The sequence below is a fragment of the Thiohalorhabdus sp. genome, assembly GCF_036628635.1.
Classification (GTDB): Bacteria; Pseudomonadota; Gammaproteobacteria; order Thiohalorhabdales; family Thiohalorhabdaceae; genus Thiohalorhabdus.
Window position 1 is genome coordinate 1 of record NZ_JAZKRM010000011.1, and the last position, 55,277, is coordinate 55,277.

General features: G+C 67.6%; 54 protein-coding genes and 1 pseudogene (1 of these 55 running past the window's edge). 33 read left to right on the forward strand and 22 right to left on the reverse strand.

Annotated features, from left to right (window positions below; all coding sequences use genetic code 11):
- Nucleotides 1-171: 171 nt before the first annotated feature.
- Nucleotides 172-1,077, reverse strand: a complete 906-nt coding sequence (locus tag V5A19_RS05320) for a D-hexose-6-phosphate mutarotase (RefSeq protein WP_332327727.1) — start codon at nt 1,075-1,077, stop codon at nt 172-174.
- A 221-nt stretch (nt 1,078-1,298) separates the two neighbouring features.
- On the opposite strand from V5A19_RS05320, the gene V5A19_RS05325 reads away from it, so the two are divergent.
- On the forward strand, nt 1,299-1,985 hold the full coding sequence (locus V5A19_RS05325) for a phosphatase PAP2 family protein (RefSeq protein WP_332318297.1): 687 nt from the start codon (nt 1,299-1,301) through the stop codon (nt 1,983-1,985).
- A gap of 264 nt (nt 1,986-2,249) precedes the next feature.
- On the opposite strand, the gene V5A19_RS05330 is transcribed toward V5A19_RS05325, so the two are convergent.
- Nucleotides 2,250-3,320 carry a potassium channel family protein gene (locus tag V5A19_RS05330; RefSeq protein ID WP_332318298.1) on the reverse strand — a complete coding sequence of 357 codons (1,071 nt, stop codon included), beginning with the start codon at nt 3,318-3,320 and terminating at the stop codon, nt 2,250-2,252.
- Nucleotides 3,321-3,532: 212 nt separating this feature from the next.
- Complete coding sequence (locus tag V5A19_RS05335) at nt 3,533-3,964, reverse strand: diguanylate cyclase domain-containing protein (protein WP_332318296.1); 432 nt, start codon at nt 3,962-3,964, stop codon at nt 3,533-3,535.
- A 75-nt stretch (nt 3,965-4,039) separates the two neighbouring features.
- On the opposite strand from V5A19_RS05335, the gene V5A19_RS05340 reads away from it, so the two are divergent.
- Entirely contained in the window at nt 4,040-4,231 is a 192-nt protein-coding gene (locus V5A19_RS05340; protein WP_332318295.1) for a hypothetical protein, read from the forward strand.
- A 36-nt stretch (nt 4,232-4,267) separates the two neighbouring features.
- On the opposite strand, the gene V5A19_RS05345 is transcribed toward V5A19_RS05340, so the two are convergent.
- Nucleotides 4,268-5,434 (reverse strand): hypothetical protein, encoded by a 1,167-nt coding sequence (locus V5A19_RS05345; RefSeq protein ID WP_332318294.1) that lies wholly within the window; start codon nt 5,432-5,434, stop codon nt 4,268-4,270.
- 220 nt (nt 5,435-5,654) lie between these two features.
- Nucleotides 5,655-6,551 carry a complex I NDUFA9 subunit family protein gene (locus V5A19_RS05350; protein WP_332318293.1) on the reverse strand — a complete coding sequence of 299 codons (897 nt, stop codon included), beginning with the start codon at nt 6,549-6,551 and terminating at the stop codon, nt 5,655-5,657.
- Nucleotides 6,552-6,819: 268 nt separating this feature from the next.
- Here V5A19_RS05350 and V5A19_RS05355 point away from each other — a divergent pair, with 268 nt between their 5' ends.
- Both V5A19_RS05355 and V5A19_RS05360 read left to right on the forward strand, forming a co-directional pair.
- Nucleotides 6,820-7,278: a hypothetical protein gene (locus V5A19_RS05355; protein ID WP_332318292.1), complete on the forward strand. Its 459-nt coding sequence runs from the start codon at nt 6,820-6,822 to the stop codon at nt 7,276-7,278.
- Nucleotides 7,279-7,422: 144 nt separating this feature from the next.
- Nucleotides 7,423-8,076, forward strand: a complete 654-nt coding sequence (locus tag V5A19_RS05360; RefSeq protein ID WP_332318291.1) for a putative metalloprotease CJM1_0395 family protein — start codon at nt 7,423-7,425, stop codon at nt 8,074-8,076.
- A gap of 241 nt (nt 8,077-8,317) precedes the next feature.
- On the opposite strand, the gene V5A19_RS05365 is transcribed toward V5A19_RS05360, so the two are convergent.
- The gene (locus tag V5A19_RS05365) at nt 8,318-8,599 is read right to left on the reverse strand and encodes a hypothetical protein (protein WP_332318290.1); all 282 of its coding nucleotides are present in this window, start codon (nt 8,597-8,599) and stop codon (nt 8,318-8,320) included.
- A gap of 179 nt (nt 8,600-8,778) precedes the next feature.
- On the reverse strand, nt 8,779-9,372 hold the full coding sequence (locus V5A19_RS05370) for a sigma-70 family RNA polymerase sigma factor (protein WP_332318289.1): 594 nt from the start codon (nt 9,370-9,372) through the stop codon (nt 8,779-8,781).
- 258 nt (nt 9,373-9,630) lie between these two features.
- Here V5A19_RS05370 and V5A19_RS05375 point away from each other — a divergent pair, with 258 nt between their 5' ends.
- Entirely contained in the window at nt 9,631-10,224 is a 594-nt protein-coding gene (locus V5A19_RS05375; protein WP_332318288.1) for a MarR family winged helix-turn-helix transcriptional regulator, read from the forward strand.
- Nucleotides 10,225-10,425: 201 nt separating this feature from the next.
- On the opposite strand, the gene V5A19_RS05380 is transcribed toward V5A19_RS05375, so the two are convergent.
- Complete coding sequence (locus tag V5A19_RS05380; protein ID WP_332318287.1) at nt 10,426-10,704, reverse strand: hypothetical protein; 279 nt, start codon at nt 10,702-10,704, stop codon at nt 10,426-10,428.
- A gap of 591 nt (nt 10,705-11,295) precedes the next feature.
- On the opposite strand from V5A19_RS05380, the gene V5A19_RS05385 reads away from it, so the two are divergent.
- From V5A19_RS05385 to V5A19_RS05400, 4 genes are all read left to right on the forward strand, one after another.
- Nucleotides 11,296-12,918: an aspartate:alanine exchanger family transporter gene (locus tag V5A19_RS05385; RefSeq protein ID WP_332318286.1), complete on the forward strand. Its 1,623-nt coding sequence runs from the start codon at nt 11,296-11,298 to the stop codon at nt 12,916-12,918.
- A gap of 163 nt (nt 12,919-13,081) precedes the next feature.
- A complete protein-coding gene (locus tag V5A19_RS05390) occupies nt 13,082-14,563 on the forward strand; it encodes a protein adenylyltransferase SelO (RefSeq protein ID WP_443081420.1) in 1,482 nt (493 codons plus the stop codon).
- 152 nt (nt 14,564-14,715) lie between these two features.
- On the forward strand, nt 14,716-15,252 hold the full coding sequence (locus V5A19_RS05395) for a YqhA family protein (RefSeq protein WP_332318284.1): 537 nt from the start codon (nt 14,716-14,718) through the stop codon (nt 15,250-15,252).
- 40 nt (nt 15,253-15,292) lie between these two features.
- Complete coding sequence (locus V5A19_RS05400) at nt 15,293-17,332, forward strand: TonB-dependent receptor family protein (RefSeq protein ID WP_332318283.1); 2,040 nt, start codon at nt 15,293-15,295, stop codon at nt 17,330-17,332.
- Here V5A19_RS05400 and V5A19_RS05405 read toward each other — a convergent pair.
- Nucleotides 17,329-18,435 (reverse strand): PQQ-dependent sugar dehydrogenase, encoded by a 1,107-nt coding sequence (locus tag V5A19_RS05405; RefSeq protein ID WP_332318282.1) that lies wholly within the window; start codon nt 18,433-18,435, stop codon nt 17,329-17,331. The genes V5A19_RS05400 and V5A19_RS05405 overlap by 4 nt on opposite strands.
- A 205-nt stretch (nt 18,436-18,640) precedes the next feature.
- Between V5A19_RS05405 and V5A19_RS05410 the strand changes: the two genes are divergently transcribed.
- The 3 genes from V5A19_RS05410 to V5A19_RS05420 all read left to right on the forward strand — a co-directional run bounded on the left by V5A19_RS05410 (nt 18,641) and on the right by V5A19_RS05420 (nt 21,962).
- Nucleotides 18,641-20,290: an acetolactate synthase large subunit gene (locus V5A19_RS05410; protein ID WP_332318281.1), complete on the forward strand. Its 1,650-nt coding sequence runs from the start codon at nt 18,641-18,643 to the stop codon at nt 20,288-20,290.
- Nucleotides 20,291-20,459: 169 nt separating this feature from the next.
- Nucleotides 20,460-21,749, forward strand: a complete 1,290-nt coding sequence (locus V5A19_RS05415) for a sensor domain-containing diguanylate cyclase (protein ID WP_332318280.1) — start codon at nt 20,460-20,462, stop codon at nt 21,747-21,749.
- A gap of 9 nt (nt 21,750-21,758) precedes the next feature.
- Nucleotides 21,759-21,962: a hypothetical protein gene (locus V5A19_RS05420; protein ID WP_332318279.1), complete on the forward strand. Its 204-nt coding sequence runs from the start codon at nt 21,759-21,761 to the stop codon at nt 21,960-21,962.
- Nucleotides 21,963-22,008: 46 nt separating this feature from the next.
- Here the strand turns inward: V5A19_RS05420 and V5A19_RS05425 are convergent, their stop codons facing one another.
- From V5A19_RS05425 to V5A19_RS05435, 3 genes are all read right to left on the reverse strand, one after another.
- Nucleotides 22,009-23,325 carry an FCSD flavin-binding domain-containing protein gene (locus V5A19_RS05425; RefSeq protein WP_332318278.1) on the reverse strand — a complete coding sequence of 439 codons (1,317 nt, stop codon included), beginning with the start codon at nt 23,323-23,325 and terminating at the stop codon, nt 22,009-22,011.
- Between the two features lie 12 nt (nt 23,326-23,337).
- Nucleotides 23,338-23,646 carry a c-type cytochrome gene (locus V5A19_RS05430; protein ID WP_332318277.1) on the reverse strand — a complete coding sequence of 103 codons (309 nt, stop codon included), beginning with the start codon at nt 23,644-23,646 and terminating at the stop codon, nt 23,338-23,340.
- Nucleotides 23,647-23,905: 259 nt separating this feature from the next.
- Nucleotides 23,906-24,130: a hypothetical protein gene (locus V5A19_RS05435; protein WP_332318276.1), complete on the reverse strand. Its 225-nt coding sequence runs from the start codon at nt 24,128-24,130 to the stop codon at nt 23,906-23,908.
- Between the two features lie 305 nt (nt 24,131-24,435).
- Between V5A19_RS05435 and V5A19_RS05440 the strand changes: the two genes are divergently transcribed.
- The 4 genes from V5A19_RS05440 (at nt 24,436) to V5A19_RS05455 (ending at nt 26,921) form a co-directional block, all read left to right on the forward strand.
- Nucleotides 24,436-25,182, forward strand: coding sequence for an alpha/beta hydrolase (locus tag V5A19_RS05440; RefSeq protein WP_332318275.1), 747 nt, complete (start codon nt 24,436-24,438; stop codon nt 25,180-25,182).
- 16 nt (nt 25,183-25,198) lie between these two features.
- Nucleotides 25,199-25,831 carry a hypothetical protein gene (locus tag V5A19_RS05445; RefSeq protein WP_332318274.1) on the forward strand — a complete coding sequence of 211 codons (633 nt, stop codon included), beginning with the start codon at nt 25,199-25,201 and terminating at the stop codon, nt 25,829-25,831.
- A gap of 88 nt (nt 25,832-25,919) precedes the next feature.
- Complete coding sequence (locus tag V5A19_RS05450) at nt 25,920-26,171, forward strand: hypothetical protein (RefSeq protein ID WP_332318273.1); 252 nt, start codon at nt 25,920-25,922, stop codon at nt 26,169-26,171.
- A 42-nt stretch (nt 26,172-26,213) separates the two neighbouring features.
- The gene (locus tag V5A19_RS05455) at nt 26,214-26,921 is read left to right on the forward strand and encodes an HAD family hydrolase (RefSeq protein WP_332318272.1); all 708 of its coding nucleotides are present in this window, start codon (nt 26,214-26,216) and stop codon (nt 26,919-26,921) included.
- A gap of 57 nt (nt 26,922-26,978) precedes the next feature.
- Here the strand turns inward: V5A19_RS05455 and V5A19_RS14310 are convergent.
- Nucleotides 26,979-27,575 (reverse strand): annotated as a pseudogene (locus tag V5A19_RS14310) (arylesterase); the annotation flags it as partial.
- Between V5A19_RS14310 and V5A19_RS05465 the strand changes: the two are divergent.
- The 3 genes from V5A19_RS05465 to V5A19_RS05475 are packed head-to-tail and all read left to right on the forward strand — an operon-like array spanning nt 27,574 to nt 31,854.
- A complete protein-coding gene (locus tag V5A19_RS05465; RefSeq protein ID WP_332318270.1) occupies nt 27,574-28,260 on the forward strand; it encodes an ABC transporter ATP-binding protein in 687 nt (228 codons plus the stop codon). The pseudogene V5A19_RS14310 and the gene V5A19_RS05465 sit on opposite strands and share 2 nt — an antisense overlap.
- Complete coding sequence (locus V5A19_RS05470) at nt 28,257-30,749, forward strand: ABC transporter permease (protein ID WP_332318269.1); 2,493 nt, start codon at nt 28,257-28,259, stop codon at nt 30,747-30,749. The genes V5A19_RS05465 and V5A19_RS05470 overlap by 4 nt, the downstream gene beginning before the upstream one ends.
- 46 nt (nt 30,750-30,795) lie before the next feature.
- Entirely contained in the window at nt 30,796-31,854 is a 1,059-nt protein-coding gene (locus V5A19_RS05475; protein ID WP_332318268.1) for an alpha/beta fold hydrolase, read from the forward strand.
- Here V5A19_RS05475 and V5A19_RS05480 read toward each other — a convergent pair.
- On the reverse strand, nt 31,848-32,177 hold the full coding sequence (locus V5A19_RS05480) for a rhodanese-like domain-containing protein (RefSeq protein ID WP_332318267.1): 330 nt from the start codon (nt 32,175-32,177) through the stop codon (nt 31,848-31,850). The two genes, V5A19_RS05475 and V5A19_RS05480, sit on opposite strands and share 7 nt — an antisense overlap.
- A 140-nt stretch (nt 32,178-32,317) precedes the next feature.
- On the opposite strand from V5A19_RS05480, the gene V5A19_RS05485 reads away from it, so the two are divergent.
- On the forward strand, nt 32,318-32,890 hold the full coding sequence (locus V5A19_RS05485; RefSeq protein ID WP_332318266.1) for an NnrU family protein: 573 nt from the start codon (nt 32,318-32,320) through the stop codon (nt 32,888-32,890).
- A gap of 61 nt (nt 32,891-32,951) precedes the next feature.
- Here V5A19_RS05485 and V5A19_RS05490 read toward each other — a convergent pair whose 3' ends face one another.
- The 3 genes from V5A19_RS05490 to V5A19_RS05500 form a co-directional block, all read right to left on the reverse strand.
- Nucleotides 32,952-36,113: an efflux RND transporter permease subunit gene (locus V5A19_RS05490; RefSeq protein WP_332318265.1), complete on the reverse strand. Its 3,162-nt coding sequence runs from the start codon at nt 36,111-36,113 to the stop codon at nt 32,952-32,954.
- A 4-nt stretch (nt 36,114-36,117) separates the two neighbouring features.
- Nucleotides 36,118-37,224: an efflux RND transporter periplasmic adaptor subunit gene (locus V5A19_RS05495; protein WP_332318264.1), complete on the reverse strand. Its 1,107-nt coding sequence runs from the start codon at nt 37,222-37,224 to the stop codon at nt 36,118-36,120.
- Nucleotides 37,225-37,369: 145 nt separating this feature from the next.
- Nucleotides 37,370-37,678 carry a GIY-YIG nuclease family protein gene (locus V5A19_RS05500; RefSeq protein ID WP_332318263.1) on the reverse strand — a complete coding sequence of 103 codons (309 nt, stop codon included), beginning with the start codon at nt 37,676-37,678 and terminating at the stop codon, nt 37,370-37,372.
- A gap of 162 nt (nt 37,679-37,840) precedes the next feature.
- Between V5A19_RS05500 and V5A19_RS05505 the strand changes: the two genes are divergently transcribed.
- Entirely contained in the window at nt 37,841-39,745 is a 1,905-nt protein-coding gene (locus V5A19_RS05505; protein WP_332318262.1) for an ATP-binding cassette domain-containing protein, read from the forward strand.
- Between the two features lie 70 nt (nt 39,746-39,815).
- Nucleotides 39,816-40,310: a hypothetical protein gene (locus V5A19_RS05510; protein WP_332318261.1), complete on the forward strand. Its 495-nt coding sequence runs from the start codon at nt 39,816-39,818 to the stop codon at nt 40,308-40,310.
- Nucleotides 40,311-40,329: 19 nt separating this feature from the next.
- Here the strand turns inward: V5A19_RS05510 and V5A19_RS05515 are convergent, their stop codons facing one another.
- Entirely contained in the window at nt 40,330-40,920 is a 591-nt protein-coding gene (locus V5A19_RS05515) for a lipocalin family protein (RefSeq protein WP_332318260.1), read from the reverse strand.
- Between the two features lie 5 nt (nt 40,921-40,925).
- Nucleotides 40,926-41,735, reverse strand: a complete 810-nt coding sequence (locus V5A19_RS05520) for a hypothetical protein (RefSeq protein WP_332318259.1) — start codon at nt 41,733-41,735, stop codon at nt 40,926-40,928.
- A gap of 678 nt (nt 41,736-42,413) precedes the next feature.
- Between V5A19_RS05520 and V5A19_RS05525 the strand changes: the two genes are divergently transcribed.
- The 10 genes from V5A19_RS05525 to V5A19_RS05570 all read left to right on the forward strand — a co-directional run bounded on the left by V5A19_RS05525 (nt 42,414) and on the right by V5A19_RS05570 (nt 51,171).
- Nucleotides 42,414-43,298, forward strand: coding sequence for a helix-turn-helix domain-containing protein (locus tag V5A19_RS05525; protein WP_332318258.1), 885 nt, complete (start codon nt 42,414-42,416; stop codon nt 43,296-43,298).
- Nucleotides 43,299-43,401: 103 nt separating this feature from the next.
- Nucleotides 43,402-43,815 (forward strand): hypothetical protein, encoded by a 414-nt coding sequence (locus tag V5A19_RS05530; protein WP_332318257.1) that lies wholly within the window; start codon nt 43,402-43,404, stop codon nt 43,813-43,815.
- A 20-nt stretch (nt 43,816-43,835) separates the two neighbouring features.
- On the forward strand, nt 43,836-44,783 hold the full coding sequence (locus tag V5A19_RS05535) for an acyl-CoA desaturase (protein ID WP_332318256.1): 948 nt from the start codon (nt 43,836-43,838) through the stop codon (nt 44,781-44,783).
- Nucleotides 44,780-46,057 carry an NAD(P)/FAD-dependent oxidoreductase gene (locus V5A19_RS05540; protein ID WP_332318255.1) on the forward strand — a complete coding sequence of 426 codons (1,278 nt, stop codon included), beginning with the start codon at nt 44,780-44,782 and terminating at the stop codon, nt 46,055-46,057. Before V5A19_RS05535 ends, V5A19_RS05540 begins: the two co-directional genes overlap by 4 nt.
- Complete coding sequence (locus V5A19_RS05545; RefSeq protein ID WP_332318254.1) at nt 46,054-46,845, forward strand: DUF1365 domain-containing protein; 792 nt, start codon at nt 46,054-46,056, stop codon at nt 46,843-46,845. Before V5A19_RS05540 ends, V5A19_RS05545 begins: the two co-directional genes overlap by 4 nt.
- Before the next feature lie 77 nt (nt 46,846-46,922).
- Entirely contained in the window at nt 46,923-48,134 is a 1,212-nt protein-coding gene (locus tag V5A19_RS05550; protein WP_332318252.1) for a cyclopropane-fatty-acyl-phospholipid synthase family protein, read from the forward strand.
- Nucleotides 48,131-48,709, forward strand: coding sequence for a DUF2878 domain-containing protein (locus tag V5A19_RS05555; protein ID WP_332318251.1), 579 nt, complete (start codon nt 48,131-48,133; stop codon nt 48,707-48,709). Before V5A19_RS05550 ends, V5A19_RS05555 begins: the two co-directional genes overlap by 4 nt.
- Nucleotides 48,706-49,509 (forward strand): DUF1295 domain-containing protein, encoded by an 804-nt coding sequence (locus tag V5A19_RS05560; RefSeq protein WP_332318250.1) that lies wholly within the window; start codon nt 48,706-48,708, stop codon nt 49,507-49,509. The genes V5A19_RS05555 and V5A19_RS05560 overlap by 4 nt, the downstream gene beginning before the upstream one ends.
- Complete coding sequence (locus tag V5A19_RS05565; RefSeq protein ID WP_332318249.1) at nt 49,506-50,561, forward strand: SAM-dependent methyltransferase; 1,056 nt, start codon at nt 49,506-49,508, stop codon at nt 50,559-50,561. Before V5A19_RS05560 ends, V5A19_RS05565 begins: the two co-directional genes overlap by 4 nt.
- A gap of 151 nt (nt 50,562-50,712) precedes the next feature.
- On the forward strand, nt 50,713-51,171 hold the full coding sequence (locus V5A19_RS05570) for a peroxiredoxin (RefSeq protein WP_332318248.1): 459 nt from the start codon (nt 50,713-50,715) through the stop codon (nt 51,169-51,171).
- Nucleotides 51,172-51,180: 9 nt separating this feature from the next.
- On the opposite strand, the gene V5A19_RS05575 is transcribed toward V5A19_RS05570, so the two are convergent.
- The 3 genes from V5A19_RS05575 to V5A19_RS05585 form a co-directional block, all read right to left on the reverse strand.
- Entirely contained in the window at nt 51,181-51,921 is a 741-nt protein-coding gene (locus V5A19_RS05575) for a ParA family protein (protein WP_332318247.1), read from the reverse strand.
- Entirely contained in the window at nt 51,918-53,519 is a 1,602-nt protein-coding gene (locus tag V5A19_RS05580) for a CYTH and CHAD domain-containing protein (RefSeq protein ID WP_332318246.1), read from the reverse strand. The genes V5A19_RS05575 and V5A19_RS05580 overlap by 4 nt, the downstream gene beginning before the upstream one ends.
- A gap of 113 nt (nt 53,520-53,632) precedes the next feature.
- On the reverse strand, nt 53,633-54,808 hold the full coding sequence (locus V5A19_RS05585) for an NAD(P)/FAD-dependent oxidoreductase (protein ID WP_332318245.1): 1,176 nt from the start codon (nt 54,806-54,808) through the stop codon (nt 53,633-53,635).
- A gap of 218 nt (nt 54,809-55,026) precedes the next feature.
- On the opposite strand from V5A19_RS05585, the gene V5A19_RS05590 reads away from it, so the two are divergent.
- A protein-coding gene (locus tag V5A19_RS05590) for an ExeM/NucH family extracellular endonuclease (RefSeq protein WP_332318243.1) crosses the window boundary here: on the forward strand, nt 55,027-55,277 show its 5' portion. The gene runs 1,420 nt beyond the window's last position; 251 of the gene's 1,671 nt are visible here — the first part of the coding sequence; its start codon is at nt 55,027-55,029; its stop codon lies beyond the right edge, outside the window.

A 55,277-nucleotide genomic window follows, 5' to 3' on the forward strand; every position in this document is an offset into this window, starting at 1 on the left:
CTGCCTGGCTCCGATTTCGCCATCCGCCATCGATTACAACCAAAAGGACACCCACTCTGTAAAAGGGGTGTGGCCTTGTCTCTGTTTGTCTTCTGCCTGGCTGAGGCCGCCCTGTAAGCCAGCCGTTTCGGTTGTCCGGCGCCCCAGGTAAGGGGTCGTCCCCTTCCCCGGTCAGCGCACCCCGATCCACGCCTTCAGGGTGTGGTTGGCGCCGGCGGGGAGGGTGTAGGCGTCGTCCAGGGCGTTGCCGGCCTCGACGCAGACCATGTGGACGTAGTCCTCGTCGGGCATGTCGCCGAAGCCCTGGGCGCCTTCCAGGCCCGGGTTCCAGACGATGGTGCTGGCGCTGCCGGCCTTCGCTACCGCGATCTGGCGGCCGTTGCCGGCGTCGTGGAGGGTGGCGGCGCCCTCGTGGTGGAGGTAGACGCAGTCCATGGGCGTGGCCACCTGCAGCGGGCCCTCCTGGGTGCGGCGGGCGTCGGCGACCCGGTCGGCGTAGGCGTGGCCTTCCAGCCCGTCCACCTGCATGCCCGGGGCCTCGGCCACGCGGAAGTAGGTGTGCAGGGCCTCGGAGACCATCCAGTCGCGGTCGCTGCGGTTCTCGCCGATCAGCGCCATCTCCAGGCGCTCGCCCAGGGTCACCACCAGGCGCAGCAGGAAGTCGTGGGGCCACGCCTGGCGGATAGCCTCGTTGGGCTCGAGGCGGAAGGTGACCTCGGTGCCGGCGTCCACCGAGCGCACCGATTCCACCTCCCAGGTCTCGTAGCGGGCAATGCCGTGGGCCTTCTTGTTGGCGTCGGTGGGGTCGGTGCCTATCTGCTCGGGATCGTGGGGGCCGAACCAGGGCCAGCACACCGGGACGCCGCCGCGCACCGGCTTGGCGCCGTCGTAGCGGGCGGTCTCGCTCACCCAGATGACCTCCTCGCCGCCGCGGGGGACGTAGCTGAGCAGGGTGGCGCCGAAGGGGGTGAGGGTGGCGGTGCCGTGGTCGTTGCTCAGCTCCACCATCACCAGCTGGTCGTGCTGGTAGAAGCGCACGTCGGGGTGGCTGAATCGCTGGTTGAGGTCGTCGATCACGGGTGGGCTCCTGGCTTGGGATTGGGCCGGCAGAACGGCGCTGGGCAGGGGAAAAGGGCGGACCCGGGCCCCGGCGTGGAGCGGCCAAGGATACCGGCTGAGGCGGGGCCGGGCCAGGAATGGCCGCCCAGCCGCCCGGGTTAGGGCGGATAGGCACGGAATAACAGGGGCAGGCGCATATGCCAGCGCGGGGAAACGGGAGCCAAGGATGCAAGCGGGGCATGAGCGGTCTGCTCGCCCCCCTGGAGAGGTCGAGGCCCCTTTTGGCCCTGATACTGGCACTGGTAGGTCTGTGGGTCTTCGCCGAGGTAGCGGATGAGGTGCGGGAGGGGGAAGCCCGGCCCTATGATCGCCTTGTGCTGTTGTCCCTGCGCAGCGCAGCGGCTCCCTCCGATCCCCTCGGCCCCGCCTGGCTGGAAGCGGTGGCCCAGGACATCACCAGCCTGGGCGGCGTGGTGGTTCTGGCCTTGATCACCGGCGCGGTGGTCGGGTTCCTGGTCCTGGTCCGCCGGCGGGTGGAGGCGTGCCTGGTGGCGGTGGCTGTGGGCGGGGGCGCGGTCCTGAGCACCCTGCTCAAGCTGGCCTTCGGCCGGGATCGGCCGGATCCCGCCCTGCACGCCACGGAGGTGGTCACGGCCAGCTTCCCGAGCGGGCATGCCATGCTGTCCGCGGTGGTCTACCTCACCCTGGCGGCGATCCTGGCCCAGAGCCAGGAAGGGTTGCGGGTGAAGGTCTATCTGCTTGCCGTGGCCGTGCTGGTGACGGGCCTTGTAGGAATCAGCCGGGTCTATCTCGGGGTGCACTGGCCCACGGACGTGCTGGGCGGCTGGAGCCTGGGCCTGGCCTGGGCCCTCCTTTGCTGGCTGGTGGCCGGCCGGTTGCGGAAGCGGGGGGCTGAGCCCGTATAAGGGATCCCCGCTCGGAGCCCTGAAGCCTTCCCGGCCCGCTGGGAAGCCGCTGTCAATGCCCCCGCCATGGCCCCGGACGGCAAGGTCATGCCGGTGTGCGCCAACGACTACCGCAGGCTCGCCGACACTCGCCGGGCGCCGGCGTCATCCCGGGTCGTCCGCCCGCCGCACCACGCCGTCGAGGGCGGTGCCGGGAGCCAGGGTGTTGTAGATGGTGCTGAAGCGCTGCAGGTTGGGGTTGATCAGCCCCAGCCCGGGCCCTGTCTAGTCGCTTGCCCCGGGCAGTAAAGCCTCCTGCGACAGTCGGTGACGGCTGTAATAGATGATGCGGTCGCCAGGCTGTACGGTTTCTGCGCCCAGATTCATGGTGACCTCGCTGCCCTGCATGACCGCCTGCATTACGACGTTTTGATCGAGCAGGTACCGGGCCAGATCGAGATAGGTCCTGCCTGCCCACGGGCCATCGGGGACGACGGTGCTGTACAGCGACTCGGCCTGGGAGTTGGCCAGGACCTGATCGAGGTACTTGCCGACACCGGGGTCCTGGGAGACCTGTACGATGGCGTTATTGGCCATCCGCAGCGGAAAAATCACCGCATCCGTGTTGGCGCTGGCGAACAGGAAGCGGTGGCGCTCATCGAGGCACTCGGCGACGGTGCGGGCCTCCGGCTTGAGGGCCTCCACCAGCGTGACGGCGGCCGCGACCTGGGAATCGCTCTCCGCGGAGCCGTAGTCCGGAGCGAGCACGATGACGGTGGCGGCTTGGTCGATGTTGGCGCGCTGGAGGACGTCCTCATCGATGGGGGAGCCCTGGACGAACCCGATCGCCTCCTCGGAGAGGGGGTTGCTCGCCACCCGGTCCGTTACCAGGAAGATCGACCGCTGGCTGTGGGCGGCATCCGCCCGAAACTCGGAAGCGATGTCCTGGACCCGTTTGGCCGACGGGAAGTTCAGGATCAGCACGTGGTCGCGTTCATCCACCGGCAGCATGCCTTGCCGTTCCTTTTCGTGATGGGCGACCACCCGGTCCGCGATGAGGCCCAAGAAGGCCCCGAACACGGGCAGCCCGATGAACACGATCGCGATGGCCGTCGCCAGCCGCGCCGGCCAGGTGGTCGCGCTGAAATCGCCGTAACCGATGGTGGTGATGGAAATCAGGCTGTACCAAACGGCATCCCCAAAGCTTATTCCCGGGTCCTGTTGCCCGTCGAACCACCAGAAAGCCAGGGCGTTGATCAGCAAGGCGGCCACCATCAGGACCGATACGGCTACCGCCGACCGCCCCGGTTTTACCCGGATGGACCGAAGCAGCGCTCGCCAGATGCGGAGAACCACGAAAAACAAGAGCCTTCCTTGAGCTCCCTTGACCGGTGGGCTGGCCCACCAGGGTAAGGCCACAGGCCATGCGTTTTGCCATACCGATGATGGGTATTGCCTGCGCTAGGCGCAGGAGGTAACGAGCCTCGGCGACCACATCGCGGTGCCGCCTTGGCTCCGGTCCCCTGTTTCGTAACCCTGCCGAATTGCTGGATGGGGTCCCGGCACGATTACGAGCTGGAAGTGCTCCGCTCTCCATCCGCCGCACAGACCATTCGGTTCCGGCTCTCGAGCTTGGCCTGGTAGAGGGCCTCGTCGGCGGCGGCTAGGAGGCTGTGCGGGTCCCGGCCGGTGTCGGGGAAGAGGGCTCCGCCGATGGAGACGGTGACGGGCTCGGCCAGATCGGCGTCCACAGCGGGGGCGACCTCCTCCGCCACGCGGGAGCGGATCAGCTCGCGCCCCCCCCGGCGCAGTCCGGCTTCGTCAGCCTCGGGGATGGTCACGGTGAGCTCCTCGCCGCCGTAGCGGAAGGCGCTGTCCTCCCGGCGCAGGCTGGCCCCCAGCAGACCGCCCAGCTGCCGCAGGATGGTGTCGCCGGTCTCGTGGCCGCAGGTATCGTTGAAGTGCTTGAACCGGGCTAATTCACCGGAAACCCTAGACAAAACTATGGCGTGAGGGCTTATTCCTTAATAATTAGTGGTTTACAAGCCATTAAAACAAAGGAGAAGCCTCACGCCATGGGTGAAACGGTAGCCACCTTTCGGCCTTCGTTCAACCGGTCCCTCATCGTCGAAGCCCGCGAGGACAACCAAAGCAGCGATGGCGGTCTCGTCCTGGTCCGCGAGGTCCTAGAGCGCGCCGGCTCCGCCGACGTCCTTTTGGGGTCTCCAATTACTCGGCGGTGGAAGGGGGTAGCTGGCCACTCATGAATACCGCGGGATCCAGGAGGGTCGGTGTCTGGCAACCTACTCCGCCGGCCAGTAGGGCGTGCCGAGGCCCTCGCCCAGATCGGCCTCGATGAGCCGCCGGCGAACTTCCAGCAGGTGCGCGAGGAGCTCGGGCTCGCGCTCTTCGTAGGCGGGTTCATCGGGGACGCGGCTGACCACCACGCCGAGGAGCTCGGTGATGGCGTTGCCGATGGAGTTCTGGGAGATGGTGACGATCAGCTTGCCTTCCTGATTGCGGTAGATGAGCTGCTTGAAGGCGGGCTGCCAGCGGATGGCGTTGGCCGCCTTGGCGTTGTGGAGGCAGTGGTCGCGCACCTTCTTTGCGGTTTTCATGAAATCGTTGTTGAACAGCAGCACGCGCTCCACTGCCTCGGGGAAATAGAGGTCGTCCAGCATGGGGGCGTTGCGGGTGGAGACCTGGGCGAAGAAGCTGCGATAGAAGTCGAGGAAGCCCTTTAGCACCTCGTCGTATTCCTGCCAGAAGCGGGGGTCCCGGAGCTGGGCCGCCCCGCCCGGGATCTCCCAGCTCGGCAGGCCCTGGGGGTAGCCGGTCAGGTCCACCCGCGCCGAGTCGTCGCTGACCGGCCGCAGCACTTCCAGGTCCAGGGCCGTGTGGATGAACGCCCGGTAGACGTCGTGCATGTACTGTTCGAACAGGGAGTGCTGGCCGCCGTCGGTGAGATTGGGGTTGCTCGGGTCGGCGAGATCCGCGTGGCGCAGGTCGTCCAGGGGGAAGACCATGAAGTGGTTGTGCAGCATGCGGATGCTGGGCACACCGGGGGCGGTGAGCGGCCAGGTGGCGTCCAGACTGGCCTCGCCGGACAGAACCAGATGCTTCTCCGGATCCGGATACTGCTCCAGCATGTAGGCGATGATGGTCTGATTCATCCGGTTCCAGACCCGCTTGACGGGCTCCGGCACCTGCGTCCGGCGCACGGGCCGCCCCAAGGGGTCGAGGATCGACTTGGAGGTGTTGTAGATGATGGAGGCATCGAATTCGTTGCTATGGCCCAGCGCCTTGCGATAGAGGAGCAGGTTCTCGGGATTCGACAGCAGCCCGTTATTGTTCACCAGATCGTTGAAGTTCTCGGCGCTGTTGAAGAACTCGTTGAGCGCCATGCCCTCGGGGACATCCAGCGGGATGGGCCGGTAAGGGGTAACGATCTCGCGGGGGCCGCGCTGCATGGAAGCCTCCTTATCGCTTGGGGCCGTCGAGTCCACCCGTGACCACGGGGTACCGAGACCCACTCTACCATCCGCTCTGGCCCGGACCGGCGCCCCCACCCCTTACGGGAGGGTGAGATGGCTCGGAGCCCGTACCAAGCTGCCCCTGGGGGTTCGGTCCTTGACTCGTCACGAGTGGCATCTGAGGCACAACGGGTTGCCGGAGTCTTGAGGGGGGAAGTCATGCGGGAAGGCATTCCCCCAGTCGTTCCGCCAGGGCGGCCGGCTCCATGCCGAGGTCGGTGAAGGTCGCGGCCCCCGGGGTGACGACATTGTCAGTGGCCATGAGGGCGACCTGGTCTGTGGTGAGCGGGGGGTCGGGGAGGAGTCCGGCCAGTGCGGCCAGGGTGCGCCAGGCGGCAAAGGGCACGGGCAGCAGGGGGCGCCGACGGCCCTGGTGGGCCAGGATCAGCTCCAGGATCTCGCGGTAGGTATAGACCGCCCCGCCGCCGAGCTCGTGGGTCCGGCCGGCGGTCCCGGGGTCCCCCAGCAGCCGCGCGAAGGCGGTGGCCACGTCCCCGACGTACACGGGCTGGAGCCGGGTTCGGCCCCGCCCGAAGAGCGGCACCACCGGCAGCCGGGTGATCGCCGCCAGGTTGCGCAGGAAGGCGTCGTCGGGTCCGAACAGGACGCTGGGGCGGAGGAGGTTGGCGCCAGGGAAGGCGTCACGGACCGCCAGCTCGCTCCGGCCGCGGGCGGCCACATAGGGCGAGCCGGCGTCGGGATCCGAGCCGATGCCGGAGACATGGGCCAGGCGGGCCACCCCGGCCTCCCGGGCCCGACGGGCCACCCGCGCGGCGCCGTCCACGTGTATGGCCTGGAAAGTGGTGCTCCCCTGCTCCACGTACAGGCTCACCACATTCACCGCGGCGTCGGCGCCTTCCAGGGCTTCCGCCACCTCGCGCTCCTGGCGGATGTCGGCCCGGACCGGCTCGGTCCGGGTCGGGTCGGCGCCGTCGGGGACGGCCGGGTGCTGGGCGGCCACCCGGACCCGCCAGCCTTCCCCGGCCAGTCGCCGGACCACCCGTCTCCCCAGGAAACCGGTTCCTCCGAATACGGTTACCCGTTCGCCTGCCAAGATGGATTCCTCCAGGAACGCAGTTCCCTGAATGCCTTTCAACCAGCATTCAACGCGAGGTTGCCGACTGCAAGGATAGCGGCACGGGCTTGTCCTGGCAGGGATAAACGGATTGGGCCTTAGCCCCATTCCCAAGTGCCGTCCGATAGACCGCGGAGCCGCGCCCCCAGGCGGCGCTAACCGGTAGTCGCAAGGCCGCGAATACGCCAGACTGGCCCTGGGTTGGGTGTGCTTTCCTGATCGGGGAAATCTGCCGGAGAGAAGGGCCATGACCATACGTAGCCTTTTAGGAGCCTTGCTTGGCGCTTCCGTTACCTTCTTCAGCCTGGTGGGGCCGGCGGCGGCGCAGGCGCCTTTATGGGCCAGCGGCAAGGGGGCGTGGCCGAGTAGCTGGGGTTATGGCTCTAACCCCGCCACTACCCCCCGGCTCAGCCCCAATGTCATGGGCGTCGACTCCCCCTATCGCCGCCGCCTGAGCGGGATTGTCAGGGATTTCGCCACAAATCGCGCCTCTCTTAGGGTGGAGCTTCAGGATAAGCGCCTGCAGTTGCGCTCCGAGCTGGCCCGGGCCCGGCCTAGGCGCAAAGTGGTGAAGGACCTCTTCAGCGATATCTTGGGCCTGCGCCTGGAAATCCAGCAGAACCGGTTGGAGGCCATGCAGCGCTTCCAGGAGGCCCTTAGCGAGGTCCCGGCCGAAGCCTTCCTATCCGGTCGTTTCCAACGCTAGTGGCGGGGTAGGGTGTCAGGGCCTGCCTTGCCGACTCTCCCGGATGAAGGCCGAATGGTTGGAATAGTCCCGGGCTGTGCAACAACCCCAAGGGGGTCTGATATAGTTCCTCAACTACCAGTTTAGGGGCAAAGGGGGTGGGCAATGGACTTGTCCATCTATAATCCGAGCCAATTTCCCCGCCCTGCGGCCCAGAGCGGGGCTTGGCTCCCCCCGCGTTCCGGTGCTCCCAATGGTGTCAGCGGCGGCGACCAGGCGCGTCCCGCCGAAACCGGCCGAGCGACCACCCCGCAAGACGGCCCCGAGGGCTCCTGGCGCTCTCCCCCGAACCGGCAGACCGAATCCAACGCCCACCCCGATACCCAGGAACAGCAGCGGGCCCGTGAGCTCCAGGCTCGGGATCGGGAGGTTCGCTCCCACGAGGCGGCGCATCTGGCCACCGCCGGCCCCTACGCCGAGGGCGGGGCTCAGCTCCAATTTCGGCAGGGACCCGATAACCGGTTCTACGCGGTGGGTGGCGAGGTCCAGCTGGACACATCCCGCCCGGAGGATCCGGACAAAGCCCTACACAAGGCCGAAACCTTGGTCCAGTCGGCCCTGGCCCCCGCTGAGCCCTCCAGCCAGGACCTCCGGGTCGCGGCCCAAGCTCGGGCCATGGCCGCCGGGGCCCGGGCCGAGCTCCAGCAGGAAGGGGGCGGCGGCGCCGGTGAGGCGAATCGCTCCGACTCGGCCTATCGCCGGGCGGCCGAAGGCGATTCCGCCGACCGCAGCGGGCGCCGGCTCGACCGCATGATCTGAATCCTTCTTGTCTCCCCCGCCGATCTGGGCGCCCCGCTTAGCCGGCGCTCGAGCCCGTTCCATGCCTTGCCGGTCCGTTTCCCTGCCATAGGGCCCAGGGGGTCAAGGGTCCTATTTTTGGCCCGGTGTCCGTTTTCGTGGCGACCGGGATCCGGTGGTATCCCCGCATTAAGGTTGGTAGCGGGACTTTCTGGGCTCGATCGACCGGAGGAAGGCCGGCTGTGTGGGGATTGGGGCGGGGCTAGCTCGGGCGATCGGAGGGGTCGGGGATATCCACGGCGCTTTCCGTCCATGGCAGGTCGGTGGGGGTGTACTGGTCCAGGAAATCGATGAGGTCCTGGCGCCCCAAGAGCTTGTGGCTGGCTTCGCCCATCAGAACCACGGGGCATTGGTAGGCGGTCTGGAGCGTCTCCACGAGCTTCTCGGCGCTGTCCGGATCGACGATGGTTCCGTCCTTGACCGATATCACCGCGAAGCAGACATCGTCGTCCTGGATCATGGCGTGAACGACGGGTAGGTGCATGGTCTTCCCCGGGCGGTCGGTGGGGTTGTAACGGAGGGCGCTACCCTACCCAAAAACGGCCGGCTTGTGGGGTCGTCCGGAGAACCTGAATTGCCGAAACCCGCGGCGAGTTACCGGCGGAGGGTGCCTGGTTCCGGGACGGGGGGAGCGGAAGAGCCCGGAAGGCCCAGAATCTCCGCTCAGCTGGCCTCGGCGGAGTCCTGGCGCTCGCTAATGGCCATGCGGGCCCGGAAGATGCGCGAGCGCACCGTGCCGATGGGGCAGTCCATGACATGGGCGATTTCCTCGTACGACATGCCGTCCAGCTCCCTCAGAAGGAGGGCCTGGCGGTACTCGGGCTGCATCTCCGCCACCGTCTCGGCGATCAGGTCGCCGAGCTCGTGGGAGCGCGCCAGTGCCTCAGGGTTGGATTGCTCCATCATCACGCCGGTGCTGTCGAGCTGCTCCATGGGAGTCTCCTCGAACTCAACGCTCGCCGGGCGCCGGCCCTTGTGAGAGCGGTCGTTCTTGGCGGTGTTGATGGCGATCCGGTAAAGCCAGCTGTAGAACGCGCTGTCGCCTCTGAATTTGCCCAGATAGCGATAGGCCTTGAGGAAGCTTTCCTGGACCACGTCCTCGGCGGTGGCGGGGTCGGGAATGATGCGGGTTACCGCCCTATAGACCCGGCCGCGGTAGCGCTGCACGAGCAGATCAAAGACTCCCGCCTCGCCGTTTTGGGCGCGGAGAATGAGCTGGCTATCGCTCGGGCGTTCGGTTTGCGAGCGCGCTGTCATTACGGTTCCCTTCTTGGTCTCCGGCCCCGGGTCCGGTATGCCCCTCGGGTAGAAGGGGGCGGGCTCCCGGAAGCCAGGCGGGAGGCGCAGTTCGCTTCGGCGCCCTGTTGGTTGGGCATGGCCCATGCCTCGCCGCCAAGGTAGTTTTACATTAAAACTATCTCGAAGAGATTAGCACTTGTCAAGATAGTTTCAAAGCGATACTTTTCATTCATGGAACCTCCAAAGGCAAACAGCCCGCCAGCCCTGGCGGCCCTGATGCGTCACCTGGTTGCCCTGAGTGAGCCGGAGGGTTCTCGCAATGGCCTGACCCCGGCCCAGTGGAGCGCGCTGCGCTTTTTTGCTAGCGCCAACCGTTTCTCACGCACCGTCTCGGCATTCGCTGCCTACAATGTGACCTCGCGCGGGACTGCCTCGCAGACCGTCAAGGCGCTGGAGCGCCACGGCTACCTTTGCCGGGAGACGGTGACAGCCGACAAGCGCAGCGCCTACATCGACCTTACCGAGTCCGGTCGGGCCAAGCTCGCCGAGGATCCGGCGGAGGTGCTGGCCACGGCCATCGCGGCACTGCCCGAAGAGGCCCGCCGAGGCCTGGACGCCAGCCTGGACCAGCTGGTGGACCGGGTGGCCGGAGCCGGGGGCAAGGACCGCTTCGGCACCTGTCCCGATTGCGCCTACCTGGAAACATGTCCCCATGAGGACGGCGAAAGTGACTGCTACTACTGCCGCCTAACCGGGGAGCAGGTGCTCCCTGAAGAGCTTACCGCCCTGTGCGCCGCCTTTCGGGATGAGGCGCCGGCGGGCTCCGGTCCGGAAGGAGGCGAAAGGGGCGGCGGAGTCAGCGGTGGGTAACCACGGGAAAGGGGGCGAGCGAAGGGCCATCAAGCTGGCCCGCCGGCGCTTTCCCAGGCCCTTTTATTCCTCGTAGCCGACCTTGACATAATCGGCGCCGTGGCGAAGCACATCCTGCCACTGCTGCGCCAGGGTGGGATGGAATTCGGGGTCATACTGCCGGGCGGCCTCGATCATGGCTTCCACCCAACAGTCATAGAGTTACGGTGGGATGTTGAGCCGGTCGCGGCCGTGGGTGTAGCGGATGCGCTCAAGGGCGTTCTGGCTGGTCACGCTACCGTCGTAGAACCCGATGACGTGGTTCCCGCCCTGCCGGAGTAGCCGTTTCTGCTCGAGCCAGTCGGTATTGACGAACAGTTCGGGGACCCGGGAATCGCAGTCGCAAAAGATGCGGTAGAAGGTGTCGAAGACCTCGCTCTCGGCGTAGTGCAGGGCGCGCCCGAGGCTCTGCTTGACGGCGGAGGCGGTATGGGTGGCCATTTTGCGGTGTCCTCTTTCCCCTGATTGGCGTGCCGGCCCCTCCCTTTACCTGCCTTTGGCTAAAAGGAACAGAAGTAAAGTCCCGCCGAGTGCCCGGGGCCGGAGTCCATGAGCGACTGGGTGAGGCCCGTGGGCAGGTTTCGCCGCACACGCGCCGCCCCGTAACCGATCAGGTTGGCGTAACCGAGCCGGGGTCCCCGAAGCATTTTGCCTCCAGACCCGGTAGGGATCCCAAACAAACCTCTGTTCTCTTTAGTGTTTGCCCGGCTGGGCGGCGATCTCCCGGGATTCCGCTGTCCCGGGCCGTCATTAATCCGGGGGATCCTCGAACCTGGCGTCTCGAGTATGGCCCATTCCGGTTGCGGGGACCAAGCACTCCTATCCCTGACCACAGCGGCGGACGGGTATCCTGCTATGTCAGGGCGCTATCCCGATCGGGCGGTTTAGCGACAATCCAGGTCAGATCCGGAGCGAGGGGCTGACCGGGTTGGCGCGGCCCCGCCGCGGCGTGCACCATCGGCTCACGGCTGGCTAGCCGGTCTCCACCGCTCGCCTGGGAATGGTGTCCTCCACAGCCGGGGAAGTCCCCGCATGCCCGAGACAGACCTGATCCCCATCGAGATCTTCTTCCAGAAGTCCGATCTGGTGGTCACTTTCCTGTTGGTCCTGCTGGGGATCGCCTTCGGAAACCTGACCATTAAGGGCGTGGGCTTCGGCTCCAGCGGCGTGCTGATTGTCGCCATGGTGGCCGGCTACTTCTACCAGTTCGACGCGGTTCCCATCCTTGCCGACCTGGGCATCGTCCTGTTTCTGCTGTGCGTGGGCCTGGAGGCCGGACCCAGCTTCTTCCGGGCCTTCAAGCAGCACGGCCGGCGCTTCATCACCAATGTCCTGGTGCTGCTGGCCATCTCCGGGGTCAACACCGTCGCCATCATCGCCCTTTTCGGCATCCCCGTGGGGATAGGGCTGGGACTGTTCGCCGGCTCCTTCACCTCCAGTCCGGCGCTGATCAGCGCGCTCCAGTTCCAAGCCGAGGAGGAGGTCATCTTCGGCTACGGGGTGGCCTATCCCTTCGGCCTGATCGGGGTGATCCTGTTCATCAGCATCGCCGTGCGCCTGCTTAGGGACAAGATGGCAGCGGAGGTCCAGGCCAGGACCCGCCTGCATGCGGCGGTGTTCAAGCTCCATAGCGAGGACCTCCACGGCAAACTGCTGCGGGACGTAGATCTGTTCCGCGAGCACGAGGTGGTCGTCTCCGGCATCCTGAGGGACCTGTCCGTGCGCCCTGCCAGCGGAAGCTCCGTACTGCAGAAGGGCGACATCCTGCGCCTGGAGGGCATGCCCAAGGACGTCCAAGCGGTTGGCGAGGTCATCGGCGATGAGGTCCACGAGACCTTCGACGAGCATTCCGAGCTAGACACCCGCTCCATCGTGGTGGAGAACACCTCGGTCCTGAACCGCTCGCCGCGCGACCTGGGGCTTCGTCTGCGCTTCAATGCCACCCTGACCCGAGTCATACGCTCCAACCTGGAGTTCGTGCCCAGCGAGGACGAGCCGCTGGCCTACGGGGACGTGGTGATGGCGGTGGGCACGCCCTATCAGCTGGACCAGCTGGAGTTGTTCCTGGGCCATGAGCACCACACCGTCCAGCGCCGCGTGGACATCGGCTCCCTGGCCGCCATCCTGTTCATCGCCTTCGCCATCGGCGGGCTGGTGGTGCCGATCCCGGGGCTTGGGCCCTTCTCGCTGGGCATCGCCGGCGGCGCCCTGGTGGCGGGGCTGATCTTCGGGCACTTCGGCCGCATCGGCAACTTCATCGGCCGCTTCCCGCGCAACGCCACGGCGGTGCTCAAGGAGCTGGGCCTGGCCCTGTTCTTCGTCCAGGTGGGCCTGGAGACGGGTCAGAGCTTCGTGGAGTCCCTGGACTTCCAGGCCGTCTATTACGCCTTCTACGCCGTCCTGCTGGCGGTGGTGCCGATGGCGGGCAGCTTCCTCATCGGCCACTACCTGCTCCGGATCCCGGTCAGCGAGTGCTTCGGCGTCATCTGCGGCGGCATGACCTTCACCCCCGGCCTGGACATCATCCGCCAGGTGGACAGCTCCGAGCGGCCCATCGTGGCCTACTCCTCGGTGTATCCCGTGGCCCTGATCCTGGTGATCGCCCTGGTCCAGGGCATGCACCTGGTGCTGATGAGCCTGGGCGCCACCGGCTGAGAGCCCCTTGCCGGTCACGTTGGGCCGGTCCCCGTTGAATCCCGCGCCGCAAGTCCGCACAATCGCGCGCCAAAACCCTACTGAAACGGTCGGACTTTGCTCCGGTCCAAACGGCATAATCCCCGGTCGAGAAAAGCCAGCCATGAGCGATACCCCAGCCGCCATTACCGAGCCCCTGACCCTGGCCAACAGCTACCTGGACCTGCCCGAGGGCTGCTACGCCCGGGTGGGACCCACCGAGGTGTCCCAGCCCCAGTTGCTGCGCATCAACCGGCCCCTGGCCGAGCAATTGGGTCTGGACCCCGAGGCGCTGGCCGCTCCGGAGGGCCTGGCGGCCCTGGCCGGCAACCGCGTGCCGGAGGGCGCCGAGCCCCTGGCGCTGGCCTATGCGGGGCATCAGTTCGGCAACTTCGTGCCCCAGCTCGGCGACGGCCGGGCGGTGCTGCTGGGCGAGGTCACCGACCGGTCGGGGGTGCGGCGTGACCTCCAGCTCAAGGGCGCCGGGCGCACGCCGTTCTCCCGCGCCGGCGACGGCCGCGCCTCCCTGGGCCCGGTGATCCGCGAGTACCTGGTGAGCGAGGGCATAGCGGGTCTGGGCATCCCCACCACGCGCGCCCTGGCCATGGTGGCCACCGGCGACCCGGTGCTGCGCCAGCGGGTCGAGCCCGGGGGCGTGATCACGCGGATGGCCGCCGGCCACGTGCGGGTGGGGACCTTCGAGTACTTCTTCCGCCGCGGTGACTACGACACCGTCCGAGCCCTGGCGGACTACGTCATCGAGCGCCACTACCCGGCGCTGGCTGAGTCCGACCAGCCCTACAAGGACCTGATCGAGGCGGTGGCGACCCGCACCGCCGACCTGGTGGCCGACTGGCTGCTGGTGGGCTTCATCCACGGCGTCATGAACACCGACAACATTGCCCTGTCCGGCGAGACCCTGGACTACGGCCCGTGCGCCTTCATGGACGACTACCACCCGGCTACCGTTTACAGCTCTATCGATACCGGCGGCCGTTACGCCTACGATCAGCAGCCCACCATCGCCCACTGGGATCTGGCCCGCTTCGCCGAGACCCTGCTGCCGTTGCTGGCCGACGATCCGGACGAGGCCCTGCCCATCGCCAAGGAGGCTTTGGACGCCTACGAGCCCCGCTTCTCGGCCAGCTACCACGCCGGGCTGCAGCGCAAGCTGGGCCTGACCGAGGACCGCGATTCGGATCCGGACCTGGCCATGGACCTGCTGGGGCGCATGGCCGCCCAGGGCGCGGACTTTACCCTGACCTTCCGGCGCCTATCCGAGCTCGGCAGCGAACCGGATGAGGCCGACGAAGCCGTGCGCGCCCTGTTCGCCGACCCCGCCTCTTTCGATGCCTGGGCCATCGCCTGGCGCAGCCGGCTGGCCGCCGAGGGCAGCGACGACGCGGCCCGCCGGGACGCCATGCGCGCCGTCAATCCCGCCTACATCCCCCGCAATCATCGGGTGGAACAGGCCATCACCGCCGCGATGGACCACGGCGACTTGGCCCCCATCGACGAACTGCTCACCGTCCTCACCGACCCCTTTGCCGACCATCCCGGCTACGAGCACCTGGCCGCGCCGCCGGCCTCCCACGAAGTGGTGACCCAGACCTTCTGCGGCACCTAAACCCGAGCAGTGACCAACAGCTTGTAGCAGAATAGCCCTGACGCTGCCCGAAAGACTGTGGCATGCTTCTAATACGTCCCCTGGTGGGGGCGAGACATGCGCTCTGCCGCGGCCTGACGGCGAGGCAGACACGGTTCCTGGAGCAGGGCCTGATGGATACCACCTCGTTCGAGCGGCGGATTGCCATAGGGGCGCGCTGGATTACGATCCTGGCGGTTTTGGGGACCTCCCTCGGCTCCTTCCTGATGATCTTTATCGGGCTTCAGGAGACGTACCTGGCTTTCCGGGTCCAGATCGAGGCGGCTCCCGGGCCCTTGCCGCCCAGCCACGCCAGTGCCGTCCATCTGATCGGGGCCTTGAGCCGCTTCGTGATGGCAATCGTCCTGCTGTACTTCGCCTTCGGCATTTATCTGCTCTTCCTGCGGCCGGACCAGCCGGCGGAGGGGCTGGGCGTGCCCCGCTGGCTCTACGTGGAGGGCATCGGCCAGCTCAAGCAGACCCTGGCCGAGGCCATTCTGGTGGTGCTGTTCGTGCTCTTCCTGCGCATCGCAGTGGAGACCTTCCTGGCCCAGGGACTGGACTTTGACTTGAAGGAGATGGTGACCCTGCTCATCCTCCCCATGGCCATCTTCCTGCTGGCGGCGGCGCTCAAGCTCGCCGAGCTTGATCCCAAATCCAAGCAGCGGTAATGCTGCCTGGTCGCGCCTCGCAAAACGCCGGGAGATGCTGATGATGGTGCCCCGACCATTGGCAGGTACCGTTGTGATTGGATGCCTGGCCCTGGGCCCGGCCGGCGCCGAGGAGGCGACCCTGGATCCCGTAACGGTTACCGCCCCGCGGCTGGAGCGGCCGATGGCCGATACCCCAGCGGCCATTACCCGCGTTGGGGCAGGAGAGCGACGCGGTCGGCGTGGCCTGACCCTGGACGAGGGCCTGGAAGCCGTGCCGGGGGTGTTCTTCCAGAACCGGCATAACTTTGCCCAGGGCCTGCGCATCTCTTCCCGGGGCTTCGGTGCCCGGGCCGCCTTTGGCATCCGGGGGCTGCGCCTGCGCCTCGACGGCTTGCCGCTGACCCTGCCCGACGGCCAGTCCCAGGTGGACACCATCGACCTGGACAGCGTTACCTCGGTGGAAGTGCGCCGGGGGCCGGCGTCGGTGCTCTACGGCAACGCCACCGGCGGCGTCCTCGACATCCGCACGGCCGAGGGCTTCGCCATGGCGCACAGCCCCCTGGTGCGGGTCCAGACCGGGTCTTACGGCTTCCGCAAGGCTAGCTGGCGCTCCGGCGGGGCGGGGCAAAGATGGGCATTCCACCTCTCGGGCACGGCCCAGGTCCTGGACGGCCACCGCGAGCAGAGCGGCTCCAAAAAACGCTTGGCCCGAGCCAGCGCTACCCGGCGGTTCGACGGCGGCCGCGAGCTGCGGCTCATCGCCGGGGCCATGGACACCCCCTTCGCGGAGGACCCCGGCGGCCTGACCAGGGCGCAGTTGGCCGACAACCCCAGCCAGGCCGATCCCGACGCGGTCCTCCTGGACGCCGGACAGACGGTTGAGCAGCAGGATGTCGGCGCCGTCTGGACCGATCCAGCGACCCTGCCCGGCGAGCTCTCCGCCCGCGCCTTCGCCAGTCGGCGGGACTTCGAGCAGCAGCTGCCGTTCGTCTACCCCGGGGCGGAAAACCGGGTGGGCTACCAACGCGCCTTCTACGGCACCCGTCTGGAGTACGCCGACCGGGCCAACTGGGCAGGTTGGCCGGTAAAGGGGCTGGTGGGGATCGATGCGGACCGCCAGGCGGATGATCGGGTGCGCTTTGTGGTGGACTCGGATCGGGTGGTCCGGAACCAGACGGTGGAGGAGCGCCAGACGGCCATCGCCGCCGGGGTCTTTGGCCGGCTGGGGGTAGAGCTGACCGAGGCTACCGGGGTCACCCTGGGGCTGCGTCTGGACCGGTTGCGCCTGGCCGTGGACGATCGCCTGCCCACTCCCACCGATGATTCCGGTGCCCGCACCTTTACCGAGCCCAGCGCCGGCCTGGGTTTGACCCGTTCCCTAGGCCCCCACACCCTCTACGCCAATATCGCCACGGCCTTCGAGAGCCCCACCTTCGTGGAACTGGCCGACCCGTCCGGAGGCGGCGGTTTCAATCCGGCCCTGGAGCCGCAGAAGGCGGTCAACCGCGAAGTGGGCGCGCGCGGCCCGCTGGGCGGGCTGGGTAGCTACGAGCTGGCGGCCTTCTCCGTGCGGGTGCGCGAGGAGCTGGTTCCCTTCCACAAGGGCGGGCGCACCTTCTTTGAGAACGCCGCCGGCACCCGCCGCCAGGGTATCGAGGCGGGCCTGGACTTGAGCCCGGCCGTCGGCTGGACCTTACAGGGAGCTGTGACGCTGGCGGACTATCGGTTCACGGAGTTCGAGGATCGGGCCGGCAACGACTACGCGGGCAACCGTTTGCCTGGCCTACCCCCCTACCACGGCGATCTGAAGGTGCGCAGGGAAGGCGAGCGGGGCTACGGCGAGGTGGCGCTGCGCCACGTGGGGCCGGTCTATGCCGACAACGCCAACAGCGAAGAGGCGGATCCTTACAACGTGGTGGACCTGCGGGCGGGGCGGCGCTGGTCCCTGGGCGGGGATCGCCGGCTGACGCTGTTCGGGGTCGTGGCCAATGTCTTCGATGCGACCTACCCGGCCAATGTGCGGGTGAACACGGGTCCGGCCTATTACGAGCCAGCCCCTGGGCGGACCTTCCATGCCGGCGTTGAGCTAGGGTTCTAGTCGGGTGTCACCCGCAGCAGCCGGCCGTTGTTGTGGTCGGTGAGGACATGGAGCGCCTCGCCTGGCCCCTGGGCCACGGCCCGGATGCGCCATCCCCGATCGCCCAGCAGCTCCGTTTCGGCGGATATCTCCCTACCGTCGAGCTCCAGGCGCGCCAGGTGGGTCAGGGCCAAGGCCCCCACGAAAAGGTCGCCCCGCCACTCGGGATAACGCTGACCGTTGTAGAAGGCCATGCCCGAGGGGGCGATGCTCGGCGTCCAGTGGTGGATGGGGTCGGCCAGTCCGGGGACGGTATCGGGTGCGATCGCGGGGCCGTGGTACTCCCGGCCGTAGGTCTGCTTGGGCCAGCCGAAGTTGGCGCCGGCCTCGGGGATGTTGATCTCGTCGCCGCCACGGGGGCCGTGCTCGTGGATCCAGACCTCGCCGGTTTCGGGATGGACGGCCATGCCCTGGGGATTGCGGTGGCCGTAGCTGAAGATGGCGTCGCGGGCGCCGGGGCGGTCGGTGAAGGGATTGTCGGCGGGGACGGAGCCGTCGGGGTGCAGCCGCAGCACCGAGCCGTTGTGATCGCCCAGGTCCTGGGCACGGTCGCGCTCGCCGCGCTCGCCCACGGTCATCCACAGGTAACCCTCATCGTCGAAGACGATGCGGGAGCCGAAGTGCTTGGTGCTGGAAACGAAGGGGGTGGCCACGAACAGGGTCTCGAAGGCCGCCAGGCGATCGCCGTCCAGGCGCCCGCGGCCCAGGTGGGTGGCGTTGCCGCCGTCGCCGGCGCCGGACCAGGTGAGGTAGACCAGGCGGTTGTCGGCGAAGTCGGAATCCAGCTCGATGTCGAGCAGACCCCCCTGATTGCGGGCGTCCACCTCCGGGACGCCGCCGATGGCGGTGCGCTCGCCGCTTTGCGGATCCAGCCGCAGAAGTGCCCCGGAGCGCTCGGTGATTAGTAGGTCGCCGCCGGGCAGGGAGGCCATGGCCCAGGGGTGGTTGAGGCCTTCGGCCAGCGTGGTCACCTGGACCACACCTTCCGCCTGGGTGCCGGCCGGGCTGCAGCTCAGGGCGAACAGGGCCGTCAGGGCCATCAGCGAGGTGCGCAGGGCCGCCATGGGCGCCTCCTTGCCGAGGGGTGGGGAAGGGCCGTAAAGGCCCTTGCGTGCGCGCCGCCCGGCAATTATAGCAGAGCCGGCAGCGGGCCGCCTCATTAGCCAAGCCTCTCCGGTTTCAGCTGGTCAACCGGCGCCGGGGCGGCGCAAAATGGGAATTAGGGGCGGAGACCCGCCCCAGGGTGCAACGACGGCAACCGGAGGTCTCATGAAGGCGTCGGATCTGCTCGTCAAGGCCCTCGAGCGCGAAGGCATCGACTACGTCTTCGGCGTACCCGGAGAGGAGAATGCCGACTTTGTCCAGTCGCTGGCATCCTCCACGCGGATAAGGCTGGTGCTCACCCGCCAGGAGCAGGGGGCAGCCTTCATGGCCGAGGCCTACGGCAAGCTGACCGGGAACCCGGCGGTGTGCCTGGGCACGCTGGGGCCCGGCGCCACCAACCTGACCACCGGCGTCGCCGATGCCAACATGGACCACGCCCCCATGCTGGTGCTCACCGGTCAGGGCGCGACAACCCGCCAGCACAAGGAAAGCCATCAGGTCATGGATGTGGTGCGCATGTACCGGCCCATCACCAAATGGGCACAGGCGGTACAGCACCCGGACAGCATCCCCGAAATGGTTCGCAAGGCGGTGCGCACCGCGCGGGGCGAAAAGCCGGGGGCGGTGCATCTGGAGCTGGCCGAGGACGTGGCCAAGATGGAGGCCTCCAAGCAGCCCCTGGAGCCGCGCCGTTTCCGCCGTCCGGGCGCCGATGACAAGGTCGCGGATCAGGCCTTTGAGCTCATCCGCAGCGCCGCTTCGCCGATCATCATCGCCGGCAACGGCGCGGTGCGGAAGCGGGCATCGAACCAGCTACGCCGGCTGGCCGAGCGCACGGGCATCCCCGTCACCACCACCTTTATGGGCAAGGGCGCGGTGGACTACACCGCCGACTATGCCCTCTACACCATCGGTCTGGGCCAGTGGGACCACGTCGCCGACGCCGTCCTGGACGCGGACCTGGTCATCACCGTGGGCTACGATCTGGTGGAGTACCCGCCCCGGTTGTGGAATCCGGATGCCGGCGAGACCATCATCCACATCGATTTCGAGCCCGCCGAGATCGATCGCGAGTATCATCCCCACGTGGAGCTCGTGGGCGACATCGCCCACGCTTTGTGGCAGCTCGACCGGCGCTTCGAGCGCGACGGCGTGCCCAACTTCGATTTCACGGCCCAGAAGGCGGCCCGTGCCCGCATGCAGGCCGATCTCGAAGAGCACGCCGGGGATGACACGGAAGGCACCATTCGGCCCCAGAAGGCGATATGGGACGTGCGCCAGGCCCTCGGGCCCGAGGACATCGTGCTCTCCGGGGTGGGCGCCCACAAGATGTGGGTGGGCCGTCACTACCACTGCCATTCGCCCAATACCTGCCTGATTCCCAACGGCTTCTGCTCCATGGGCATGCCCCTGGCGGGTGCCATCGGTGCCTCCCTGGTGGCCGACGGCCGCAAGGTGGTGGGCATCGCCGGGGACGGCGATTTCCTGATGAATCTTCAGGAGATGGAAACCGCCAGCCGGCTGGGCGCCGACATCGTCATGCTGGTTTGGGAGGACGACCGCTACGGCCTCATCGCCTGGAAACAGGACGAGCAGTTCGGCAGCCATACCGACCTGGCCTTCGACAACCCCGAATGGCTGGGACTTGCCCAGTGCTTCGGCTGGCACGGCCAGTACGTGGCCAACGCCCGCGATCTGCGTCCGGCCCTGGATGCAGCCCTGGCCCACGACGGGCCGTCGCTGGTGGTCATACCGGTAGACTACAGCGAGAACATGAAGCTGTCGAAGCGTTTGGGGGTTTTCACGGGGGAGTGAGCTTTCCGAGCAGGGGTTGGGTACGACTGGCCCCCTTAATCTCCTTGCTCCTGCCCGACCCGACTTATGGGTGGAAGGTTGGGGAAGTCAGGATTCATTGTGTCCGCCGGGGCCCGCGGTTACCCTGCGGGCACAGGGGGATAGCCACGGCCGGCAAGGGGTCCAGCTTATGCAAGCCAATGGCGACGTGCCCCACGGCTTTTACCGGACAATACTCGACCACCTCCGGGATGTCGTTTTCCAGACGGATGCCGAAGGACGTTGGGAATTCCTCAACCCCGCCTGGACCGATATAACCGGCTTCGAGGTCGCACCTACCCTAGGCCGGTCATTTCTCGACTTTATCCACCCCGATGACCGCGATTGCCTGTTGGCCGAGTTTCAATCCTTAGCCGGCGGGGAAAAGGCTGTCTGCCACTATGAGACCCGTTATCTAACCAGCGAGGGCGGCCACCGCTGGATGGCCCTCCACGCACGGCGCATTGCGGGCAACCACGGCGAAATGGCCGGGGTTCTGGGCACCCTCACCGACATCACGGCGCGCAAGGAGCTGGAAGCGACCCTTAACAGGGAGAAGGAGCGGGCCCAGACCACCCTCCGATCCATTGGGGACGGGGTGATTGTCACCGAAGCGAACGGCCGCATCCAGCTCCTAAATCCCCAGGCCGAGCGTCTTCTGGGATGGTCGGCGGGCGCCGCCAGGGGGCGCCTCTTGGCCGAGGTGTTCCGAGTGACGGACGAGGCCGGTCAGCCCGTTTTGACCGAGCCGTCCGAGTGCCCGTCGGACCGGGTTACCGGCCAAGGCTCGGGGGTCAACGCCTGGCTGGACCGGGCGGAAGGGGAGCAGATGGCGGTGGAATGGTCCGCGGCCCCGGTGGCCGCCTTGGGGGAGGAGGAGCCCGGTTGCGTCGTGGTCTTCCGGAATGTGACCGCACAGCGCACCCTGCAGCAGCAGCTTGCCTATCAGGCTACCCACGACGTCCTTACCGGCCTGCTTAATCGCGCCGCCTTGCAGGAGGCCATTGCCCACGAAGCGGCAAGGGCCGAGCGAAACGGCCACTCCTTTAGCCTGATCCTGCTGGACCTGGACCGCTTCAAGATGGCCAACGACAAATACGGCCACAACGCCGGCGACCGCGTTTTGGAGGCGATGGCCGAACGCATCCCGCGGCAAATGCGGGAAGCCGACTGGTTCGGGCGCTGGGGCGGCGAGGAGTTCCTGTGCCTTCTCCCCGGGGCAGGGAGCGAGCAAGCCGTGCGCATCGCGGAACGGCTCCGGACGGACATTATGGACCACCCGGTACCGCTGGAGGAGAACGCCATTCCCGTTACTGCCAGCTTCGGGGTGGCCACTTTCCCCGAGGATGCCCAGTCTACCGAGGACCTGATCCGTATCGCTGACACCCGTCTCTACGAGGCCAAGCGTGCCGGCCGCAATCGGGTGGAGGCCGGGTGGTAGGAGGACAGGTTGATTCTGCCCAGGAGTGGCCGGCTCCAGCGGGCGCTTGATGAGGACCGGGTCCTGCCCGCCTACCAGCCCGTCGTGAATTTGGACACCGGTGAAGAGGTGGCAGAGGAGGACCTTTCCTGCCTACTGGAGGCGAACGGCGAGGTCCTGCCGGTCGGCCGGTTCATCGAGGGGGGCCTGGTGACTGAGCGGTCGACGCCCTAACCCGGCAGGGTCACCCTGCCGGGCCAATTCCTCAACTTTCCGGGGTTTAGCCCCAGATGTCGTCGGTTACGCCGGCGAACCAGCCGCGGCTATAGCGCGCCTCCCGCATGCGGAAGAAGTCACCGGCGCCGCTGGGGCTGACGCCGCCGGCGCCTTCCACCCCCCGGATCTTGCCGTCTTCGAAGTGATACACCGCGGCCACGCTGATGCCGTAGTCCGGACCCACCAGGCTGTAGCAGGTGTTCACCAGGGACGGCTCGGGAACCTTCTGGCCACGTAGCTCGGAGACAATGGCAGCGGCCGTCATCTTGCCCTGGTTGTTGGCGGCGAAGGCCGACTTCGGCATGGCCCCGGCGATGGAGGCATCGCCGATGACGTGGACGCCGGGTTGGACGCTGGACTCGAAGGTACGCTGGTCCACCGGGCACCACCCGGTTTCATCGGTAAGGCCCATGTCCCGGGCGATCTTGCCGGCCCGCTGCGGGGGAATGACATTGAGCACGTCGACATCGTGCTCCTCGAAGCCTTCCCGGGTAGCGACCACCCGGTTCCCGGGATCCACCCGGTGGATGACACCACCCTCGGAGCCGGGCACCCATTCGATCATGTCGCCGTAGAGCTCGGCCCAGCCCTCCTCGAACAGGCCCTGCTTGGAGAAGCCGTCCTTGGCGTCGAGGACTAGTACTTTGGAGCGGGGCTTGTTCTCTTTGAGGTAGTGGGCGACCAGGCTGGCGCGTTCGTAGGGACCGGGCGGGCACCGGAACGGATTCGTTGGCGGGCAAATGGCCACGGTGCCGCCGTCGTCCATAGCCTCCAGCTGGCGGCGGAGGATGCGGTACTGTTTACCGCCTGCCCAGGCGTGGGGCACCTGCTCGGTGTCCTCGGGCCCCATGCCGCTGACGTCCTCCCAACGGAAGTCGATGCCCGGCGAGATCACCAGGCGGTCGAAGGACAGCTTGCCGTTCTCGGCGAGCCGGGCCTCGCCTTTGTCGCTGTCCCACCGGGTAACGGTATCCTGGACGATCTTGACGCCATGCTCTTTCTGCAAGGCGTCGAAGCCCTGGCGCGTGCGTTCAAACTCCCGGAAACCGCCGAGATACCAGTTGGCGCCGAAGCAGGTGTGGTACACCGGGTCCTTCTCCACAAGGGTGACCTCGACGGAGGGGTCAAACTTGCGCAGGTATTTGGCGGTGGTGGCTCCTCCGGGGCCGCCTCCGACAACTACCACCCGCTTGCCGGTCGCACCACCGGCCCTGGAGGCACGGATGCCACCACCGAGGCCAACAGCCAGCCCGGTAGCACCGGTGGCCTTCAGAACATTACGGCGGGACCAGCGAATGCTGTTAAAGCGCTGGGTAGCCATGGTTTGCCCCCTTTAGTTCAGATCGGCGATGTGGCTGGCAATGGCCCGGATCTCAGCGTCCGAATAGGCGGCCGCGTGGCGGTTCATGACCGTAGCGTCGGAGTCCGGGTCGTCGCGGTACGAGGTCATCGAGTTGATCAGCCCCTGCTCGGTGTAGTCCTGAATCGAAGGCATCTCACCGGGTCCCTGGCCCTTGCTGCCGTGACAGCTCAGGCAGTTGTTGGCCATGATCTGCCCCTTGGAAATCTGCTCGGCCTGTGCCTGGGGCAAGGCCAGCAGGCCGACGGCGAGAATGGATAGGCCTGCCCATTTTCCTGTCATGGTTGCCTCCTCCGGATGGGGCCACCCGTCGGGCGGGATGGCGTGACGGACCCACGTAATCCCCTGTGTTCAAAGTGACACGGCTTGTACCTCTGTTAAAGAGAGCAATTAAGGGGAGGTGGGGCGCCGTGCAGGACGGGGCAATCCGGCTGGAAGCGAGCGGCGGGTGCCTTCCGAGGTTCGTCCGCCGGCCTCGGTCTCCTCCCGGGGGCACAGGGGTGGACTTGGGGTCCGCTCGCTTCAGGGCGGGAATTCGTCTCTAGCCCGCCATTCCCTGGGGCTCCAGCGCCCGCTCTACTCCGGGGTTGACCTCCATGCCCTCGCGGGAGGCCTCCAGGGCGGGACACTCGCCCAGGTCCACCGGGGTCATGTCCGTCCACCGAGTCAGGACGTAGACGAAGGGATCCACCACCGTGCGCCGTTCGGCCAACGGGTAGCGCCCCGCTTCCATGCCGTCCCCCAGGAGCTCGTATAGGTCGGGCATCCGGGCATCCGGGCATCCGGGCATCCGGGCATCCGGGCATCCGGGCATGCGCGGTAGCGCGGACGGTGTCGTGCTCGGCCTCGTCCGGATGGAAGCGTTGGGGCGCGAAATGGGGGCCGTAGGCGAAAGCGTGCATTTCCGTGGCTAGGAAGGCTAGCCACTGGTTGATGGCGTAGCGCTTGTCGGCGTCCGTGCCGCCCAGTTCCGCCCCGGGGTAGGCCTCGGTGATCCCGTTGAGGTTGGCGGGGACCCCGGTCAGGATCCGGCCGTCGTCCCCGGACCAGGGCGGGGACTTTGCCCAGCGGGTGGATTACCAGATAGTCAGAGGGATAACCACAAAGGCCCTGATCGCAATTGGCGTCGGTATTGCCGCAGCGCTGGTGGGATTTCGTTACTGGATCTATCACCATCCCCCCTTTCGGCTGCGCGGCGGGGAGCCGGGCTCGGCCACTCCCGCAGACTACGGCCTGCCCTTTGAGGCGATCACTATCGCCAGCGATGGCTCCCGCCTGGCTGCCTGGTGGGTGCCCGCCCCGCCCAGTCACCCCTCCGGAAAGGCCGTCCTGATCTGTCACGGCAACCGCGAGACCCTGTCGGGCTGGGCGGGCCCCGTGGCCTACCTGCATGGTGCCGGCCACGCGTTTTTGGTATTCGACTACAGCGGCTTCGGGGCCAGCACCGGCCGGGCGACGCCCCGCCGGCTGGGCCGGGATTGCCGGGCCGCCTTCGCCGAGCTTCGGGGCTGGGCCACAGCGCAGACGGAGCTGTACATGCTGGGGTATTCCCTGGGCACCGGGGTCCTGTTAGAGAGCCTGGCCCGGGAAGGGCCCGAGACCGCGGGCACGATCCTGGTGTCGCCCCACGCCGACATGCGCACCCTGATCCTGCACAGCCGCGACAACGAGGTGGTGCCCGCTAGCGCTGTCCGGGCCCTGGCGGAGGCGGCCGGGAAGGGGGCCGTGCTGAGGGAGATTACGGGCTGGTCGCATGGGGATTTCTTCCGTCGGCCGGATTCGGCTTACTGGGATGTGGTTCCGGAGTTTATCGGCTAACCGTAACGGGGTAGCGATGGTTATTTTAAGACGGGCCCGTGCCTTGGTCGCTCGGGAGGGGCTAGCCTGTCCGGTACGATCTACGCTGGCGGCGGCCGGGGGCTTCCTCCTGCTCATGGGGTGCACCACGGTCTTGGAGGAACCCGCGCCCGAAGGTGAGGCCCGGCCGGTCTTCCTGCTCGACCACGGCCGCCATGCCACGCTGGTGCTGGTCCGGCCCGACGGCGGCCTGGTGCGGTACGCCTACGGCGACTGGGCCTACTACGGGTGTAATCGCACGGGCTTCGGCCGCGCAGCGGCGGCGCTACTGTGGCCCACCCGGGCGGGGCTGGGCCGGCGCGAGCTAGCCGGACCGGCCGCCCCGGAAGGGGTGCGCTCGGCGGTGAATGTACCGATTCAGGCCCTGCATACGGTGGTCGTCGCGCGCAAACGCTCCGCCGCCCTCCAGGGGCGGCTCGACAGGGTTTTCTGGGAAGCCGATTCCACCCGGCACCTCAACCGGTGGTATGATCTGGTCTTCGTCCCCCACCCGGACACTTATCACCTGTTCCGCAACTCCAACAGGCGGGTGGCTGCCTGGCTAAAGGAGCTTGGGGTAGCGGTCCGGGGGCCGGCGATATGGTCGAGCTGGCGTGTTGACGAACAGTGACCAGGTCGGCCCAGCCGCCCCGGGTAGCCCCATCCGGCCCAGTGGCACCCAATCCGGTGCGGCCCCGGCGGCCGGCAAGGAGGCAGCGATGTTCAAGGTGCGAATCGGCGACGCTGAGCCCGTGGATGTGGCCACGTTGCGGCTGGGATGGCGGGCCATCGCGGACGGCTACGCCGGGCTGCCCCCCGAAAAGGCCCTGACCTGGAGCATCGAGGCCTTCGACGGCAGCTTCCACCGGGAGACCCTGACCCGGGACGACTGGGAGGAGCGCTTCCCCGGGCCCCTGGCCTTCTCCCGGTTCCTGAGCGACGGCGACTGGAGGGACAGCGGCCGGTCTTAGGCCGGGTCCCCGAAACTCGAGACGAAAAGCCCCCTGAAGCCCTTGAAGCCTCAAGCCCTCGCCTTTGATCTGGACGGTACCCTCTGGTCCTGTGACGATGTCATCAAGCGGGCCGAGGGGGCCCTCTACGCCTGGCTGAAGCGCCATCACCCCCTCATCACAGAGGCCTACGACCGGGAGGCTATGCGGGTGGTCCGGCGGGATCTGGCCCGGCGCCATCCCGAGCTGGCCGCCGACGTCACCGCGCTGCGCCGGGCCAGCCTGGAATGGCATGCCCGAGAGGCTGGCTATGACCCCGGTCTGGCCGAGACCGGATTGGCGGTCTTCCTGGCCGAGCGTCATCAGGTGACACCCTACGCCGACGCCCGCCCCGCCCTGGAGCGCCTGGCCGGGGCGTTCCCCCTGGTGGCGCTGACCAATGGCAACGCCGACGTGCGGCAGACCGAGCTGGGCGATCTGTTCCATCATTTCCTAACCGCCGCCGACGTCGGTGCCGCCAAGCCGGACCCCGCCCTGTTTCATGCAGCCTGCCGGGATATGGGCGTCCAGCCCTGGGACATGGTCCACATCGGGGACGACCCCGTCCGCGACATCCACGCCGCCCATCATTTCGGAGCCCGTACGGTGTGGATCAACCGCGAGGGCGGCGAATGGCCGGCCGACGTGCGGCGGGCGCACCACGAGATCGTCAGCCTGGCGGAGTTGCCGGAAGCTCTGGGCCTCGAGGCCGGGGACGGGGGTGCGCGGTAGCCGGCCCCTGCAGTCGCTTCCTCCTTGGCGAGCGGCAGCCTGCCTAGGGGAAGCCTGCAGCAGGTCCCTCAGTGCCGGCCAGACATTGGCCAGGATGCGGGCGTGGCCGTCGGCGTTGGGATGGATGCCATCGGCCTGCATGTGCTCCCGACGTTCGCCCACGCCAGAGAGCAGGCGGGGCACAAGAGCGGCGTCACGGCTTTCCGCCACCTCGCGATACACCTTGGTGAAGGCCTCGGTATAGGCCGGCCCGTAGTTGGGCGGCAGCCGGATTCCGAGCAGCAGGACGCGGGCGCCGGCGTCCCGCGAAAGGTTGATCATCTCCTCGAGGTTGGCCCGCATGGCAGACAGCGGCTGGCCGCGCAGGCCGTCATTGCCGCCGAGCTGGATGACCACCACCGTGGGCCGGTGCTCGGCCAGGGCGTCGGGGAGGCGGGCCAGGCCACCGCTGGTGGTGTCGCCCCCGACGCTGGCGTTGACGACTTGGTGCGGGAAGCCCCGATCGTCCAACCGCTGGCGCAGGCGGTCCACCCAGCCGTCTTCCACCGCCACCCCGTGGGCGGCGCTGATGCTGTCGCCCACGACCAGGATAACGGGGGCGGCGGGTGCCGGTGACGCGGCGACCATGAGCACGACAGCCAGGAGCAGGCGCATGAAGCAGTCCTCCCAACCGGTTTTGCGGACCTCGGATCTGGGGAGCCGGGTGGCCGGCCCCGCGGGAACGCTAACCATTGTGGACGGTGTCGAGCTCGCGGTCGCCCCGGGCGAGGCGGTGGCGGTCCTGGGGCCCTCGGGCGCTGGCAAGTCCACCCTGCTGGGCCTGCTTGCCGGCCTGGACGCGCCCAGCAGCGGTGATGTCCGGCTGTTCGGCCACTGGCTGGGGGTCTTGGACGAGGACGGCCGCGCCGCTCTGCGCGCCGGCCGGGTGGGCTTCGTGTTCCAGTCCTTCCAGCTGGTTCCTGGCCTGACCGCCCTGGAGAACGTCATGCTGCCGCTGGAGCTGGCCGACCGCAGCGGTGTCCGGGCCACCGCCCGGGCTGCCCTGGACCAGGTCGGCCTGGGCCAGCGCGCCGGTCATCTGCCGGGCCAGCTCTCCGGCGGCGAGCAGCAGCGGGTGGCCATGGCGCGGGCGTTCGCCCCGGATCCCGAGCTGTTGTTCGCGGACGAGCCCACCGGCAACCTGGATGGCCGCACCGGAGCGGCGGTCATCGACCAGTTGTTCGCCCTGCGCGCCGAGCGCGGCAGCACCCTGGTGCTGGTGACCCACGATGAGGCGGTGGCCGCCCGCTGCGACCGGCGCCTGCGCATGGTGGACGGCACCCTGGAAACGGCCGGGTGAAGGCCCTGCGTTTCGCCCTCCGCGCCCTGCCGCGCGATCTCCGGGGCCGGGAGATGCGGGTGGTGGCGGCAGCCCTGGTGGTGGCGGTGGCGGCGCTGTCGGCGGTGGGCTTCTTTGCCGATCGCGTCGAGCGGGTCCTGGCCCAGCGTGCTACCAGCCTACTTGGGGCCAATTTGGTGGTGGAGGCCGACCGGGAGCTGGGCGAGTCCTGGCGCGCCCGGGCGCGAGGGCTGGACCTGCGCACCGCCGAATACGTCACCTTCCCCAGCGTGATTGTCGCCGACGACGCCACCGAGCTGGTCGCGGTCAAGGCGGTGGGGCCCGACTACCCCCTGCGCGGAGAGGTCCGGCTGAGCGATGCCCCTTACGGCACCGGGGAGGTGGCCGCGGGCCCACCGGAGCGGGGCAGCTTGTGGCTGGATCCGCGCCTGTTCACCCGCCTAAACCTGGCGGTGGGCGATGCCGTCCCCCTGGGCGAGGCCGAGCTAGTGGTGGCCGCCTCCCTGGCCCACGAGCCCGATCGTAGCGGCGCCCTGTTCCAGATGGCGCCGCGGGTTATGATCCACCGCGCCGGCCTGGCCGCAACCGGGCTGATCAGCGACGCCAGCCGGGTCAGCCACCACCTGCTGTTGGCGGGTCCGGAAGCGGCGGTGGCAACCTTCCGGTCCTGGGCCGAGGCAAGGGGCGGGGAAGGGGTCGAGGTCCAAGGGGTGGGCGATGCCCGTCCCGAGATGCGGGCGGCCCTGGAGCGGGCCGGCACGTTCCTGGGGCTAGCCGCGGTGCTGGCGGTTCTCCTGGCCGGGGCCGCCGTGGCCGTGGCGGTGCATGCCCTGAGCGCCCGCGAGGCCGATACCTCCGCCCTCATGCGCTGTTTCGGGGCGCCGCTGCGGCTGGTTGTGAGATCGCTGCTGCTGCGCCTGCTGCTGGTGGGCCTGCTCGCCAGCGCCACCGGAGTGGCCCTGGGATGGCTGGCCCAGAGCGGCCTGGTTGCCCTGGTGGGGGCCTGGTTCGGCGACGAGCTGCCGGGGCCTTCCCTCGTTCCCGTGGCTACCGGCCTGGTGGCCGGCGTGGTCACCCTGGCCGGTTTCGGGCTGGTGCCGGTCCTGCGCATACGGCGAGTTCCGGTGATACGCGTGCTGCGGCGTGAGCCGACGGCCCCAGAGCCCTCGGCCGTGGCCGCGGCGGCCCTGGCGGTGGCGGCGATCGCCGGTCTGGTGATCCATCAGGCCGGCGATCTCGCCCTGGCTGGCTGGGTGGTGGCGGGTACCCTGGGGCTGCTGGCGGCACTGGCCGCTGCCTCCTGGGGTCTGGTGCGTGCCGCCGGACGCTTCCGGGGCCGGGCGGTGAGCGGCTGGCGGTTCGGGCTGGCCAACCTGGCCCGGCGCCGTCGGGCGAGCACGGTGCAAATGGTGGGCTTCGGCCTGGGGCTGCTGGCCCTGCTCTTGCTGGCGGTGGTGCGGGTGGACGTCCTGCGCGCTTGGGAGGCAGAGATCCCGCCCCAGGCGCCTAACCAGTTCATGATCAATATCCAGCCGGACCAGCTCGCGGGTGTCCAGGAGGGGCTCAAGGAGGCTGGTGTCGATCCGGAGGGCTTTTACCCCATGGCGCGGGGCCGCCTGGTGGCCGTCGACGGCGAATCCGTCGCCCCCGAGGATTTCCCCGAAGGCCGGGCCAGGCGCCTGGCCGAGCGCGAGTTCAACCTGTCCTGGGCCGATCGACCCCGCCCGGACTACGAGATCGCTGCCGGCGCCTGGTGGGCGGAGGCCGAAGCCGGGACGGCCGGTGAATGGTCGGTGGAGACCGGCATCGCGGAGACCCTGGGGATCGCCGTGGGCGATGAGCTCACCTTCCGCGTCGCCGGCGAGCAGGTCCGCGGCACGGTGACCAATCTGCGGGAGGTGGACTGGACCAGCTTCCGGGTCAACTTCTTCGTCATCGGCAACCCCGGGTTGATGGCCAATGCACCGGCCACCTGGATCACCAGCTACTGGGCGTCGCCGGAGCGCGCCGGCGCGATTGCCGAGGTGGTCCGGACCCATCCGGGGGTTACGGTGATCGATGTGCGCGAGATCCTCAATCGGGTGCGCGGGATCATCGCCCAGGGCAGCAGGGCAGTGGAGTACGTGTTCGGGTTCTCTCTTCTCGCCGGCATCCTGGTGTTGGCGGCGGCCGTCCAGGCCAGCCGCGACGAGCGCCGGGTGGAGACGGCCCTGCTGCGCACCCTGGGCGCCAGCCGCCGGCGGCTGCGTGCCATCCAGGCCGCCGAGTTCGCCGGCCTGGGTCTGCTGGCCGGCCTGATCGCTGCCAGCGGGGCCGCCGCCATCGGCTGGGCGATTACCGATCAGGTCCTGGGTCTGCCCTACCGCTTCAACGTCTGGCTGTTCGTGCTCGGCATGGGCGGCGGGGGGGCGGGCATCACAATAGCGGGGCTGATGGCCACGCGGCGGCTGCGCGAGGAGCGGCCACTGGCCGTTCTGCGCGGCGGCTGAGGGCGGTACCAGGATCCTTGCCAAGGAAAAGCCCAAGGAGGCAGGCATGTGGGCGCGACATGGTTTTAGCGGCGTTTTGGGGGAACTGGCGTTGGCCCTGGCCGGGATGCTGGCGGCCGGGGCATCGGCGGCCGGGGCACCGGCGGCCGGGGCATCGGCGGCCGGATCGCCTGCCTTCGATGCCCGCCTGAGCGGCTACGGCTACCCCTTCGAGGTGCGGCACTACGGTTTCCGGGCCCAGGAGCAGGACCTGGAGATGGCCTACATGGACGTCCAGGCCCCGGAGCGGAACGGTCATACCGTGCTGTTGCTCCACGGCAAGAACTTTTCCGGCGCCTACTGGGGTCGCACCATCGAGGCCCTGACTGATGCCGGCTACCGGGTGATCGCCCCGGACCAGATCGGCTTCGGCAAGTCCAACAAGCCCAGCGGCTTCCAGTACAGCTTCCACGCCCTGGCCAGCCATACCCGCCGGCTTTTGGACCATCGGGACGTCGAAGAAGTGAGGGTGGTTGGCCATTCCATGGGCGGCATGCTGGCGGCGCGCTTCGCCCTGATGCATCCCGAGGTAACCGAGCGGCTGACCCTGGTCAATCCCATTGGTCTGGAGGACTGGAAGGCCAAGGGGGTGCCCTATACCCCCGTGGGCGAGCGTTACCGGTCGGAGCTGGACAAGACGCCCGAAGGGGTCAAGGCCTACATGCGGGGCAGCTATTTCGGCGGCGAATGGCAGCCAGCCTACGACCCACTAGTGACCATCCAGTCCGGATGGATCCGGGGCCCCGACTGGGACCGTCTGGCCTGGGTCTCGGCGCTTGCCTACGACATGATCTTTACCCAGCCGGTGGTCCACGAATTCCCGCGGCTCGATGTGCCCACCCAGCTGATCATCGGCCAGCGCGACCGCACGGCGCTGGGCACTGACAAGGTGGCTGACGACCTCGCGGCGGCCTTGGGCGATTACCCCGCGCTAGGACGCCAGGCCGCCGAGCGCATCCCGGACGCCCGGCTGGTGGCCCTAGAAGGCGTCGGCCACGTGCCTCATTTCGAGGCGTGGGACCGCTTCATCGAATCCCTCACCGGATTCCTGGAAGGGGCTCAGTAGCGGGGCAGGGCGGGATCGATCCGGTCGGACCAGGCGTCGATGCCGCCGGCCAGGTTGCGGACGTTGGTGTAGCCCTGGTGGCGCAGGAAGCGGGTGACCTGCATGCTACGCACGCCGTGGTGGCACATCACCACCAGCTGGCGGTCGGCGGGGAGCTCGTCCAGACGGGCCGGAATCTCGCCCATGGGGATATGGACGGCGTCCTCCAGGGCGCACACGGCGAGCTCGCGCGGCTCGCGAACGTCCAGGACCACCGGCGGCGGCACCGCCTGGCGCAGGCGGGCGAGGGTGTCGACGTCGATCTCTATGGTATCGGGATGCATGGCAATTCCGCTTATGGTTAAAGGTTCCCCACTACGGGACCCGATCCGGTCCGGAAAAGTTCAACCGGGGGATGGCCGCTCCTTTTGCTCTCCGCTAGCCTGTCCCCCCTAATAGCCCGATCCCGGAAAGGAATCAGCGCATGTCCCTGTTAGTCCTCGGCCTCGTCCTGTTCATCGGTGTCCATTCGGTGTCCATCGTCAGCCATCAGTGGCGCGATGCCGCCGCCACCCGCCTGGGAGAGGGGGTCTGGAAGCTTCTGTACAGCATCGTGGCGGTTTGCGGCCTGGTCCTGATCGTCGCCGGCTACGGCATGGCGCGCCAGGATCCCAGCGTGCTCTACGTGCCCCCGGAGTGGCTGCGCCACCTGAGCATGCTGCTGCTGGTGTTCGTGTTCCCCATGGTCCTGGCGGCCTATCTGCCGGGACGGATCCAGACTACCCTCAAGCACCCCCTGCTGGTGGCGGTCAAGACGTGGGCCCTGGCCCACCTCCTGGTTAACGGGACCGTTGCCGACGTGGTCCTGTTCGGCGTCCTCCTGGTTTGGGCGGTGGCCGACCGCATCTCCCTCAAGCGCCGGCCCGCCCGGCCAGCGCCGTCGCTGCCCTGGACCAAGGCCAACGACGTGGTCGCCGTGGTCGGCGGCCTGGGCATCTATCTGGCCCTGGTCATGGGTGGCCATCAGTGGCTGTTCGGGGTGGGCGTAGCCACCTGATCCGGATCCAACCGGTTACCGACGACCCGGGGTCCAAAGCCGGCCCTGGGTAGTTTTTGCTTCAGGCCGCCCGGTTGCGCCAAGGCTGGCGCTCCCGCAAGCGCAGCACCACCACCGTCAGGGCAGGCAGGAAGGTCAGGGCGACGATGGCGGCGCCCAGGATGCCGAAAAGCACGATGGCGCCCATGCCCCGATAGAGCTCGGTGCCCTCCCCGGGGATGACCACCAGCGGTGCCAGGCCGAAGATGGTGGTGATGGTGGACATGGCGATGGGCCGCAGGCGTGCGCTGACCGCTTCGGCCACCGCCTCGCGGGCGGCCATGCCGGCTTCGCGGGCGTTTGCGGCGGCCCGGTGGACGATGAGGATGGGGTTGTTCACCACCGTGCCCATGAGGATCAAAAAGCCCAACATGGCGATCATGTCGAAGGGCTGGTGGATGGCGCTGAGCCCGACCAGGGGCAGGGCGGCGCCCACCCCGTTGAGTACCCACAGGCCCAGGATGCCGCCGGCCACGCCCAGGGGAATGGCGGTCATGATCAGCAGCGGATAGCCCCAGTGGCGGAATATGGCCACCATAATCAGGTAGATCAGGGCCCCAGCCACCAGGTAGTTGAATTGCAGGGCCTCCCGGGTGGCCTGGAGCTGGTCGCTGGCGCCGCTGATGGTCACCGACACGTCGCGGGGTATGTCGCCGGTGCGCCGGAGGTGATCGAGGACATCCGCGCGCACCCGGTCGATGCCGGTCTCCAGCGGCACGTCGCGGGGCGGAATGATATTGAGGGTAACGGTGCGCCGACCGTCGATGCGGCGCACATTGCTGGTGTCCACCGTCTCGCGGATGTCGGCCATGGCGGACAGAGGCAGAGTGGTGCCCTGCGGCGTGTGCACCGGGATCTGGTCCAGGCCGTCGAGGGCGATGTCAGGTCCCTGCTCACCGTAGAGGAAGATGTCGATCTTGTCGTCGTCGAGGAAGAACTCGTCGACGAAGGCGCCGTCGGTCAGGGCCGCTACCGTGAAGCCCAGCTCCGCAGCGTTCAGCCCCAGCTCGCTGGCCCGGTCCCAGTCCGGATGGACCTCCACCATGGGCTGGGACAGCGACAGGGTGGCCGGCCGGGCCTGGATGCGCGGGGTGTCGAAGATCGCCTGGGCGCGGTTGTAGGCGCTGCTCGCGGCGTCGTAGATGTGCGCCAGACGCGGCCCGGAGATGTCCAGGTTAATGGAGCGGGTGCCGCCCTCGTTGCTGGTGATGATGGAGCCACGCGAGGCGAAGGCGCGCATGCCCGGATAGGCCTCGAACCGCTTCTGGATTACGTCCATTAGCGCGAAGATATGGTCCGGATCCTTGGACTCGGCGATGACGAACACCTGCTGGGGCCGCACGAACATGATGAAGTAAGCCAGCGGTGGGATTTCGGTTTCGCCGCGCTCGAAGGCGGCCGGCTCTTTGTCCAGATGGGCCAGGAACTCGGCCTGGATCTCCTTGCCGATGGCGTGCATGGTCGCCAGGTTGTAGCCGGGCGGGGCGTTCATCTGGGCGAATGTCTTGGCCTCCTCGCCCTCAGGCAGGTATTCGGCGGGGGGAGTGAGCCAGGCGATGATGGCGAAGCTCGCCGCCACAATGGCGGCGATGGTAATGACCCGGCGGGGGCGGGTTGCGATGAGCCCGCGGATCCACGCCAGGACCTGGCCGCGCAGGCCGCGCGCGTCCAGGGCCTCCACCTCGCCGCTGCCGTGGTTACCGAAACTCAGTCGCGCGCTGCCGGTGGGAATGACGGTGATGGCCACCAGCATGGAGGCCAGGATGGAGGCGGATACGGCGATGGCCACGTCCGAATACAGCTGGCCCGCCTCCTGCTCGATGAACAGGATGGGCACGAACACCAGCACCGTGGTCAGGGTGGAGGCCAGAACCGCCGGCCACACCTTCTGCACCCCGGCCACTGCGGCGTCGAACCGGGCCCGGCCCTTGCGCCGCTCCAGCTCGATGCTCTCCAGCACCACAATGCTGTTGTCCAGGGTCATGCCGATGGCGAAAGCCACGCCGGCGAGGGAGATGACATTGATGCTGCGGCCCAGCGCCAGAAGCCCCAGGAAGGCGGCGATGGTGCACACGGGGATGCCGATCACGCCCACGGCGGTGGCCTGGCCCGAGCGCAGGAAGGCGAACATCACCAGGGTGGCCAGCAGGGCGCCGAGCCCCAGATTGAACCAGACGTTGCCCAGCGAGCTGGTGACGTAGCGCACGTCGTCGGTGGTCAGGGTGAGGCGCATGCCCGCGGGCTCGAGCAGCTCGCGGTTGATGGCCTCGATCTCGGGCAGCACCCCTTCCTTGATGTCGATGACGTTGGCGCCGCTCTCGCGGTTGATGGACAGCCGGATCACCGACTTGCCGTTGACGTAGGAGCGCTCGCGGATCTCGAAGTGGCCCAGCGAGACCTCGGCCACCTGGTGGAGGCGGGTGACGCTGTCGCCGCGGCGGGCCACGATCAGCTCGCGCAGGTCGTCGACGCTGTCGAAGCGGCCGATGGTGCGCAGCAGATAGCGCCGCTTGCCCGATTCGAGATCGCCGCCGGAGATGTCCTGGTTGCGCTCGACAATGGCCCGGCGCACCTGGGGCACCGTGAGGCTCCGCTCGGCCAGGCGGTCGGAGTCCAGGCGGATGCGGATCTGGCGCTCGGCGCCGCCGCCGACATCCACCTGCGACACCCCCTCCACGCTCTCCAGGCGCACCGCCACGTTGTCCTCAACAAAATCGCGCATCATGGTCATGTCCAGGCCGCGCGGGTTGCCCTCGAGCGGGGCCACGCGCAGGTACATGAACGAGTTCTGTGAGAACGAGGCGGCGTAGATGCGGGGCTGGTCGACGTTGTCGGGGTAGGAAGGGACCTGGCTTAGGGCGTTGTTGACCCGGATCAGGGTCTCGTTCATGTCCACCCCGTAGGGAAACTCCAGCTCGATCTCGGCCTCGCCGCTTGAGGCCCGCGAGACCAGGCGGTGCAGGCTGGCCAAGTTGCGCAGGTACTCCTCCTGCTCGACCAGGATCTCTTTCTCGATGTCCTGGGGGGTGGCCCCGGGCCAGCGGGTCTCCACGGTAACCGTGCGCACCTCCAGGTCCGGGATCATCTGCACCGGCAGGCCCAGGGCCGCCACCACGCCCAAAACGCAAAGGATGAGCACCACCACCGTGGTGATGATGCCGTTGCGGACAATGCCGGCGAACACGGCGCTAGTCCTCCCCGGTCAAGCGCACGCTCTGGCCCGGCTCGAGGGCCTCGTTGCCGCGGGTGACCACCCGGGCTCCGGCCTCGATTCCGGAGCGGATCTCCACCCGGCCGTCGAAGCTCAGCCCGGTCTCCACCGTCTGTTCGCGGGCAGTGGCCTCGCCGCCGTTCGCCACCGTCCATACCGTGACCCGGCCGTCGGGGTAGCGGAGGAGGGCGTCGCGGGGCACCACCACTCCCTCGCGGCCGGTGGCCAGGCGCAGAGTAGCGCGGGCCGACATGCCTGGGGTGATGGCCAGTTCGTCGGCCTCGGGATAGATGCGCACGGTGAAGGTGCGGGCCTCGGGATCGCTCACCGGGATGGTGGCACCCACGTAGGCGTCGATGGCCCGATTCCCCAGCGCCTCCAGGGAGACGGTAACGGGGGTGTCGGTGTCGATCCGGGGGTAGTGGGCCTGGGGGGCCGGGAAGTCCAGGCGCAGTCCGTCCATGGCCACCAGCTCCACCACCGCCGTGCCGGGGTCGATCCATTCTCCAGGAGCGGTGAGCTTGTCGCTCACCACGCCGTCGAATGGGGCCGCGATGCGATGGCGGGCAACGCGCTCTTGCTGGTGGGCGGCCTCGGCCTGCAGGCGCTGCAGGGCGGCTTCCTGGATGCGGACCTGGGCCTCCCGGGAGCGCACCTCGGAGGCGGGGATGTTCTTCTCCTGGGCCAGGCGGCGGGCCTCCTCCAGGCGACGGCGGGCGTCGGCGAGCTCGGCCTCGGCCTCGGCGACGGCGGCCCGGTCTCGGCGAAGCTGCAGGCTCGCCAGCTTCGGATCCAGCTCGGCCAGATCGGCGCCGGTCCCGACCCGGTCGCCGCTGTCGATGTGAACGCGCGCCACTTGCCCAGCCACCGAGGTGGAGACCCGCGCCACCCGGGGCGAGGTGACCGTCCCAGTTAGGCGGACCTCGCGCACGATAGGGGCGGTTTCGGCGGTGGCGGTGGCTACCTCGGGGGCGTCGTCCTGGGCCGGCGCTACAGGCGGCAAGGCCACAAGGCCCAGAAGGACCAGAGCGCGTAGCCCCATGCCGCGTAGAGAGGCGGCTGAATGGCGGAGCAAGGGGAACATGAAACCGGTGATTCTCAGGTCTGCGGGCTTTTTCGGGATTCTCACGCACAGCGAAGGAGCCGTCCATGCCGGGGTGCGCTCCCTCGCAGCTCCGGGCGCCGCCGGTGGTTAGAGAGATCTGCCTGGGACCAGGAGGCGGCGGTTCCTAAGATGCTCCGGCCGAGGTGTTAGGGCTACCGGTGGCCAGACCTGCCGCCTCCGGCCCCTCGGTCACCAGGCGCTCCTTGGTCGGCCTTGAGAGGGCTTTGATGGCTCGCTCCAGCTGGAGGGCGGTGCCTCGATCCAGACCGTCCAGCTGCCACAGGAGGCGTCGGGGGCCACCGGCCATGCGTACCGCACGCGCGCCGCGGCCGGCCTCGTGGTCCCGGTAGCGGGCCATGGGGTCGGTGGCAACGCCGGTGTAGTAGCTGCCGGCGGCGGTTTCGAGGATGTAGACGCTCCACTGGGCGGTCACGGCGGCTCCCGGGGATTTTGCCGCCAACTTACCACTCCCCCGCGGGTGAACGAAGCGAATACTTCGGCATCTAATCCGTTCTGCCCAGGATTGCCCTTTGTGGCAAAATGCCCGGTTACGTCACAGCCTTTATTTTTTGGTAGTCTCTTAACGGAATTCCGCATGGCTCTGATTACTTTGAAGAACGTCGAAGTCAGCGTAGGCGGCCCCCGACCCTTGCTGGAGGGGGCCGAGCTGGCCATCGAGCCCGGTGAGCGCATCTGCATCGTCGGCCGAAACGGCTCGGGCAAATCCACCCTGCTGCGGTTGCTCAACCAGGAATTCGAGCCTGACGAGGGTTCCATCCGCTTCCAGCCGGGCATCCGGGTGGCCAAGCTTACCCAGGAAGTCCCCGAAGGGACCGAAGGCTCCGTCTACGAGGTGGTCTCCCACGCCTTGGGGCATCTGGGCGACCTGCTTGCGGAATTCCACCACCTCAGCCAGAACCTGCACGCCGACGGTGCCGCCGAGCGCATGGGCCAGGTCCAGGCCCGGCTCGACGAGGAGGGCGGCTGGGACATCGGCACCCGGGTGGACGAGGTGGTTACCCGGCTGGATCTGGATCCCGAGGCCGACTTCAACCAGCTCTCCGGGGGGCTCAAGCGTCGCGTCCTGCTTGCTCAGGCCCTGGTGCGCCAGCCGGACGTGCTGCTGCTGGACGAGCCCACCAACCATCTGGACATCGACAACATCAACTGGCTCCAGGACTTCCTGCGTAACTTCGCCGGCGCCCTGGTGTTCGTCACCCACGACCGCAGCTTCTTGCAGGCCCTGGCCACGCGCATCGTGGAGATCGACAGGGGTGAGCTCGCCAGCTGGCCCGGGGACTACCATACCTACCTGCGCCGCCGGGAGGAGAAGCTCAACGCCGAGGCCCAGGAGCAGGCGCGGTTCGATAAGAAGCTGGCTGAGGAGGAGGCGTGGATCCGGCAGGGCATCAAGGCGCGGCGCAAGCGCAACCAAGGCCGCGTGCGCCAGCTCCAGGAGATGCGGGCCCAGCGCGCCGCCCGCCGCGAGCAGCAGGGCAACGTGCGCATGGAGGCGTCCCAGGCGGACAAAACCGGCAAGCGGGTGATCGAGGCCGAGGAGGTCAACTTCAGCTACGACGGCCAGCCCATCGTCCGGAACCTGACCACTACGGTCATGCGGGGTGACCGCATCGGCCTGATCGGCCCCAACGGCTCGGGCAAGACCACCCTGATCCGCCTGCTGCTGGGCGAGCTGGCGCCCGACAGCGGCACCGTGGACGTGGGCACCAACCTGCAGGTTGCCTACTTTGATCAGCAGCGGGCCCAGCTCGACGAGACCCGCACCGCCGCCGACAACGTCGCCGGGGGCCGAGAGCACGTCACCGTGGGCGGCAAGGACCGCCACGTCATCGGGTATCTGCAGGATTTCCTGTTCACACCAGATCGGGCGCGCTCACCCATCACCCGGCTGTCCGGTGGGGAGCGCAACCGCCTGCTGCTGTCCCGGCTTTTCGCCCAGCCCTCCAATGTCCTGGTGATGGACGAGCCCACCAACGACCTGGACATCGAGACCCTGGAGCTGCTGGAGGAGCTGGTGGCCGGCTACGAGGGTACGGTGCTGCTGGTCTCCCACGACCGCGCCTTCCTGGACAACGTCGTCACCAGCGTTCTGGTGCTCGAGGGCGAGGGCCGCGTTGCGGAGTACGTGGGCGGCTACAGCGACTGGCTGGAACAACGATCGCCGGCGCCGGCCAATGGGCAGCAGGGGGCCGCCGCCGACAATCCTCCCGCAACGGAAACCGCCAAGCCCAGGGCTCCCAAGGCGAGCCCCAAGGGGCTTAGCAACTGGGAGCGGCGCGAGCTGGACGAGCTGCCTGTCCGAATCGAGGATCTCGAAGGCCGTATCGAGGCCCTTACCGGCCGGTTGGGCGATCCAGCGGTGTACCAGGATGCGGCAACCGACCTTCAGGCGCTCCATAGCGAGCTGAGCGAGCTCCAGGCCGAGCTGGACAGCGCCTATCGGCGCTGGGAGGAGCTGGAGCAGAAGGAAGCCGGCTGAAAGCACTTGCTTGTCCCCGCTTGTCTTAGCGGCGTAGGCTGGCATGGGGGGCGTTTTGAAGGAGGGTGTCATGGCCGGTAGGCTGGTGAGGTTGTTGGTGCCCGTTCTGCTTCTGGTGCCGGGGGTGGGCGCCGGCGATCACCCCGGCAAGGGGCCCGAAACCCTTGTGGGCGTGCCCGCCGTGATGGTGGCGGTGGATTCCCTGGACGCCCACTTCCAGGGCAGCGCTGTCAGCGAGGAGGCGGTCCGCCGGGCGGTACGCTCGTCGCTGGAAGACGCCAACATCGCCACGGGTCACGCGGAGGACGCTGCCCGGCTGCATGTGCGTATCGAAAGCCGTCGGTCCAGCAGGCGCTTCCTGGCCCTGGCCATCGATCTGGAGCTGCGCCAGCCCGTCCGCCTCGACCGCGATCCAGAGCGGGTCTTCGCCGCCACCACCTGGAGTAACGCCGCCGTTTCCCCTCTGGAGATCGAAAACAGCGATGCCGTTCCCGAGCGGGTGGGCCGCTTCGTCGCCCATACCTTTGTGCGGGACTTCCGTGCCGCGAATAGCGACCAACCCTAGGCCAATGCCTTCCCTGCGGTCAGTCCCCGCCGCTTTCCTTGCTGGTTTGCTCCCCCTCCGGCCACTGCTGCGGGACCCGACGCAGGTCGTCGGTGTCGTAGCCCCGGTCGCGCAGGATCCCTACGAGGTTGTCGTAGCTTGCTTCGGATAGGGAAGGGGACCGAGCCATGACCCAGGCGTAGTCCCTGGCCCGCCTGCCGATGATGGTCCGGGTGTAGGTGTCGTCGAGGTAGACGATGCGGTACTCGAACCGGATCGGCCAGAAGAACTGCATGTCCCAGACCGCATTGCCCGACTCCGGCCGCACGAAGCCCATGGGGTGATAGGTGTAGACCTCGCCGTCGAAGCTCCCTTCCCGGAAACGGAAGGTAGTGGCGACCTGGCCATCTTCGGTCAGGCGATAGGATTCCACGGCATTGTGGGCGTTGGCCTCGAGGGGGGCGGGAACGTGGGCAATCACGTACCAATCCCCCATGAAACGCTCCAGATCGACACTGGCCGCCGTTTTGATGGGCGGCTTTTGCGCCGAGCAGGCCGCCAGGGCTAGTGCGGCGCCGATCAGGGTAAGCAAGGGCCGGATCCGGCTGAGGGAAGAAAGGCGGACAGGCATACGGGTCAGTCCTTATTTGAAGGATCGGCGAGGAAAGGGTGGGTTGCCAGTGTCTGGGGTGTCGGCTGCTTCCCGGTCGGCGCATCCGTTGGAAAATCCACCCGCACCCTCGGATTATCGCCTTCGGGTGTGCGCAGATTGGACGGCCCCACATAACGCAGTAGGCGAGCGCTGTCCGGGTGGTAATAGACCTCGACCGGTTCAGCCAGCCAACGCAGCCAGAAGCGGGCAGGCTCCAGGCGTAGGTGAAGAGCGGGCTGGTCCAGCACACGGGTTGTCGCTACCTTGCGTACCCGGAAAGGGTAGGCGGTGAGGCGTCCCGGAACCAGGAAGTCGAAAGTCGGCGCTCGGCCCGCCTGCAACGCCTCCAGGCGATCAGCCACAAGGCGATCGAATCCGGCGTCGGCGACAAGGTTATCGGGTCTACCCAGCGATTCGCTTTGGGTTTGGCCATCCCCCACGGGCCGGTAAAAGACCTGGATTCCCTCTTCCCCTTGGCGCAGGCCTTCGCGGTAGGCGTTGACGGTCATGCGTAGTTCGAAGCGGGGGGCGTACGGGGTGCCGGTGTAGTTCAGGTATTTTTCCGCCAGTTGCTTGCCATCACCCGTACGATAGACCACACGCTCCGTCGTCAAACGGCCTTCCTTAACGGTCTCGAAATGGTCCTCGCGATAAAGAAACGCCTCCGAATCCGGCGCGTAGGCGTAGCCCACCCGGTCGGGAACCGGGTCGTCCCCGGGTTCGCCGTGGCTAACACCTGCCAACAGCCATGCCCCGATCAGGGCCGACGCCCGCCTTTTCCATGACTGCCTCATGAGGGCCTTCCCCCCGGATCTCCGATTATATGGCTTGCCAGCGGCAAACCCCCTGTTGGCTCTTTCGGCCCGGCCAAACGGTCTGAAATCTTGGGTCTATCCCGCTGACTACGGTGTCGCCAAAGGCTTTCCAGGCCGCTGGCGAAGGGCGCGCATCGGTTCGCCCTTTTTCCCAATGGCCCTGCACGGCCCACTACGGCTCGGCCTGCGCCGATAGCGATCCCCCGCCTCCGCCAATCATGGGCCGGACCCGGCCTAAGGAGGCTCTCGGTGAGTCGGCCCAGAATCTGGCCCCGACCGTTACCGGTGTGGGGTGGCCGGGGTGACGCGGAAACCGCGTAGGCGCCGGATCTCGATGCGGGTCGCCTTGGTTTTAATCTCGTGGACCACGGGCCGAATGGCCGCAACCGGCTGGTTGACGAGCCCCTCCTCCAAAGTTGTCGGTAAGGAACGGGCCAGGGTGGTCTGCCCCAGCCAGCTCGCTCTGCACCCTTCCCTTTATAAAACGCTCAAAACGGTCTTTCAATATTTTGATTGGTAGGCGGTCCCGCTCCCTGGTGCGGTCCCAACCTCCCAAAAGATTCCCAATTGATAGAGGATAAAGATAATCCATTGACAGGCTGCCCCCGCTGTGTCCAAATCTAAAAACGGTCAAAACGTTTACAAGATAGGGGCTCAATGTTCTCTCCGCGCCAGACGGCAGCACTTCTCGGTGTCAGCGAATCCTCGGTGAAGCGCTGGGTAGACCGGGGCCGGATCCGGGCCGACCGCACCGCTGGCGGCCATCGCCGGATCCACCTGCCGGAGCTGGCGCGGTTCGTGCGGGAAGCTAAAATGGAGATCGAGCGTCCCGATCTGCTCGGCCTAGTGCCTAACCGATCGGAGCCGGAGGCCACGGGTCAGGGGGACAGCGACGAATTTCGCCAGGCCCTCCTCCAGGGCGCGGGAGACCAGGCCCGCACGCTGTTGATACGGGCATTCCTGGGCGGGGCATCGGTGCCGCGGCTTATCGACGAAACGTTGGCGCCTGCGCTTCGGAATGTGGCCGGTCTGTGGCAGCGCCGGGATGACGGTATCTTCCTGGAGCATCGGGCGGTAGGGGTCTGCGAGACGGCTCTGGAAGGGCTGCGGGGTTTGCTTTTCCGGCCCGGGCCGGATGCTCCGGTAGCGGTCGGCGGCGGGCCTGCCCTTGACCCCTATACCCTGCCGTCGCACCTGGCCGATACCACCTGGCAGGCGCAAGGGTGGCGGCCGTTGAATCTGGGGGCGTTCACGCCGGTGGAGGTGATGGCTGAGGCGGCCGTCACAGAGAACGCGGAGGCGGTGTGGCTGGCGGTTAGCAGCGCCGAAGGGCCAGAATCCGTAGGCGAGATGGCAGAAGCGCTTGTTTCAACGCTAAATGCCGCCGGCTGGCGGGGCCCGGTGGTAGTGGGTGGGCCAGCCTGCCGTAGGGGGACACCCGTGCTGCCTGCCCCCGCCTATCTAGTGCCGACCATGGTCGAGCTGGCGGCATTCGCCAAGGGGCTGAGCGACAACCGCGCGATGATGGATGGCAGGCCGTAAACCGGGCGCGGACCTAAATAAATGTCTATGGCGGGTAACGGCCCGCAAAACTCGGGCGATTACCGGCCCTCGGCCGGGGCCGCTCAGAGCGAAGGAGTAACCAATGAGCAGCGAAGCCAACACCAGCAAGTATTCGGCCCTCGCCCCTAATGGACCGGATACCATGACGAACGGTGGCCCCGGTGAGCTGATGGCTCTGGATGGCCGCATCGCGGAAAGCATCAATGGCCTAGGCCGGTTTCTAAGTGATGATCCGTACCGGTCCCCGTCCCCGTCCCCGGGACCGGTACCGATCAATGCCGAGGTTCCCCCGGGGGATGACGGCGGGGGCCCGGATTCCGGCCGGCTAGCAGTTAACGAGATCGACGGGGAATTCGGTGGCATCATCGATCAACCTGTGAACGATGACATCGGCGCCATGGACGCCTCTCTGGATCGGGGCCTGGAACGCTTGTTGCAAGAGAGAGCTGCCGACGAGCCGGCCGTTGCGGCCAGCGGTCGGCAGCTCGGCTCTTGAAGCCAGGCAGGGAGGCTGCCATGTTGGCTCGATCTTGGACCCGCTGGCTGGTCGGTGACGGTCCGGGCGAGGCCGACCCGCTGGCGGGCGGGCCGGTCCTGACGGCGACGCGCTGGGCGGGGTTCGTTGGCTTCCATCTGGCCTGTCTGGGTGTGATCTGGGTGGGAATTTCGGCGACTGCGGTGGCGGTGGCGGGCGCTTTATACCTGCTGCGCATGGGATTCATCACCGCCTTCTATCACCGTTACTTCAGTCACCGGGCTTTCCGTACCTCCCGTCTTTTCCAGTTCCTCATGGCGCTGGCGGGCTGCACCGCCGCCCAGCGGGGCCCGTTGTGGTGGGCCGGCCATCACCGTCGCCATCACGCCCAGTCGGACGGCCCAGGAGATGTCCATTCCCCCGTTCGGGTGGGCTTCTTCCGCTCCCACATGGGCTGGTTTCTAGCTCCGGAGAACTACGCCACGCCCTGGCGCTATGTCTCGGATTGGCGCCGCTATCCGGAGCTGGTGTGGCTCAACCGCCTGGAGGTCCTGCCGGTGGTGGCCTTGGCGGCAAGCCTGTATGGGCTGGGCGAGGCCCTGGCGAACTGGGCCCCTGCCGCCGCCACCAACGGTCCGCAGCTTCTTGTCTGGGGTTTTGTCGTCTCCACCGTCGCGGTCTATCACGGTACCTACACCATCAATTCCCTGGCCCACCTGTGGGGATTTCGGCGGTTCGCTACCGCCGACGAAAGCCGCAATAACGCCTTGCTCGCCCTACTAACTCTGGGCGAGGGCTGGCACAACAATCACCACTATGCCCCGGGCAGCGCTAGCCAGGGCTTCCGCTGGTGGGAGCTGGATATCACCTGGCTGGTCCTGCGGGGGCTAGCAGCGGTGGGCCTGATCTGGGACCTGCGCCCGGTGCCCCAGAAAGCCAGGCAGGCGTCGTCTGCCTCAGCACCCCTGTCCGGGAGGATGCGACAATGACTGGCCAGCGCATCGCTGTGGTCGGTGCCGGGGTCTCCGGTCTGGTGGCCGCCGACCGCCTGTCTCGGCATCACCAAGTCACCCTGTTCGAGGCCGAGTCCCGTCCTGGCGGTCATACCCATACCGTGACGGTGGACGCGGCCGAGGGTCCGCACCGTGTGGATACGGGCTTCATCGTGTTCAACCCGGCCAACTACCCCCGGTTCACCGCTCTGCTGGACGAACTGGGCATCGGATCCCGTCCTTCGGAAATGAGCTTTAGCGTGCGCTGCGACCGCACTGGTGTCGAATGGGCAGGGGCGGATTCGCTCAACCGCGTGTTCGGCCAGCGGCGCAATCTGGTTCGACCGGGGTTCTATCGCTTGCTAGCCGACCTGGTGCGATTTGCCCCGGCCGCCCGGGCGGTGGCGGCCGAACCCGACGACCATCGCACGGTGGGGCAGTTCGTGGCCGAAAACCGTTTCGGCCGCAGTTTCGTGGACCACTACCTCCTGCCCCTTGGGGCGGCGCTGTGGTCATGCCCCACAGGGCGCTTTGCCGAGTTCCCTATCCGCTTCGTTGCCGAGTTCCTGGCCAACCACGGCATGCTGGAGCCGCTCGGTGCCCGCCCGCAGTGGCGCACCGTCGTGGGCGGCTCAGATCGCTATGTGGACGCTCTGCTGGCCCGCTTCCCCGGGGGGTTGCGCCTGGGGACACCCATCCGGCGAGTTCATCGCAGCGAACAAGAGGTGGTGGTGGCGCGGCAAGACGGCGGTTCCGAATGCTTCGACGAGGTGGTCCTGGCCTGCCACGCGGATCAGGCGCTGGGCCTGCTGGATCGGCCCACGGAAACGGAGCAAAAGGTGCTGGGTGCCTTCCCTTACGAGGCCAACGAGGCAGTGCTGCATACCGACACTTCCGTGCTGCCTCGGGCCCAGCGCACCTGGGCCGCCTGGAACTACCGCCGGCCGGCGGTAGGGGAGGACGGGGTCTCGGTGACCTACAATATGAACATCCTTCAAGGCCTGGCGGCCCGGGAGGTCTACTGCGTCACCCTCAATGAGGGCGGCGAGGTGACGTCCGACCGGATTATCGCCCGCATGACCTACCATCACCCGCTTTTCACCAGCGAACGGGCCCGCGCCCAGGCGCGACACCCCGATCTGCTCCGGGCCCATCGCACATCCTTCTGCGGTGCCTACTGGGGCTATGGTTTCCACGAAGACGGCGTGCGCAGCGCCTTGGCAGTGGCCGATGCCTTTGACCCTGCCAAGTCCCGGGAGGAAGCGGCATGATCCGGCAAAGCGCCATCTACCAGGGAACCGTGGTCCACCGGCGGTCCACGCCGGTGGACCACACTTTCCGCTACCGGGTGAGCTATCTCTATCTCGATCTGGCTGAGTTGGACACCGCCTTTGCCCGGCGCTGGCTGTGGTCGGTGGACCGCTTCAACCTGGCCGCCTTCCACCGCGCCGACCACCTGGGCGATCTGGAAAAGCCGCTGGAAACATCCGTCCGCGACCTGGTGGCCGAACGCACCGGCTGGCGCCCGGAAGGGCGCATTTGCCTGCTCACCCTGCCGCGGTACTTCGGTTACGGCTTCAATCCGGTGAGCTTTTACTACTGCTGGAGCCCTTCTGGAGACTCCTTGGAGGTCATCGTGGCCGAGGTCAATAACACCCCGTGGGGGGAGCGCCACTGCTACGTGCTGGATCCGGCAGAGAGCCTCAAGCCTCGGGGGCATCGCTTCCGTTTCGACAAGGCCTTCCATGTCTCGCCCTTTTTGGCCATGGGCTATACCTATGATTGGCGCTTTAACGCGCCCGGGGAAGACCTGGCCGTGGTCATGCGCAACGAGCATGACGGCGGGCTCGACTTCGAGGCAGCCATGGCGCTCGAGCGCCGGCCGCTGACCGGCCTCCAGCTGGCACGCGCCCTGGTGGCCTATCCGTTTATGACCGGCAAGGTGGTTGCCGCAATCTATTGGCAGGCCCTGCGTCTCTGGTGGAAAGGGGTGCCTTTCCACCCCCATCCGGAGTCCGGACAGAAGCCGCCGACCTCTACCAAGCGGGGATCGTCATGAGCTGGGATAAAGCCGTTTCCGCTGCATCCCCTGGTGAAGCTCCCTTGGGGCCGATCGACCGAGCCGCACGTGGGCTCATGCTGCACCGGCTGGCCGGCCTAAGGGCGGGCCACATCACGGTGGCCGATGCCTCCGGCGAGGTCGCCGCCGGTGTCGGTGATGCCGCCCCGGACCTCACTGTGCGCATAACCGTCTATCGGCCCCGGTTCTACCGCCGGCTGCTCACCGGGGGCAGCCTCGGGGCCGCCGCCGCCTACCTGGACGGCGACTGGGACTGCGACAACCTGGCGGGCCTGTTCCGTGCCAGCCTGCGCGGCCTCGGCCGCAATGACATGGAAGGCGCTAGCACCCTCACCGCGCTGGGCGCGAGGGGCTGGCACTGGCTGCGCCGCAACACCCCGGCCGGCAGCCGGCGCAACATCCGCGACCATTACGACTTGGGCAACGACCTTTTCGCCCTTTTCCTGGATGACTCCATGACCTATTCCAGCGGCATCTTTCCGGAAGCCGAGGCCAGCCTGGAGGCGGCCCAGACCCACAAGCTCGACCGCATCTGCCGCAAACTGGCTTTGGGACCGGAGGATCACGTCCTGGAAATCGGCACCGGTTGGGGCAGTTTCGCCATCCATGCCGCCGGCCAATACGGCTGCCGGGTGACCACCACCACCCTGTCCCAGGCCCAGTACGAGGAGGCCGCCGCCCGGGTTACCGAGGCCGGCTTGGACGACCGGGTGACCCTGGTTCAGGCGGATTACCGCGAACTCACGGGTCAGTTCGACAAGCTGGTAGCCATCGAGATGATCGAGGCGGTAGGCGCCGACCATCTGGAGCCCTTTTTCCGGCACTGCGCGCAGCGCCTGACGCCACAGGGCCGCATGCTGCTCCAGGTGATCACGACCGGTGAGCAATACTACGCTGACTACCTGCGCTCGGTGGATTTCATCCAGCGTTATGTGTTTCCGGGCAGCCATTGCCCCTCGCTGGGAGCCATGGTGGCTGCGGCAGGGGCCGGTAGCGACTTCCGCCTGACCCATGTGGAAGACCTTACCCCCCACTACGTCGAGACCCTACGGGCCTGGCGCCGTCGCTTTTTCCAGCGGCGGGAGGAGGTCCTGGGATTGGGCTATCCGGAGCGCTTCCTGCGGCTTTGGGACTACTATTTGCAGTATTGCGAGGCCGGGTTCGCCGAGCGCCATATCGGCGACCTGCAGGTGATGCTGGCCCGGCCTTTGGCACGGGGCGAGGAACTGCCCTCCGAACTGCCCCAACCCGGGGAGGCCACACCATGAACGCGCCGACCACACCGTGGCTGCTGTTCAACCTCGGGGTTCTGAATGCGGGGTGGTTCGCCTGTGTCCTGGGCAATGCCTACGGCGTCCCCCTTGTCGGTCCCGCGGTGGTGGCCGTCCTGTTGGCTGCCCACCTGGGCCTAATGGCCCCGGAGCTCCGGTGGCGGGAGGTGGCCATACTGCTTTTGGCGGGCGCGGTGGGCTATGCGGGTGATTCGGCGCTGGTCATGGCCGATGCCATCGGTTTCGATCCGGGCAGCGGACCGGGAGCGCCCACCAAGCTGTGGATGGTCGCCATGTGGTTGAATTTCGCCACCGCCCTTAACAGTGCCCTTTACTGGCTCGCCGGGCGCCCCATTCTGGCGTCGCTGCTGGGCGCGGTGGGCGGACCGCTTGCCTACCTCGGTGGCGCCCGGCTGGGGGCCCTGGTCTTCCCCGCGGGGGATGGCTGGGCACTGGTCCTGATCGCACTGGAGTGGGCCCTGGCCATGCCGCTTTTGCTGGCCCTTAACCGCTGGTTGGGCCGCCGTTTCCGGCGGGCTGGTGCCGGTCTCAATGCGGAGGTGTCCCGATGAGCATCTGGGTGCTGCTGGGCTGGGGGTGGCTGGGTATGGCCGTTCTCATGGCGGGATTGTGGTACGGCCAGTGGCGCTCCCGAAACGCGGGCATCGTGGACGTGGCCTGGGCCGCGGGGGTGGCGGTGCTGGCGGTGGGATACGCCGTCGCCGGCGAAGCCGGGGACCCCGCCCGCCGCCTCCTGATCGCCGTCATGGCCGGTCTGTGGGGGCTCCGCCTGGCCGGGTACTTGGCCCGACGGGTGAGCGCCGAGGCCGAGGACGGGCGCTACCGGGCCCTGCGGGAGGCTTGGGGCAAGCGCACCCAGCCCTACATGTTCCTGTTCTTCCAGATCCAGGCGCTGTGGGCGGTGATGTTTTCCCTACCCATCCTGATCGCGGCGCGCAACCCGGCGCCCGGGCCCGCCTGGTACGACTGGCTGGGCGTCGCCATCTGGGTCCTGGCCCTAGGCGGCGAATCACTGGCCGACCGGCAACTGGCGCGCTTCCGGCGGGACCCCGCCAATCGCGGCGGGGTGTGCCAGCAAGGCCTGTGGCGTTACAGCCGCCACCCCAACTATTTTTTCGAGTGGCTGCACTGGTGGGCCTACGTCGCGATGGGCCTGGCCGGGCCATTCGGGTGGGTGACGCTGGCCGGCCCGGCGGTGATGCTATTCTTCCTGCTCAAGGTGACCGGGGTGCCGCCGACTGAAGCCCGCGCCCTGGAGAGCCGCGGCGAAGCCTACCGGGCCTATCAGCGCACCACCAATGCCTTCTTCCCGGGGCCGCCGCGGCCCCAATCCGGAGGTGAAAACCGATGACCACAGTCGCCCCCCTGATGCGCTCCGCCATCGACTGGATGGAGCGCGGCCACCTGCCCGACGCCGTCATTCGAGCCGGCATCAGGCGACTGTTGCGCCAGCGGCTAGCGGAGGAGGCTGACGGCTCGCCTGAGCAGCGCCTGAACCGCAACCAGGCCTTTATCCAGACCATGGGCGAGGGCCCCCTGGCCCCGCTGCCCGAGAAGGCCAACGAACAGCATTATGAGCTGCCGCCGGCGTTCTTCGACGGGGTGCTTGGTCACCGACGCAAGTACAGTGGCTGCTTGTGGCGCCCGGGGGAAGAGGATCTGGACGCCGCCGAGGACGCCGCCCTCGCCGAGACCTGCTATCGGGCCGATCTTCGGGACGGGCAGCGCATCCTGGAGCTTGGCTGTGGCTGGGGCGCATTGACCCTATGGATGGCGCAGCATTACCCGAACAGCCGCATCACCGCCGTTTCCAACTCGGCCCCGCAGCGGGAGGCCATCCTGGCCCGGGCCGAGGACGCCGGACTGGACAATGTGGAGGTGATCCAGGCCGACATGAACGTGTTCGACACCGATGATCGCTTCGATCGGGTGGTCTCGGTGGAGATGTTCGAGCACATGCGCAATTGGCACATGCTGCTGGCGCGTATCCACGGGTGGCTGGTGCCAGGTGGGCGTCTTTTCGTCCACTATTTCTGCCATGCAAAGCAGGTCTATCCCTTCACTACAGAGGGTGTCGGCGATTGGATGGGTCGGCATTTCTTCACCGGCGGCATCATGCCCAGCGATGACCTCATGTTGCACTTTTTGGGGCCCCTGCGGCTGGTGGGGCGCTGGCGCTGGGACGGCACGCATTACGCCGCTACCGCCGAGGCCTGGCTGGCCAACCTCGACAGCCGGACAAGCGAAATCATGCCGGTTTTGGAGGCCACCTACGGTACCGGTGAGGCCGAGCGGTGGCGCCATCGCTGGCGGGTGTTCTTCATGGCCTGCGCCGAGCTGTTCGGGTTCCGGGAGGGCAGCGAATGGTGGGTGGCCCACTATCTGCTCGAGCGACCCGCATGAGGGCAGGCTTCCACCAAGTTGGCATGGCGCCCATCATGGCCCGCCAACTTGCGGCGATTTCGGCCCCTGGCGGTCGGCGCTTCATCTCAGGGGAATCCTCGTGTTGCTAGGACTGTTTGGTTGGTCAGGAGGGAGCAAGGCTGGGCAACTGGTGGTGGGGGGTGCCGCCCCCGGCTTCGAGCTGGTGGACCAAGACGGCGAGCTCCGGCGGTTGGCGGATTACCGGGGGCAGTGGCTGGTGCTGTATTTCTACCCCAAGGACGACACCCCCGGTTGTACCACCGAGGCCTGCAACTTCCGGGATGACGTGCCGCGTCTGCGTCGTATGGAAACGCGGGTGCTGGGCGTGAGCGTCGACAGCCGTAACAGTCACGCCGCCTTCGCCGAGGAGCACCACCTGCCGTTTCCCTTGCTGTCCGATCGCGACGGCGAGGTGGCCCGCGCCTACGGGTCCTACGTGGGCCTGGGGCCGATCCGCTTCGCCAAGCGCAATACCTTCATCATCGATCCCGACGGCAGCATCGCCCGCATTTACCGCAAGGTGAAGCCGGCGACCCACAGCGACGAAGTGGTGACGGCGGTGGCCGAGCTTCAGGAGAGCGACGGCTAAGACGACGGCTCAGTCCTCCAGCCGGTCGCTGACCTCGCGCCACAGGTCGCGGAAGGCGCGCGCAGCGGTGGAAGAGCGAGCGAACTCGAACAGCGGTGCGCGCGCCTCGCCCATCTTCTCCACCGTGGAGGCGTAAGGTATGTGCTGGTCGAGCATAAGCACTCGTTTGTCAGATTCGGCCGCCATGGTCTCCTGATGCATTCGCTTGCGCCGGTCCACCATGGCGAAGAACGGCCAGGTAGGTACCCGGATATCGTTGTCGTCCATGAAGTCCAGAAGCTGTTCCAGCGTGCGCAGTGACAGGGTGGTCGGGATGGTGGGCACGAGCAGGGCGTCGGCGGCGCGGAAGATGTTCTCCGAGACCACCGAGACACTGGGCGGGCAGTCCAGGATCACCAGGTCGTAATCGTCGCCCAGCTGCTTGAGACGCTTGCGCAGCTGGTTGGCAGGCTTCTTGGTGTCGCCGAACAGGAGATCCATGTTGCGGTAGTCGAAGTCGGCCGGGACCAGGTCCAGATTGTCGAAGTCGGTACCCTTGATGGCCTCGTCCAGGTCGCGCTTGCCGCCCAGGACCTTCTTGGTGCCCTTCACCTTGGGCTTGATGCGGAAGTAGAAGGTGGCCGCCGCCTGCGGGTCGAGGTCCCAGACCAGAGTGCGCCGGCCGGCGCGCGCCGCGAGGTAGGCGAGGTTGACGGCGGTGGCGGTCTTGCCGACGCCGCCCTTGTTGTTATAGACGCCCAGGATCCTCATGCGCGTTTCTCCTCTCTGGCCGGTTTGAACAGCGCCTTGTAGGCCTTGCAGTTGGCCGGGGCGTCGAAGTCGGCGAAGCGGGAAGCGAATTGGCCCCGGACGCGCGCTTGATGCTCAAGGAGGTCGTCCACCAGGGCACCCATGGCCATGAGGGTGTCGGCGCCGGCGCTGCCCTCGGCGGCCATGGCCTCGGCGTCCTCCCGGATCTTGTGGGCGTGCACCTCCAAGTCCTGGAACTCGCCCAGGTTGTCCAGCAGGGCCTTGATCGCCTTGATCAGGGGCTGCATGTCGCCGCGTGGATAGAGGTCCTGAAAGAACTCCATGAGGTAGCGAAGCTTCTTGCAGCTCTTGCGCAGCTCGTGGATTTCTTCGTGGGGGCTATCCTCGGTGATGGCCCGGCCCTCCTTGATCACCCGCCGGAACATCTTCCAGATGCGCTCGTCGGCCACTACCTTGGCCGGTCGCCGGGCGTTGAGGGTGTCCGGGTGGGTGGGTAGGGGACGCTCCAGGAAGGCCCGCCAGTCCTTGAGCAGCTTGCGGAAATGGGGCGAGGCCAGGCGCTTGGCGAGTATCTGCTGCTCCTCGCGCTGGCGGCGCTCGAGAAAGGCCCGGAAGGGCTCGAGCCCGCCCTGCATGGTCGCCGGCACGCGCGCCCGGTAATCGTCAAAGCCGAGCAGGAACACGTCCAGGTCGCGGGTGGGGCCGGTGATCTGACCCAGCCAGCGGAAGCGCTCCTTGAAGTCGGTCAGCGGATCGGGCGGGAACACGCCCTTGATCTGGGTGAGGGCGGAGCGGGTGCGCCGGGTGGCTACCCGAAGGTCGTGCAGGAACTCGGAGTCCAGATCGGCGCGGGCGCCCTCCACGTTGGCCTCCAGGGTGTCCAGCAGGTGGCGGTGGATGCGGCGGGCCGCCTCCACCGCCGTTATCTCGGGCTGCAGGCCCACGTCGATCTTGGAGGAGTAGTCCCCCGGGCGGCGCCCTAGCGCCGTTACGGTCTCCTCCAATAGGCTGCTGTCGGTGGGGCGCACTCCCTCCATCTCTGCCAGCGCACCGGCCACTGCCTCCCGCTCGCGGTCGTAGCCTTTCACCGCTTGCAGCGTCAGCCGGGGTTTGAGGCCATGCTCCGCGCCGGGACGCCGACCCTTATCCGGCGGCACCGGCGTTCCCTCCGGGATGCGGGCGTCGGCCTCCGCCAGGTGCATTTTCACCACGGTCTTGTCGTCCTCGTTGAGCACCGCCAGCCGGCGGATGGTCCGCGTGACTTCCGCCACCGGCAGCAGGGCGCGGATCTGGGAGGCCTTGAGGACTTCGTCGCGCAGGGGACCCTCGGGGAGATCCTGGGGCCAGTGGGGCATTGTCGCTACCGGCGTCCAGGCCGTGGTCTCGCCCCCCGCGGTCTCGCGCACCGCCAGCAGCTCGGTGCCGTCGCGGTCGATACGCAGCGGGCCGCCCTTGGTGGTTAGGCGCCAGTCGTAGGAATCCATGTAGGTGCTTGACGCCTCCCGCACGGGTTCGGCGCGGAGGTTGAAGGGGGAGGGGAGGTGCTTCCCGATGGCCTCGGTGGAAGGCACGTCCTCCAGCCAGAAACTGCGGGTCATAGGGGAGGAACCCTCGCTTGCGGGCTAGATACTCAGTGTCCCAGATTAGCACCCGCTGCCCACAGGATTATTACAGGATTGCGAAACGGTGCCGCGAAGGAGCAGCCGCCGGCTCAGATCGCCTTGCCCGCAGCGTGGCCCGAGGCCCACGCCCACTGGAAGTTGTGGCCGCCCAGGTGGCCGGTGACGTCCACCACCTCGCCGATGAAATACAGCCCCGGGTAGCGCTTGCATTCCAAGGTCTTGGAGGAGAGCTCGGCGGTGTCCACGCCGCCGAGGGTCACCTCGGCAGTGGGGTAGCCTTCCGTGGCCGCGGGATAGATGGTCCAGCGGTGGATCAGGTCGCCCGCCTTCGCCAGATCTGCCTGGCTGAGCCGGGCCAGGGAGCCGTCCGGCAGCCACAGCTCGCCCCAGCGCTGGGCGAGGCGTTTGGGCAGGAAGTCGGCGAGCAGGTTCTTGAGGTGGAGATTGGGATGGTTGGGCCGCGCCGCCGCCACCAACTCTTCCAGGTCGGTGCCGGGCAGCAGGTCGATGGCGACCGCCTCGCCCTCGGTCCAGTAGGAGCTGGCCTGTAGCACCGCCGGGCCCGACAGCCCCTTGTGGGTGAGCAGCAGGGCCTCGCGGAAGCAGGCGCCGCCGGCGCAGACCTCGGCGTCCACGGAGATCCCAGCCAGGTCCCCAAGCTGCTTCTGCCTGCGCTTGCCCAGCACGAAAGGCACCAGCGCGGCGCGCGTGGGCTTGATCTGCAGCCCCAGCCGCTCGGCGAACTCCAGACCGAAGGGGGTGGCGCCCATGCGCGGAATGGACAGGCCCCCGGTGGCGATCACCAGGGAGTCGGCGGTAAACGGCCCATCGGGGGTGTCGATCCGGTGGGGCGGTCCCACCGCGACATCGGTGACGGTGACGCCGGTGTGGACGTTCACTCCGCCGGCCTGGCACTCGGCCAGAAGCATTCGGACGATGTCGTAAGCCTTGCGGTCGCAGAACAGTTGGCCGGCCGTCTTCTCGTGGTAGGGAATGCCGTGGCGCTCCACCAGGGCGATGAAGTCCCACTGGGTGTAGCGGGCCAGGGCGGATTTGGAGAAGTGGGGGTTGGCCGAGATGAAGTGCCCGGGGCCGGAGTCGAGATTGGTGAAGTTGCACCGGCCGCCGCCGGACATGAGGATCTTCTTGCCCACCCGCCGGGCGTGCTCCACCACCAGCACCGAGCGCCCGCGCTGGCCGGCGGTAGCGGCGGCCATGAGGCCCGCGGCGCCGGCGCCGATGATGATGACGTCGTAGTGGGTCACGGTTGGCGCGGGTGGTTGTGGATGGCGGCAGGATACCGTACCGCGGCGGCCAGCGTCGCTGTCAGCTGCCAGGGTTCATTCGCCAAGCGTTGTGGGCTAGCCTCGGCGGGAAGCCTTTTATTCAGCGCCCCCGACCCTGCCCGCCATTGCGAGCCGCCATGATCCCGATTTCGTCGTTATTGCCCGCACTCCCGGCAGTAGGGTTGGGCCTCGGCCTATTGGCCGCGTCCGCGGCCGCCCTGGCCCGCTGCCCGGAGGCCGACACTGCCGCTGTCCACGAGGTTGCCGGTCAGGTGGGTGAACAGCTGGCCGTGGGTAGCGAGGTCACGGTGGAGGGCGTGGTCACCGGGGAATTCCTAGGGGAGGACCGCCTCGATGGCTTCTTTATTCAGGGGCCCGGGCTGGCCCCGGACGGCAAGCCCTCGGGCCTGTTCGTGTACGCCCCGGACCTGGATGGGGCTGCCGCCGA

What these genes read in the sequence shown, in the direction of transcription:
- V5A19_RS05575 (WP_332318247.1), bottom strand. Translation starts at nt 51,921, where the DNA reads ATGAGGATCCTGGGCGTCTATAACAACAAGGGCGGCGTCGGCAAGACC.
- V5A19_RS05555 (WP_332318251.1), top strand. Translation starts at nt 48,131, where the DNA reads ATGAACGCGCCGACCACACCGTGGCTGCTGTTCAACCTCGGGGTTCTG.
- V5A19_RS05480 (WP_332318267.1), bottom strand. Translation starts at nt 32,177, where the DNA reads ATGCATCCCGATACCATAGAGATCGACGTCGACACCCTCGCCCGCCTG.
- V5A19_RS05545 (WP_332318254.1), top strand. Translation starts at nt 46,054, where the DNA reads ATGATCCGGCAAAGCGCCATCTACCAGGGAACCGTGGTCCACCGGCGG.
- V5A19_RS05385 (WP_332318286.1), top strand. Translation starts at nt 11,296, where the DNA reads ATGCCCGAGACAGACCTGATCCCCATCGAGATCTTCTTCCAGAAGTCC.
- V5A19_RS05475 (WP_332318268.1), top strand. Translation starts at nt 30,796, where the DNA reads ATGTGGGCGCGACATGGTTTTAGCGGCGTTTTGGGGGAACTGGCGTTG.
- V5A19_RS05405 (WP_332318282.1), bottom strand. Translation starts at nt 18,435, where the DNA reads ATGGCGGCCCTGCGCACCTCGCTGATGGCCCTGACGGCCCTGTTCGCC.
- V5A19_RS05415 (WP_332318280.1), top strand. Translation starts at nt 20,460, where the DNA reads ATGCAAGCCAATGGCGACGTGCCCCACGGCTTTTACCGGACAATACTC.
- V5A19_RS05550 (WP_332318252.1), top strand. Translation starts at nt 46,923, where the DNA reads ATGCTGCACCGGCTGGCCGGCCTAAGGGCGGGCCACATCACGGTGGCC.
- V5A19_RS05515 (WP_332318260.1), bottom strand. Translation starts at nt 40,920, where the DNA reads ATGCCTGTCCGCCTTTCTTCCCTCAGCCGGATCCGGCCCTTGCTTACC.
- V5A19_RS05395 (WP_332318284.1), top strand. Translation starts at nt 14,716, where the DNA reads ATGGATACCACCTCGTTCGAGCGGCGGATTGCCATAGGGGCGCGCTGG.
- V5A19_RS05510 (WP_332318261.1), top strand. Translation starts at nt 39,816, where the DNA reads ATGGCCGGTAGGCTGGTGAGGTTGTTGGTGCCCGTTCTGCTTCTGGTG.
- V5A19_RS05560 (WP_332318250.1), top strand. Translation starts at nt 48,706, where the DNA reads ATGAGCATCTGGGTGCTGCTGGGCTGGGGGTGGCTGGGTATGGCCGTT.
- V5A19_RS05525 (WP_332318258.1), top strand. Translation starts at nt 42,414, where the DNA reads ATGTTCTCTCCGCGCCAGACGGCAGCACTTCTCGGTGTCAGCGAATCC.
- V5A19_RS05565 (WP_332318249.1), top strand. Translation starts at nt 49,506, where the DNA reads ATGACCACAGTCGCCCCCCTGATGCGCTCCGCCATCGACTGGATGGAG.
- V5A19_RS05465 (WP_332318270.1), top strand. Translation starts at nt 27,574, where the DNA reads ATGAAGCAGTCCTCCCAACCGGTTTTGCGGACCTCGGATCTGGGGAGC.
- V5A19_RS05380 (WP_332318287.1), bottom strand. Translation starts at nt 10,704, where the DNA reads ATGGCCACCCATACCGCCTCCGCCGTCAAGCAGAGCCTCGGGCGCGCC.
- V5A19_RS05365 (WP_332318290.1), bottom strand. Translation starts at nt 8,599, where the DNA reads ATGCACCTACCCGTCGTTCACGCCATGATCCAGGACGACGATGTCTGC.
- V5A19_RS05355 (WP_332318292.1), top strand. Translation starts at nt 6,820, where the DNA reads ATGACCATACGTAGCCTTTTAGGAGCCTTGCTTGGCGCTTCCGTTACC.
- V5A19_RS05400 (WP_332318283.1), top strand. Translation starts at nt 15,293, where the DNA reads ATGATGGTGCCCCGACCATTGGCAGGTACCGTTGTGATTGGATGCCTG.
- V5A19_RS05435 (WP_332318276.1), bottom strand. Translation starts at nt 24,130, where the DNA reads ATGCCCGACCTATACGAGCTCCTGGGGGACGGCATGGAAGCGGGGCGC.
- V5A19_RS05410 (WP_332318281.1), top strand. Translation starts at nt 18,641, where the DNA reads ATGAAGGCGTCGGATCTGCTCGTCAAGGCCCTCGAGCGCGAAGGCATC.
- V5A19_RS05360 (WP_332318291.1), top strand. Translation starts at nt 7,423, where the DNA reads ATGGACTTGTCCATCTATAATCCGAGCCAATTTCCCCGCCCTGCGGCC.
- V5A19_RS05445 (WP_332318274.1), top strand. Translation starts at nt 25,199, where the DNA reads ATGGTTATTTTAAGACGGGCCCGTGCCTTGGTCGCTCGGGAGGGGCTA.
- V5A19_RS05495 (WP_332318264.1), bottom strand. Translation starts at nt 37,224, where the DNA reads ATGTTCCCCTTGCTCCGCCATTCAGCCGCCTCTCTACGCGGCATGGGG.
- V5A19_RS05325 (WP_332318297.1), top strand. Translation starts at nt 1,299, where the DNA reads ATGAGCGGTCTGCTCGCCCCCCTGGAGAGGTCGAGGCCCCTTTTGGCC.
- V5A19_RS05520 (WP_332318259.1), bottom strand. Translation starts at nt 41,735, where the DNA reads ATGAGGCAGTCATGGAAAAGGCGGGCGTCGGCCCTGATCGGGGCATGG.
- V5A19_RS05370 (WP_332318289.1), bottom strand. Translation starts at nt 9,372, where the DNA reads ATGACAGCGCGCTCGCAAACCGAACGCCCGAGCGATAGCCAGCTCATT.
- V5A19_RS05540 (WP_332318255.1), top strand. Translation starts at nt 44,780, where the DNA reads ATGACTGGCCAGCGCATCGCTGTGGTCGGTGCCGGGGTCTCCGGTCTG.
- V5A19_RS05425 (WP_332318278.1), bottom strand. Translation starts at nt 23,325, where the DNA reads ATGGCTACCCAGCGCTTTAACAGCATTCGCTGGTCCCGCCGTAATGTT.
- V5A19_RS05485 (WP_332318266.1), top strand. Translation starts at nt 32,318, where the DNA reads ATGTCCCTGTTAGTCCTCGGCCTCGTCCTGTTCATCGGTGTCCATTCG.
- V5A19_RS05535 (WP_332318256.1), top strand. Translation starts at nt 43,836, where the DNA reads ATGTTGGCTCGATCTTGGACCCGCTGGCTGGTCGGTGACGGTCCGGGC.
- V5A19_RS05345 (WP_332318294.1), bottom strand. Translation starts at nt 5,434, where the DNA reads ATGCAGCGCGGCCCCCGCGAGATCGTTACCCCTTACCGGCCCATCCCG.
- V5A19_RS05530 (WP_332318257.1), top strand. Translation starts at nt 43,402, where the DNA reads ATGAGCAGCGAAGCCAACACCAGCAAGTATTCGGCCCTCGCCCCTAAT.
- V5A19_RS05430 (WP_332318277.1), bottom strand. Translation starts at nt 23,646, where the DNA reads ATGACAGGAAAATGGGCAGGCCTATCCATTCTCGCCGTCGGCCTGCTG.
- V5A19_RS05580 (WP_332318246.1), bottom strand. Translation starts at nt 53,519, where the DNA reads ATGACCCGCAGTTTCTGGCTGGAGGACGTGCCTTCCACCGAGGCCATC.
- V5A19_RS05340 (WP_332318295.1), top strand. Translation starts at nt 4,040, where the DNA reads ATGGGTGAAACGGTAGCCACCTTTCGGCCTTCGTTCAACCGGTCCCTC.
- V5A19_RS05505 (WP_332318262.1), top strand. Translation starts at nt 37,841, where the DNA reads ATGGCTCTGATTACTTTGAAGAACGTCGAAGTCAGCGTAGGCGGCCCC.
- V5A19_RS05450 (WP_332318273.1), top strand. Translation starts at nt 25,920, where the DNA reads ATGTTCAAGGTGCGAATCGGCGACGCTGAGCCCGTGGATGTGGCCACG.
- V5A19_RS05375 (WP_332318288.1), top strand. Translation starts at nt 9,631, where the DNA reads ATGCGTCACCTGGTTGCCCTGAGTGAGCCGGAGGGTTCTCGCAATGGC.